Genomic DNA, 47,693 nt, shown 5'->3' on the forward strand with positions numbered 1-47,693 from the left:
GTAATGGGCGGCAAACTCGTCAATGATGATGCGCTTCGACCAGTCATCCGTTACGATGTGATGCATCACCACCACCAGCAGGTGTTCTTCCGGCGCGGCCTTGATGAGCGCCACCCGCAGCAGCGGACCTTGCGTAAGATCAAAAGGCGTTGCGTTTATCCCTTTCACTTCTTCATGCGCGCGCACCGCGCGTTGCGCAGGCGGCAGATCGCACAGGTCGATCACCGGTATATCCAGCTTCTGTTCTGCTCCAATGATCTGCTCGGCCATGCCCTGATCATTCGCCCGGAAAACCGTGCGCAGCGATTCGTGCCGCATCACCAATGCATCAAAACTCGAACGCAGCGCTTCAATATCCAATCTTCCCGTTAAACTCAATGCGCCGCTCAGGTGATACGCCGTGCTCGATGGCTCCAGCTGCCATAAGAACCAGTGCCGCTGCTGTGCATAGGAAACTAATGGCGGCGTCGAGGGACTTCTGCGCGGAATGGCTGATTCGGGCCGCTTCGCGGCACTTGAACCTGACAAACGCTGTGCAAGCCGATTGCGTTGTTCAGGCGTCAGCCGTGCACGCCGTTGCGCAAGGTCGTCACTATTCATAAACGGCTCTATCCAGGGATAGATAACCACGATGACAGAACTCTACACGGCCACCGATACAAACCAATTCAAGCAAAATCATGAATACTCTATCTCATCGATCAACTTTGTCTCTACCAGCGTCGCCAGACCTGCAATGGTGGGTGATCTGAAGAAATCCGCCGGATGAAGGTCAACGGCAAAACCTGCCCGGACCCTGGAAAGGAGCTGTATGCCCAGCAAGGAATCCCCGCCCAGCTCGAATAGATTATCGTTGACGCCGATTACATCCATTCCGAGCAGGTTCTGCCAGATCTCTGCGATGCCCTTCTCCAGTTCGCTGTCCGGCAATTTAAGAATTGTCTGCAGTGCAGGCCTTGGGTATCGCTCCTGCTTCATGGCTATGTCGAATTCCAGCGGCTGAGCAATCAGGTCATCCTGGGTCTGACTCAGCCTTTCGCTCAGATCAACCGTGGAAACAATAACTTGAGGTCTTATCACACCGTTCAGGATGCGCTCGAAAGCTTCAGCTCCCTCACGCGGCGCAATCCCGACTCCAGCTGGCAACGCCATATTTGCCGCCATGCCCACTTCCCGCCAGCCGTCCCAGTTGACCGAGATCATGGGAAAGGCGTGTTCACGGTAGGCAGCACGGGCCACAGCATCAAGATAGGCATTGGCTGCGCAATAATCGACCTTGCTGAGACCGCCCGCGATGGCCGCAAGTGACGAGCACAACAACATGAAATCCAGCGCCTCTTCCTTGAATACGGCTTGCAATGCACGCATTCCCTGCACCTTTGGAGAAAATATTTTTGCCACCATCGCCTCTGTTTTGGCTGATATCAGTCCACTGCCGACTTCGCCCGCAGCATGAATCACACCGTGAATCGCACCGAAGCGTTGATGTGCCTGTGCGACAGCCGCTTTCAACTCGGCCTGGATTGCGACATCCGCTTGTAATATCAGTACCTCGGCACCCAGCGTTTCGAGATGCATGATTTTCTCAATCTTGTGGCGCGTTGAATCCACATTACCGGTATCTGACAGCAACCGCGGCCAGTTTTCCCGTGATGGAAACCGGGAACGCCCCAGCAACACGAGTTTCGCCTGACGCGTTTTGGCCAGGTGCTCAGCCAGCGTGAGGCCGACGCCACCCAACCCCCCAGTGATAAAATAGACACCGTTTTGTCTGAGGCAGGAGCGCACGGGCGCGGGGTTGCGAATGAGATCGAAACATTGGATCCAGCGGTGCGGACCCCGGTAGGCGACAACGGATGAGACGGAATCGGTTTGTGATTCCGCCAGAATCTGCTTGACAAGCCTGGCTTCCGCGATCGGATCAGCAGGTTGTAATTCGACATCTATAATACGGCAGGCAAGATGGGAATATTCCTGGGGAATGACTTTGCACGGTCCCAGCACCATTGCTTTCTCCGGACGCAATTGTTCATTGCCGGTCACATCCTCCAGTTGATTGGTTACAATCGTGATTTCCACTTTTTTGCCCGCAGGAATAAGCGCCCGGACGCCCTCCAGCGCTTGTGCGAGATAAAACAAGCTGAAAAAATTCCTCGCATGGCTCTCGGCAAGCGACTGCCCTTCTCTATCCGCAGTGATGCTCCAAAGATGGAAGACATGTCCGATCGCCTTTCCGTCACTGTGGATAGCACTCAATAGGAGATCGTAATCATGCCGTTCACCGGGGCGCATCGTGTAATGATCCTTATCCCGTCGACGAAATGCCGAACCCGCCGAAACCACGATGGGTTGAATTCCATTGCTCAATAACTGCGTAATCAGTACGGTGCCAAGGTGATGCTCGTCCTTGAAAAGGATTGTGCCTTCGGCCGGATCTGAAGAAAAGCCGTCGAGCGTAAAGGCCACTTTATCGGCACGCCGCCATGAGGGCGCGTAAAACCAGTCGTCCAGCGATCTAACACCCGATTTATTGCCTTCGTCCCTCCGCGCGCCGGTTCTAATCTCGGCCATAGGGCGGGCATGATCGCTTGCTGCGCCCGGTTTAACCCAGTACGACTGGCGCTCGAAAGGATACGTGGGCAGCGGAACACGGTGGCGATGCTCTTCAGCATAAAAATTTTGCCAGTTGATGGCAACGCCGTTCAACCAGAGTTTGCCAAGGCTGAGATACAAATGCCTATGCGCCAGGTGGGCTTTGCCCGGATGAGGCAGGGATGAAAGAATGACCTGCTCCGGACTCGCGTCGGGATGCCGTTGCGCCAGCTTGGTCAAGGTTTCTCCTGGGCCGACCTCCAGCAGGATTCGAGCTGGATTGCTCAGTAATTCGTGCAGGCCATCGCCAAAGCGTACCGTCCCGCGCAAATGCCTTCCCCAATAGCTGGGGTCAGTCGCCTCCTGGGGAGTAATCCAATCACCGCTGAGATTGGATAGAAACGAAATTTTTGGCTGACGCGGCCCAATCTTTCCGACCATATCGATGAAAGCAGGCAACATCGGCTCTATCATGGCCGAGTGGAATGCATGGGAGACATGCAATCGCCGGCTTGCGATACCTTTGCTCTCCAGGCTCCCTTCCACGGTTTCGATCGCCGCCAGCGAACCGGATAAAACGCAAAGCTCCGGCCCATTGACCGCGGCCAAATCGCAGTCAACGTCCAAATAAGGCGTTATTTCCGCTTCCGGTGCCATCACCGCGAGCATTGCCCCTGATTCCATGCGTTGCAATAAACGTCCTCGCATCGAGACCAGATGCAATGCATCCTCCAGCGAAAACACATCAGCCAGGCATGCGGCAACGTATTCGCCAATACTATGGCCTATCATGGCCGCGGGCATGACGCCCCATGACATCCATAGCCTCGCCAGAGCATATTCAATGACAAAAAGAGCTGGCTGCGTAGCTTCTGTTTGCGCAAGGCGCGCCGCCGAGGCGGCCTGTTCTGCCTCGTCCCCGCCTGGATAGAGAAGTGCCAGCAAATCGAAATCAAGATGCGGTTTCAACAAATCGAGACAATGATCGAATTCCCGCCGGAAAACCGATTCGTTCTCATAAAGATCGCGAGCCATATCGACGTGCTGGGCACCCTGCCCCGGAAAAAGAAATACCACTGGAGGGTTTTCGAGCGCCACCTGCCGAACGAGAAAGCGCTCCGCATCACGGCTTGCCAAAAGATTGACCGCATCCTCATTGTCGCGGCAAAGGGCGATGGCTCGCTGGGAAAAGCATTTTCTACCGGTCTGGAGCGTATAGGCGACATCCGCCAGGGGAACTTCAGGATGGGTTTCCAGTTGATCGCATAAACGGGCGGCCATTGCCTCAAGAGCGTTGCCGTTGCGCGCGGAAAGCGCGAGTATCTGCCAATTACGGGAGGGCCCGGAAGGTTTTGCTGGCGGGGCTTCTTCAAGAACCACATGAACATTGGTGCCACCGATGCCGAACGAACTGACTCCCGCGCGGCGTGGCGTCGAACCATCGGGCCACGTTTTACCGACGGCATTTACATAGAAGGGACTGGTGGAAAAATCAATCTGTGGATTTGGCCGCTCAAAATTCAGGCTCGGTGGAAGAGTGCGATGTTCCAGCGCCATCACGGTTTTGATCAGACCGGCAACACCCGCCGCGGCATCAAGATGCCCTACATTGGTCTTGACCGAACCAATGCCGCAAAATCCGCGCCGTTGCGTGCTCTCCCGAAACGCCTGCGTCAATGCCGCGATCTCGATGGGATCCCCCATCGTCGTGCCGGTGCCATGCGCTTCCACGTAGCTGATCGTGTCGGCGGATACGCCCGCAATCGCCTGGGCGGCGAGAATCACCTCCGCCTGCCCTTCCACGCTGGGTGCGGTGTAGCCCACTTTGGCCGCGCCATCATTATTAATCGCCGAGCCCTTGATCACCGCATGAATCGTATCGCCATCCGCCACGGCATCGACCAGGCGTTTCAGCACCACGATTCCCACCCCGCTGCCAATCACGGTGCCCGCGGCCTGCGCATCGAAGGCACGGCAATGACCGTCCGGTGAAAGAATAGCCCCAGCCTGGTAATGGTAACCGCCCTCATGCAGAAGATTGACCCACACGCCCCCCGCCATGGCCATGTCCGCTTCGTGATTGAGCAACCCCCGGCAGGCAACGTGAACCGCTGCCAGCGAGGTGGAACAGGCGGTTTGAACCGTGATTCCCGGTCCGCGCAGATTGAGTTTGTAGGAGACTGTCGTGGTCATCGAATCCTTGTTGTTGCCATTCATCAGCCCTTGCAAGGAGGATATGTCCTGCATGTCCGAGAAGTGGCCGCTGGAAAGCAGATTGAGCAGCAGATACGTGTTTACGCCGCAGCCCGCATAGACGCCAACCGGATCTTGGCAGGTTGAAGCGTCATAGCCCGCATTCTCCAGCGCCTGCCAGGCGGTTTCCAGGAAGAGACGATGTTGCGGATCCATTTCCGCTGCCTCGCGCGGCGTGTAACCAAAGAAGGAAGCGTCAAAAAGATCCACGCCATCCAGGCTCGCACCCGCTTTTACATAAAGCGGATCATCCAGTTGCCTGGCCGGAATACCGCGTGCCAGCAGATCGTCATCGCTAAATAAAGCGATCGACTCTACCCCATCCCGCAGGTTGCGCCAGAAGGTGTTGACATCGTCCGCACCGGGAAAGCGGCCCGCCATGCCGATAATCGCAATTTCGATGCCTGTGTCCTCTGATAACTCGTCTTCATGGTGCATCAATGAATCCTCCCTGCTTTCTGCTTGCGTTGAATAAAAGCGCCTCGCTGACGCTGTGCCCGTTCCTGATGGTGTTGCAAGGACACGTGTTCTGTCCGTTCCTGCCCGAGAAATCTTGCCAGGCCGGCAACGGTGGTATATTTAAAGAGATCGATAATGGCAATGCGGGTGCTTAACCGTTCTTCCAGCTTGCATTGCACTTTGATCAACAGCAGGGAGTGGCCGCCGAGATCGAAAAAATTGTTATGCAGCCCTACACGAGGAACCTCCAGAATTTCGGCCCAGACATCCGAGATCAGTGTTTCCATTCTGCTGACAGGCGGATCGTAATCCTGTTCGTTTAATTGCTCGGGCGGGGGCAATCCCATCCGGTCGACCTTGCCGTTGGGACTGAGTGGCAGCGCATCCAGAAAAACAAACAAACTTGGAAGCATGTAATCGGGAAGAACGGTGCCAAGCGCAGTCTTGAGCAGCGCAGAATTAAGCAGTACTCCGGCATGTGCCGCCACATAAGCGATCAAGCGCGTGCCGCTGCGGCTCTCCTGCGCAACCACCGCCGCGTCACGCACACCCGTCTGCGCCAGCAACTGCGCTTCGATTTCACCCAACTCGATGCGAAAGCCGCGTACCTTGATTTGATTGTCCAGGCGGCCTACATATTCCAGCTGTCCATCCATCCGCCAGCGCACCAGATCGCCCGTGCGGTAAAGGCGCCCTCCAGCTTGACTGAATGGGTCGGCAACAAATCGCTCGCCTGTCAATGCAGGACGATTGAGATAACCCCGCGCCAGACCTGCCCCCCCTATATAGAGCTCGCCTGTAATGCCGGGAGGAACGAGATTGAGTTCCTCATCGAGCACATATGCGTTTCGATCGCCCACCGGCCGGCCGATGGGTGCATAGTCCCCATCGATGCCCGCTGCGGCACTGCCTATCCAGGCGGTGGGGGTAATAATCGTTTCTGTCGGGCCATAAGCATTCACCAGCCGAACGCTCTTGAATGCCGCCTGGGTCGCGGCAAGGTCTGCGGCAAACCATGCTTCTCCTCCCGCGATGCACGTGCGGACCGAAGCGCCATTCCCCCGCTCGATTGGCAAAAGCAGCCGCAAGTAAGCGGGCGGCAGGTGCAGCGTGGTTATCCGGTGCGCCGCAATCAAGTCGGTGAAACTATCGCTTGCCAACCCCCGTGCGGATGACAGCACAATCGCCCCGCCTCCGCATAAGGGGGTCATCCATTGTTCCGCGGCCGCGTCGAAATTTAGCGAAAAAAACATCAATTCCCGATCCCCGGGTTGAACATCGTAAATCTCGCTGATGGCTATCAAGTGCATCGCCAGGGGACCGTGGGGAACCACTACGCCCTTGGGCCTGCCGGTCGAACCGGAGGTATAGATCACATAGGCGGGATTTTCGCCATGTAATGCCACGTCCGGGTTGGTCTCTATTCCAGCGCTCAAATCAAGGGTGTCAATTTCCAGCACGTCAAGCGTTGATGCGCGCGGGATGCCGGCCTCGATAGCGCTTTGGGTCAGCAGCAACTGAATATCGCTATCTTCCATCATGTAATTCAGGCGATCCCGCGGGTATTCCGGATCGAAAGGGACATATCCGCCACCCGCCTTAAGGATGGCGAGAAGACCCACTATCATCTCGATGGAACGTTCTATGGCGATTCCCACCCTGACTTCCGGCTTTACCCCGAGGCCGATGAGCCGATGTGCCAGCCGGTTAGATCTGCGATTCAGTTCCGCATAGCTTAATTCGATACTATCGAAAATTACCGCGACAGCATCGGGGCATTTTTCCGCCTGCTGCTCGATCAACTGATGTACAAGTTGCGTCGCCGCAAAGCGCTGGTCATGGATACCCCAGTCTCGGAGCTGTCCTTTGTCGCTTTCGCTGAGCAGCTCGATGTCGGCAATAGATCGCTCCGGCTGCCCGGCCAGCATCCGCAGTATATGAACGTAGTGCCGGGCAAGCCGCTCGACGGTTCGGGAATCAAAGAGCTCGGAAGCATGAATGAAGCTGGCCTGCACACCGCCGTCCGGCGACTCGATGGTTTCCAGGATCAACTCGAACTGGGCCGCCTGCTCGGCGAGATCGTAGCCGCTCAGCGTGAGCCCGGGAAGCTGCTGCAGCGCGCGATAATCCCTGAGCAGATGGTTGATCGTCACTTGAAAGAGCGGGCTATGACTCAGGCTTCGCTCCGGCTGCAATGCTTCGACCAATTGCTCGAACGGCAGGTCCTGGCAGGCTTGGGCATCAATGGCAGCCTCCCGTACCTGGTTCAGAACGTCGGCAAGGGCCATACGGCCATGTATTTCGCTGCGCAATACCTGAGTGTTCACGAAGAAACCAATCAGGCCCGCGGTTTCAATCCGGTTGCGATTGGCTATCGGCACGCCGACACGAATATCTTGCTGTCCCGTGTGACGGTACAACAAAGCATTAAAACCCGCCAATAAAGCCATAAAAAGTGTTGCGCCCCGATCCTGTGCCATCTGGCGCAATGCACTCACCAGCTCCGCAGGCAGGTCGAAGGTGTGCCGTGCCGCCTGGTAATGGGCTATCGGTTTCCGGGGATGATCGGCGGGCAGCGCGAGTATGGGATGGACATTTCCCAGATAATCGCGCCAGTAGGCAAGCTGTCTGTCTTTCTCCCCTGCATCCAGCCAGCCTCTCTGCCAGATGGCATAATCGGAATACTGGATGGGCAGCGCCTCGAAGTGCACGCTTTTTCCTTGCACATGGGCAAGATAACGCGTCGCAAACTCATCGACCAAAATCTGCATCGAAGCGCCATCAGCAATGATGTGATGCATGACTATCACCAGGATATTCTCCTGATCGGCAATTCGAATCAGCGCAACCCGAAGCAGGGGACCCTGGGTAAGATCGAAAGGAGCCGCGACGATCCGTTGCGCCCCTTCGGCAGCTTGCGTTTCACGCTCCGAAGCAGCCACCTGGCGTAAATCGAGATGCGCGATGTCAATCTTCAATACCGGGTGAATCACTTGCGCAGCCGACCCGTCTTTCCCCGGCCGGAAAGTCGTCCGCAATGACTCATGGCGTTCGATGAGGCCATCGAAGCTCTCGTGCAATGCCTGGATATCCAGCATCCCGGATAATCTCAATGCATGTTTAATATGATAGGCGGTACTCGATGGATCGAGTTGCCAGAGGAACCATTGACGTTGCTGGCCAAAAGATAACGGCAGCGAATGTACCCTGTATTCGGCCGGCAGGATTCGAATATCGGCGTTGCGCCGGGGGGTGCCTGCGGCTAAACGGCGCTTGATCTCCATCGCGCACTCATGCAGCCGCGAATTCTCGAACAGGCTCCGTACTGGAAAATCAATCTCCCAGTGATCGGCAATACGCACGGCGGCTTGCACTGCGGCGAGTGAATTGCCGCCAATCGCAAAGAAATGGTCCTCGCGCCCAAGCGTCGTCCGCTTTAGCACGGTTTCCCAGATAGCCGCCAGCGCAATCTCGGTTTGATCCGCCAACGCTTGTGCCGGTCGTACGCCACCACCCAGCAGGCAGTGGCCGTATTCATAGATTACATAAGCATCCAGCGTACGCTCACGCCACCCTTGGCGGCACGCCGCGCGCTGCAGCTTCCCGCTGGAAGTCTTGGGTAATCCCCCCGGGTTCAATAACACGACTACCGAAAGCGGTTCGTGACAGGTTGCGCTGACGGCTTCGCTGAGTGCCTGTACCAGCGTTTCGGCGGGAACAAGTTTCTGCATGCCGCGGGATATCTCGACTGCAACACCGATACCTTCGCCTTCTCCAGTATCAACCGGAAACGCCGCGACTCGCCCCTTCCGTACGGCTTCAACTTCCTCTTCCACAATCTGCTCGAGATCCTGCGGATAAATATTCTGTCCGCGTACAATAATGAGATCCTTGCACCGTCCGGCAATATACAACTGACCGGTATGAACGAACCCGAGATCCCCGGTGCGCAACCAGCGCATTCCTTCATGATTGATAAAAGTTTCCGCGGTTTCTCCGGGCCGTTGCCAGTAGCCGCAGGCGAGGCTGGGCCCGTTTGTCAAGATTTCGCCGATGTTGCCATCCGTCAACGGGTCCAGTGTTTCCGGTTCGACGATCCTTATCGCGTGATGCGATACCGGCGCGCCGCAGGCCACCAGGGGCGTCCCACGCTCCACTACTTCGGCATTGCCTTGCGCCAGCATCTCGGCTGAGAAATGGTGGGCTTCCATGCCGTCCCCGCGCGTGCCGCCAGTGACAAAAAGTGTCGCTTCAGCCAGACCGTAACAGGGATAAATAGCACCTGCCGCGAACCCCACTGGCGCAAACCGCTCGATAAACGCGCTCGTTGTGTCATACCGCACCGGCTCCGCGCCCGAGAAAGCGATGCGCCAGCTCGACAAATCAAGTTCCCGCATCTGCGCGTCCCTGACTCGTTCGACACATAGCCGAAAAGCAAAATCCGGGGCGCCGCTGACCGTGGCACGAAGACGCGAGATCGCTTCCAGCCAACGCACGGGCCGTTCGATAAAAAACCTGGGGGTCATCAGTATGGCAGGTATGCCACGATGAACAGGCTGCAATAACCCTCCAATCAAACCCATGTCGTGGTAGAGAGGTAGCCAGCTCAGCCATATGTCCTCCGTATTCATCGACATGCCCTCCTCAAGCGCTCTCGCATTCGCCATCAGATTGCCGTGGCTGACCATTACTCCTTTTGGCGTGGAAGTCGATCCCGAGGTATATTGCAGGAAGGCAATGGCGTCATCCCTGGGGACATGGGGATGCCATGCGAATGCCGCATCGGGTTCCACCGCATCCACCGCAATTATTGAGGCTTGATTAAATTGCTCCGCGCTACCGATCAGAGGCAGAATTTCACGGGTGGTGAGCACGCAACATGCCTTCGCATCGGCCGCGATCGTGAGCAATCGTGCCAGATGCCGCTCACGTGCCGATTCGGGCGGAAATACGGGTACGGCGATCAAACCGGCATATAGGCAGGCGAAGAAACCAATAACATAATGTTCGTCGTTATCAAGCAACAGCAGCGCCCGTTCTCCCACTGCAAAACGCCCCTGAAGAACAGCGGCCAGCGCACGGACACGCCGATCCAGCGTCCTATAGCTGATTTTTGTATCAACGGCCGCGCCACTCTCCGCATCCTCCGGACGCACCACAATCAGGGCGGTATCATCTGGACGCATCGATGCAAGCGACAGAAGATGCGTAACCATGTTTACCGGATAACTGCGGGGCGAGATCAACCTTGCATTCATTGCAAATCCCTGTAAATCGTCACAACCTGATGAACAATCGAAATTTACTTGGAAATCAATACCCATCCACTGCATTCGGTGAAATGCAGCGTGATATCTCTTACATCACAACCTGATGTGGTTGAAGTGTCTTGGGCGCAGAAAACGCTGAATTACGATTTTTTTTTGCCAGCGCCGCGGCGTAACAATCTGGTGCCTCAATAGACCAAGCTTTTATACCCGCCCACTCCGGACGGTCATGTTCGATCCGGTAACCTTCCTCGTCACCTGGCAGAATGGAAATAGCCTGCAAGTGCTCGGAGATTCCTTCACCCAAAGCTTTCAACACCGATTCCTTTACCACCCAGTGTTGAATAAAATCTTCGTTCGCGATTAATCCGGATTTGCGCTCCAATGGAGAAAAGACATATGCACCCAGACTTTTTGCATCAATCCCGCAACCGCGATATTCGATATCCACACCAACCTGTCCATTTGTCGATAGCGCAATCAGTGCAAAGCAACCGGCATGCGAAACATTGAACTCGATTCCGGCCTTGTCCTGTAGATAAGGCTTGCCATGGCGATTTACCATAAAGCGCAATGTATCCGGTGGCAGCCGAAGCCGCGAAGCCAGCATGCGCCGTAAGGCGGCTCGTGTTGCAATCGAACGCACCTGGTCTTCATGCCTGCGAAACCTTAGTGCGTAGGCGACTTCGCCCTCGCTCAGCAGAAACAGATCCGAATCCAATACCGGCGTCTGCAGATTCATTTTAAGTAACCAGACTTCAACGCCGGAAGGGACGGCCTCAGGCAGAGGCAAGCGCTGCATGGGATACATCGGATAAGTGGGCGGCATCTCCCGCCAGACGTTGCGCTAGAGTGGAAAGAAATATCTCTTCATGCTGCCGGAGAAAGAAATGGCCGCCCTCGAACCAATCCAGCGAGACTTTCGCGGTACTTTCAAGTCGCCATGCCTCGAGTTTGGACACGTGAATCTCATCAGCGCACCCGCCAAAAACATGGATAGGAAGAGGCAGCGGCGGTAATTTCTGGTAGCGGAAGCTCGCGCAAATACGATAGTCCGCACCCAGCAAACCCAGCGTCATGGAAAGCAGCTCAGGATTCCCGAACACTTCCTCCGGTGTCCCGTCCTGCTTGCGAAGCTCGGCAATGAGGGATGCATCGCTATCCTTGTCGGCATAACGCTTCCAATCCTGCTGTGAGGGGGCGGCACACGCGGATACCAATAAGGCGACCGGCAAGGGCCGCATTCTCGCACGAAGGCAATGAGCAACCCGGCAAGCCAGCAAGGCTCCCATGCTATGCCCGAAGAGCGCATATCGTTGCGAGGGATTTATTGCAAGCTCATCACACAAACGGCCAGCCAGCGCATCAAAAGTCTTCTCGGGCGCTTCATGCAGACGCTCTCCGCGACCAGGCAACTCAATTGGCTGCATCCGTAGCCACGCGGGCAGCTTACGCCGCCAGCGTAGATACATGGCTGCGCTGGCGCCTGCACACGGCAAACAATATAGTGTCAGCGGTGCCGCCATTACTGGTTCGTACCCGATGCCTGCTCGTCCATGAACCGCCGCAGACTCAAAGGCCGCATATCGGTCCAGACTCTTTCGATATATTCCAGACAGGTTTTTTTGTCACCCGCTATTTCCGTGTCACGCCAGCCGCCGGGTATAGCCTTCCACTCCGGCCAGATTGAATACTGTTCTTCGTGATTAACCAGGACACGGAACATCCCGTCTTCACGATCAAAACAACTTGTCATCACGGATTCCTGAATTTGATGAATGGAAATAGATTCCTGGTCCAGTAGATCAGAATGCTTCTTATTCACCTAGACGAACCAGGACGGGGAAAGTACAAAGAAAAAAAACTTGCTTGTTCTTTAATATTAATGATAATACTAATCGTTATCATTGTTAACTACAAAATCATTATGAGCATGATCTTATAGAAATGAAATTTGCGTTTTAGGGATTGAAAATCCTTGATGGCCGCACTCCCGCTACCCGAATAGCGGAAACAAGGAGGCTAAAAGGCTCGCTGATCCTTATGGATAACCCATGCGGTCGATACGAAGACTGCCTCGACCGAAATAACACTCAGCCGCATTACGCCCGGCTTCAAAAGAGCCATGGACGTTTTTATCAACTTGATGACGGAGGTGATATTTTCAGAGACGACTCGATTATTTAATAATTCTGAGAAATTTTTATAGCTTAAATATGGAGGTAATTGAATGAACTCAAAACTCAATAACAACTTTTTCAAGAAAGCGGCTGCCACTACATCCTTATTAGCATTATCGCTGCTGGTAAATCCAGCCCATGCGGTTAACTGGACGGAAATCGGCGATGCAGGCCAACTGCTCAGTACCGCGCAAGAGCCGCTAGGCGATGGCGCGTTGAGAAATATTTACGGGAGCGTCTCAACCAATGCGGACGTCGACTTGTATAAGATCTTCATTTCTGATCCCATCACCTTCTCTGCGTCTGTCACATCCACCAGCGGCAACTTTGACTCTGTGCTCGCGCTGTTTAATGGCGGCGGGTATGGAGTATATGGAAATGACGATGCCCGGCTTGGAGATAGGAATGCAGGATTGCCCGCTGGCAGCCTCCTCGGCCCGCAGGCCCCGGGTTGGTATTATTTGGCTGTATTTGGCCTTGACACTACACCCACCAGCGGTAATGGCACCACCCCGGACCATTATATTGCTCCCGATACCAGCTCTCCCTTTACATCAGTCATAGGCGCTTCCGGTCCCGGGGGCGCTTCACCGCTGACGGGATGGGCGCCTGTAGCGCCTGGTGATGTGGTTACTCTCAATGAGGAGTACCGTCTCAGACTTTCGGGAGTTTCGGTCTCTCCGGTACCTGAGCCAGAAACCTACGCCATGTTATTGGCCGGCTTAGGCTTGGTCGGTGCAATGGCCCGTCGTAGAAAGGTTTTTACCGAATAGTAAAACTCAAAGGGGCTTCGGCCCCCTGACTCCGCTATATCCGATACCCATTAGGCGGCTCTTTGAGCCTAATGGGTTATTTAGGTCAACCGCCAGAATCAGGCTCGAAGCGTGGAACCAGACCGATCAGCAGCGACAAATGGGAGCTTCTGCATAAGCCACCCGGGTAGCGGGATTCTTTTCAGCAATTCATTCTCAACAGCGTCCAGTGGCATCTCGTACGGCGTGTGATCCATTCGACTACCGTTCGCCAGACTATATCCGCCGCGAACCCCCATAGAGCGCACCTGATGAGCGGATCAATCCGTATCAAATTTCCGCCATTTGGTTTAGTTAGTCTGAACCGACAATTAACTACCGCAGGGTGAGTGTAATTGACACCGTGAATAACGAAGGAGAAATGCAATCACAAGGACGGGAGGGCAGCCCGGCAATGGTCCATTGCGTCATGGATGAGGATGTTCACCAGGGAAGTCGAGATATCCAGCTTGGAAGCAATTGCGCAGTGCGTATGGCCGTCTAGGCGGTGAAGTTCGAAAACCCGTCTTGTCCGTTCAGGCAGTTCGTCCAAAGCGTGTGCAATCATCGTCAGATGTTGGCGGTTGATCGCAGTTGCCTCTGGCGTTCCGACCAGAGCCGGAACATGCAACCCTTCTTCCTCATTCTCAAAAATCCCTACCTCAAACGCTGCGCGCCGATGGCGGTCGATAGCGAGATTACGCACCATTTGAAGCAGATACGCGAGTGGCTGCTTGATGTTCAATGCGCCCGCCGTCTCGGTCACCTTGAGGTAAGCATCCTGCACGATATCCTCTGCCCGCTCGGGATTACGCACGATATTCAACGCCACCCGCCGTAACTGTGCCTGATGAGCGACAAAAACCGTACTTAAATCAACTGACTGCTGATCTAGAAGCACTTGACACCTCCCCTATGCTAATTCACTTATAAACAATAACGAGAATTGTTCTTATTATCATATAAGAAATGAAGTTTTACAATAGGAACGCGTCATGACGACGCATTGCGACAAGTGCTTTATGCAAGATATTGATTATATTTCACATATTTATTTGGTTCGTTCTCCCATCATCTTGTTCGAACCAGGTAAGGTCATGGCGGCATCCGCAGGTTGGCGCGTCCGCTTAACTGCAAATTTGCGGCTGTGCCGTTTCCTCAACCAGATGTAGACACCTGTCACGGAAAGCATGGCTACCACCAAACCCATGACAGAAATGAGAATTCGCCCCGGCAGACCGAGAATGCGGCCGGAATGCAATGGGAATTGCATCTGCACGAAGATATCAGCGGCAGTACCTTTCCAGGGCTGGATGTCACCCAGATAGCGCCCGTCTTCGCCGTCGAAGTACAGCTTTGCCGGACCCACACCCGCGGCACCATGATCATCACCCGAATAGTGAAAATCGACACCGTAGACGCCGTAATTCTGTTCATAATATACGCTTCCCGCCGGTTCCGGCCACCCCCTGCGCTCGGCTTCCCTGCGGGCATCTGCAATTACCGACGCATAGCTGACGACGGGCATGATCGGTTGGTGCTTGTTTGCCGGAGTTCTCGAATCGAAGGGGCTGGGGGTGACATCCGAGACCATCGACATGACCGGGAAAAACACTTCCCGGTAAAGATTTAACGAGAATGCCGTGAAGGCCAGGATAAACAATAGCGCCCACGTCCACAGGCTGCCAGCACGATGCAAATCGAAGTTGATTTTATACCCCTTGGCGCCCCAGCGAATACGCCATGCGGGTTGCCAGCGTTGCCACCAGGTACGCTGCGCATACCCCGTCACTAATGGTCTATGGAATAAATCCCTTTCGCCGTCCAATGTCTCCGGCATAGATCCCTCATTGGCCCGGCGTTGGCTCCGGCGCGCCGGTAACGTCAGGAAAAAGCCACTGAAGCAATCCAGCATCCAGATTATGGCAATGACCCCCAGCAACCAGGCACCCCAATCATCAATCCCCCACATCTCGGGCATGTGTAAAGTAAAATGCAGTTTATAGAGAAAAGACACGAAATTTTCGCGGGCCAGTGAAACCGCTCCCCACTCGCGCTTGCCCAACTCTGCACCCGTGACCGGATCGACGAATACCTGATTGAATCCCAGCTCATAAAATTTGCCCGTCGCTGGATCAACACGGGGCTCCACTCCAAAAGCCAGGGATTTACCCTCTTCCGGCAATAACGGGATAAAAGTTACCCACGCCCTTGGATCGGCGGCTTCGATCCGGCGCGCCAGTTCCAGCGAAGGAATGGCTTCACCACGACTCCGTACCTCGGTGAGGTGCGGATTAAGTAAATCGTCAAGCTCGTGATCCCAAGAAATGATTGCCCCGGTGATCCCGGTAATGAACAGGAAACCGGCAATAACGAGACCGCACCAGCGATGCAGAAGGATAAAGACGGAGCGCATCGAATGCTTAATACTCAAATAATTGATTACAACGTATCACCGCTTCTCCAATCCGGGAATATCTCGCTAAAACTCCAGCTTCAGCGAGCCGATCACGGTAAGCGGCGCACCTGTGTAGATAATCTCGCGAAAGTTTTGCGCACCGATGAAATAGCGTTCATTAAGTAGATTGCGAATATTCACAGACGCCACAAGATTGGTTTTCTTGTTAAAAAACATACCTCTCTCGCGATAATACACCGCGGCATCCATGCGCATGTAACCAGGCAGGGTAAACGGGTCCTGGCAGAACGAACCCACCGGGTCCTGGCACAGAAAAATCCCGTTGCGCTCCCCAAAAGCCACAAACCCCGTACTCACCCCGAATCCCTTGAATATTCCTTCATTAAACGTGTAGGTCGTCCAGAGACTCGCCTGGTGCTTGGCCACATTAGGTAAGCGGCTATTTTCCAGAAACGTGGCGTCCTTGGTAATGCGCGCATCGATATAGGCATAGCTTGCGATGATTTCCAGTCCGGGGAGAATCTGACCGGCCAGATCGACTTCAACACCGCGGCTGCGTTGCTCGCCGGTGGCGACCGAAAAACCTGAACCCGGCCCCTGGCTGATATCGGAAGTCAGCACGTTTTTCTTCGTGGTCTCGAATACGGCCACCGTCAGCCGCAACTGTCCGTCATGTGTCTGGAGTTTCACGCCGCCTTCATAGGACTCGCCGCGTTCAGGGCGAAACAAGGTTCCCTGCGCACTCCTGGCGCCGCCGGCTTGCGGGGCGAAAGACTGCGTGTAATTGGCGAATAATGCCACCGGTTTCCATGGCTGGTAAGTCATGCCGACGGAAGGGCTGAACGCGCGATCGGTTTGCCGGTCCGTGCTTCCATTGGTGAGGAAGGCGTTGGGGCGATTGGTTATGTTTTGTTCGAAGATGTCGAATCGCCCCCCGGCGTGCATATGGAGATTATTAAGCAAGGCAATCTGATCGCCAAAATACAAGCCGAGCGCATTATTGGTTTGCCTGGAATCATTGAAGGTCGTCAGCGGACCGTCAAGGAACAGCCTGTTCGCCGGATTGAAGATATCGATGAAACTTCCCAGCTGGCCGAAATCCCCTGATGACTTAGTCTTCTGAAACTCCCTTCCAAGTTCGAGTCCAACCAATGCCTTGTGCTTGATCAATCCCGTCGAGAAAACGCCATGCAGCTCATTCTGTAAATAATGGCTCTGCACATTCTGCGGGATTTCATAGCGCGCCAAATTGAGAATTCCGGTGGTCTCATCAAGGAAATTCGACTCCAGGCTGGTATATCTTTCGGAGGCCGACGCTGCTCGGAAGGCGGTTCGCCACCTGAACGAATCGTTGAATTGATGGAGAAAAGTCAGCGTCGCTTTTCCCTGATTGATCACCCCTCGCCGGCCGGGATCGCCGAGAAAGCGGCTGACGGGAATCGGCGCCGGGCCGTTTCCGAACGCAACAATACCGCGATCGATCGGTGATTTGTCGTAGAGATATTCCCCTTCCAATCGAAAGGAAGTCTGTCCATCCAATACCCACCCTATCGTGGGAGCGATGAAGACCCGTTCGCTCCTGACGCCGTTGCGATAGCTATGCGCATTCTCATAGACCGCGTTCAACCGGTAGGTGAGGCTCTTGCTCTCATTCAATGGTCCGCCGATATCTATGGTCGGACGATACAACCCGAAATTGCCGATGACCATTTGGGCCGAATAATAGGGGTTTGCGAGCGGCGCTTTCGTTATTTGATTGATGATTCCTCCCGGATCGGAGCGGCCATAGAGATACGAGGGCGGTCCTTTTACCACCTCGATGCTCTCGATGTTCGCGGTATCCCGGCCCGCGCGCGCGCCATACGTGCTATCTTCCCGGAAACCATTCTTGAAGACATTGAGATCCGAGCGGAAACCGCGAATCATGAAGTCGCCTCCCCTCCCGCCCTGGGTACTGGTCATGGATGTGCCGCTGATGTTACGAATGGCTTCATCGATGCGAAAAGCTTTCTGATCTTCGATCACGTTGTTGGTGACGACGCCAATCGACCTGGGAATATCCTGAATAGGCGCTGGTATCCGAGTCGCGCTGGATGCCTCTTCCGCGGTATAATTCAATTGACGCACCTCCTTGATCACCAGCTCGCGCAAACTCACCGGGTTCTCCCCGTCGCCCAAAGAGGAGGAGGCTGCAGGCGAACGGCGGTGCAACGTCAAACTGGTACCGTCCTGCCGATACTCCAGACCCGTACCCCGGAGAAGCGCATCGAGCGCCTGACGCGGCGGCATTCTTCCCTTTACGCCCTGCGCGCTCTTGCCCGCGACAAGAGCGGGTGTGAAGAAAATCTGTAACGAAGTCTGGCGCCCCAGCTGCTTCAGCGCATCAGCAAGCGGCTGGGCCGCGATATCGATAGCCAGAGACTCCTCTTGTTGAGCATGAACGAAGGGTGTGGCCACCATGAAAATAGCGGCGAATACTAAAAATGCAATGTAGCCAAATCCGCCTCCTTGGCATGGGAGAATCATCTCCCATGCCGGCAATCGATTGATCCCTTTCACAATTCTCTCTCCCATGGCGAGCTGGACAAAACCTTGCGTGCCCCGATGGGGACATTTATACCGCAGAGGCTTGCGACGGCTGGCTAGGGCGGACTGACAGTAGACGAAACAGCGGGGGGAAAACCTGAATGCAACCGGCAAGAGAATCCCGAATCAATACTTAGGAATGTGTCTTGCCGGTACAGAGACACCTGAGTGGGCACTTGAGCGGAGGCTTGTCCGGCGATTCCCCGTATACCGGTAGCTTAGGGCCGGTAAATTTCCACGCTCCCGTCGGGCTCCCGGCGAATTTTGACAGGAAGAATGCGCGGCAACGCGACGAGCAATGCCTCCGTGTCGTTAATGCTGAATGTGCTGGAAAGGCGTAGCTGTCCCAGATCGGCGGAAGTGCCAGCGATACGGACTGGATGCAGTCGATAACGGGTCACTTCACGTACCACTTCGGCCAGCGGTTGATTGTCAAACACGAGCTTGCCCTCGCGCCAGGCAGTCACGGCTGCGACATTTACGCCATGGGGTTCATCCGCATGGCCTTTGGCATCGATTCTCATCCCCATGCCGGCGGTCAACCGTGCGGGCGGCATACTGGAACCAGCCATACTCGACACCACGACCGTGCCCGAAACCACCGTAATAAAAACTTCATCGCTATCGCGCCGCACATTGAATTGCGTGCCCGTGACCCGAATCTGGCCGCTACCCGCATCGACCAGAAATGGCTTGGCCGTATCGTGCACAATATTGAATGACACCTCACCCGCATCAAGGATGGCAATGCGCCTGTCCCGATAGTAGTCGATGCGCATATGCGTGCGGATATTGACGTCCACCGAGGAACCGTCGGGTAAAGCTACCTTCTGACGCTTGCCCTGAGGGGTATCGACACTTGCATTGAACGTGGGTTGCGCCTGCTGCCACTGATATCCGGCAAATCCGGCGATACAAGCAAAAAGGAATGCAAACGTGGCGCCAACGGATCGCCATCCGTTCGACTTTGCAACATCCCCCTGAGGCGGGAAACGGGTATTCCCGTCATCGGCGAGCGCCCGAAGCCGATTCGCCGGGATATGCCGCGCCATCGTCCATACCTGCTGGAGTGCCTGATACTCCCGTTCATGCGCGCTATCGGATGCTTTCCATGCCTCGAAGACTTGAAGTTCCATATCGCTCATCTCCCCGGACTGGTGCCGAGCAAACCAGAATGCGGCCGCCTCATGCGGATCTGCGCAGCGGGAAATACTGGCGGGAGTGCCTTCAGGCAGTTGCTGGCTATGGGTCATCGTACTGAAGACGAAACGGAGGAATCGAAACCTGAATCAGTGAGTATTCAGTGCGGCCAAACGTACGCGTAAATGCCGCATGGTGCGAATCATATATTTTTCAACCATGTTTTTGGAAATATTCAGCCGTAGCGCGATTTCCGATTGAGTAAGCCCGTCAAGGCGCTGCCAGACAAAAACCTGCCGGCATTTGAGGGGAAGCTCATTGAGAGCACCCTCAAGTGCGTGGACCATTTCCGTAGCACACAGCATGGCAACCGGATCATGATCCCCGGTCGCAGTGTCGTCTATAGTATCAAGCGGAACGGTCTCATGCGCTACACTGCGCCGATAGGCATCAGTTACGACATTACGCGCAGTCTGATGCAGGTAGGCCCGGGGTTGAAGTATCGTGGCACCCTCGACTTCGAGCATTTGCAGCACCGCGTCATGCGCCACATCTTCGGCATCATGCCGGTTTCTCAGTTTTCGAGTCCAGGTTCCAACAAGTTCATTATAGTATGCGAGAAATGCATTTAACGGCGGGCGGGAGGAGAAAGAAGGCATGGGTTCGACGATGAACTCTCATTTTTATTTTTACTCCGTTGTATTATCGCAAATGATTCTCATTTTTACAAGAATTTGACTCGCAAGTGTTGACGACGAATAAACTGTCCGGGTCTGTTACAACTGATCTCTTTATGCAATATCTTGCTCATGGATAATAACGAGAACTGTTCTTATTATCATGTAAGAAATAATGCTGTACAATAGCAACGAATCACGGTGGCCATCGCCGTAGACTTGTTCTCAGGATACTGATTACCTTGCATATAAGAAATTAGATGAAATTTGTTGCAAGACGATAGCAGATTCGTCTATATACTTTTGTCACGGCAAATTAGCCGATATTGGCTTCCCTGGACTCCACTGTTACCAATTGGCCTCTCAATCTGGCGAAAACGCATGCCAAAGATCCTCGGGCTAGCCATTCTCTCAATCTTCCTGCTAAGTATCGGCGGTTGCAAAACAGCGCCGGAGCGGCGTGCCGATGATGCTGGAGCTAAAATACCTTCCCACTGGAGCGGAACCGGTGAATCTGGTCAACCGGCGCCGGAACACTGGGTGGAAACGTTTGGTGACCCTGACTTGAGCGCACTGGTGCATAGCGCGCTGGCCGACAACTATGACCTGAAAGCGGCAGCCACCCGGGTAAATGCGGCCATAGCCCAGGCGCGAATCGATGGCTCCTTACTTTGGCCCCAGATATTTTTTAATCCGGATTACCAGCGAGCACAAATTCGCGAGCAGGGATTTGGGTCGGCAAAATACAGTGTATTCGACGCCATGTTCAGCCTGAATTGGGAGCTGGATGTATGGGGACGCATTCGGGACGTCAGGCAGGCAGCCATTCGGGACGCCGATGCGATAGCAGCCGACCTGCATGGCGCACGGTTATCCCTGGCAGCACGAATTGCGCAAAGCTATTTCGACCTGGCCGAGGCCAGGCTTCAGTCCGAGGTAGCCGAACAGTCGGTCAAAGATCGCCGCACAATCGTCCAGCTGGTACGTGGACGCTTTGCACGTGGCATAACGAATGCCCTGGACTTGCGCCTGGCGCTCACCGACCTCGCCACCGCCGAGTCGGAACTTACTGAGGCTCGCAATCAGATTCAGATGGTCATCCGCCGGTTGGAAGTGCTGCTTGGACGTTATCCCGCAGGACGCCTGACTGAAGCTTCCATTCTCCCGGAACCTCCGCCCGGCCTTCCTTCCGGGTTGCCTTCAGAATTGCTCGAGCGGCGGCCCGATCTCATTGCTGCCTTCAATCGCTTGCTGGCTGCCGACTCCCGCGTGGAAAGCTCGAGAAAACTATTGCTGCCGAGAATTGTCCTAACTGCTGCAGGGGGCACGCGCAGTACAGCGCTAACCGATCTGGTTGATCCCCGCTCACTTGCCTGGAATGTGGTGATCGGAATGCTGCAGCCACTATTCACCGGCGGACGTATTCGCGGAGAGATCCATCTGAACGAAGCCCGCGCCGAGGAAGCTGTTAATCTATACAAGAGTACGGCACTCAATGCTTTTCGCGAGGTGGAACAGGTGCTGGCCACGGATGAGTGGCTGCGTGAACAAGAAAAAGCGCTACGGCATGCTGTCGAACAAACGGAAGCGAGCCGGAAATTGGCTATCTATTCTTACCAGCTTGGCATTATTGAAATTCTCACTCTGCTGGATAGCTACCGCAGCACATTGAATGCGCAAAGCGCGCATCTCTCTGTCAAACGCCAGTTACTCACCAATCGAATCAACCTTTATCTGGCATTGGGAGGTGGCGTTTGAAAATGAGGGAACCCGTGAGTAAGGTTCCGGGTTCATCGACTCCTTTGACTGGTAGCCCGATACCGCGGCATACCCGGAAAGCACGACGGCCTGGAAATTTGGAAACGCGTTCCAGGAAAAACTTGTCCGGAGGTTCACTGCAAGCATGCTGAAAAATTCAAAAGGCAAAGGCATGCTGAAAATTATTGCTCCCATTCTTGTTGTACTCGCCGGCATCAGTATTTCCTGGGCTATTGTCGTCAATCGGCCACCATTAAAATCGCAAATATCGGAAAACGAAGTGCCGCTGGTGCAGGTAATCCAGGTCGAGCCGCAGACCGTCAAACTGAACATCCGCTCCCAGGGTGTCGTCGTGCCCCGCACGGAGATCGATTTAGTGCCTGAAGTAGCGGGCCAGATAATCCGGCTCCATCCGAGTCTGGTCGCGGGAGGTTTCTTCGAAGCGGGCGATATACTGGTCACCATAGATCCGCGTGACTACGACTACGCAATCGCCGAAGCACGTGCCCGCATTGCCGAAGCTGAGCGGCAGGTCATGATGGAAGAAGCCCAATCGGAGCAGGCGCGCAATGAGTGGCATTCCCTTGGTGAAGGACAGCCATCGGCGCTGACTCTGCGCGAACCGCAACTGGCGGAGGCGCGCGCCAAATTGAAAGCAGCGCAAGCCGACCTGACCAAGGCCCATTTACAACGTAGCCGATGCGAGTGGCGCGCACCATTTGCCGGAAGGGTGAGGGATAAGCACATCGGTCTCGGGCAATATGTTCAACTGGGCGAAAAACTCGCCCGGCTATATGCGATTGACGTCGTGCAGGTACGCCTGCCTTTGGCCACCGATCAGTTTGCCTATCTCGATTTGCTGCTGGATCACCGCAATAGCAAACAGGAAGCAGGCCCTAAAGTAATTTTAAGCACGGAATTCGCAGGTGCCCTCCAGCGTTGGGAAGGCCGCATCGTCCGAGCTGAAGGAGCCCTGGATGAAGAAACCGGCCTTCTCCACGCCGTGGCTGAGGTAAAGGACCCCTATGCCGTTAAATCGGACCAGCCACCGCTTATGCCAGGATTGTTCGTGAAAGCCGAAATTGAGGGGCGAGAACAAACCGATGTGTTCATACTGCCCACCGGCACAGTAAATGCCTCTCACGAAGCATTGCTGGTTGACGGAAAGGACCGCTTGCACATTCGCCGCATGAGCATATTGCGCAATGAGCCTGATCGGATCCTTGTCAAGGGAGGTCTGAATGCGGGAGATCGAGTAGTGATCTCCGGCATCCAGATTCCGGTGGAGGGTATAAAAGTCAAGACCGAGATGGTAGCCCCCGAGCAGAAATCTGAAAAACCCGTATTGGACACCTCCATGCCGGACGCAACACCGTGAAATCTTGTTTTTTTCCTTCTGCCCGATGCTGCACGCCCTCAGTTAGGGAAAGATTCAAGTGAGACCGATGCTCGCTGCTTCACTCCCCTCCGGCTTGATCGCATGGTTTGCTGCCAATCCCATTGCCGCCAATTTGCTGATGCTGCTGATTCTCTTCGGTGGCGCTGGCAGTCTACTTCTGATGGACAAGGAGGTGTTTCCGCGGTTTATGCCTCATCAAATCGAAGTTCGGGCGGTCTATCCCGGCGCTGGACCGCTGGAACTCGAAGAATCGGTTTGTATACGCATCGAAGAAGCAATCTACAGTTTATCGGGGGTAAAACAGCTTAAGACGGCGATCATCGAAGGGGAGTGCCTCGTCAAGGTAATGGTCTTGCCGAACTATGATAGAAATCAGGTAATGAATGCGGTGCAGGGACGGGTACAAGCCATACAGCGCCTGCCGAAAGGACTGGAAAAAATTGAGGTGCTGCCCGGCAACCGCATCGGCGACGATGGCGTTATCTGGGTTGCGTTACACGGCCCCACGGATGCGCTTACGCTCAAGCGCCTAAGCGATCGCATTCAAGGCGATCTGTCACAGATACCCGGCGTGACTCGCGCGCACAACTATTACGATCTGCCTTACGAAATCGCTATCGAGGTGTCTTCCGAGCGGCTACGTCAGTTCCGCGTATCACTGAATGAGGTAACCGAAACCATTCGACGTGCTTCGGTGGACTTGCCCGGCGGCGTGATAAAAAATCCGATGGGCGAACTATTACTTCGGGTCAAAGGTAAAGCCCAGGATGAGATCTCGGTCGGAAATCTGGTGGTGCGAACCAATTCGGATGGCAGTCGCGTGCTGCTTCGCGATGTCGCGGTAGTCAAGGATGGTCTGGAGGAGCGCCTGTCGGAATGGCATCACAACGGAGAAACGGCGCAAGGTTGGGAGATCCATGCTGAGAAGGATTCCGTTGCGGTAGCGCGCCGGGTTAAAGCCTATGTGGCGGAAATGAAAACTCAGCTGCCGCAAGGGGTGGGACTGATTACCTGGTGGGATGACTCGCAAGCCTACGAGGAGCGAATCGGAACATTGCTTGAGGATGGCCTAACCGGCTTTGTCCTGGTTTGCCTGATACTCACCTTATTCCTCCAGCTTAAAGTGGCGATCTGGGCGGGAATAGGGATACTTACTTCAATTTTTGGCGCTTTCTGGCTGATGCCGGCGCTGGACGTATCGCTTAATATGTTATCCCTGTTCGGCTTTCTTCTAGCCATGGGAATTCTGGTGGATGATGCTATCATCATAGGTGAATCCATATACGCCAAGCAAGAGACGGCGGATGCCAGCGGTTCACCAGGGTCAGGTGGCGGACAGCCGCTCATGGCAGGAGCCATGAGAAATCTGGCATATCTGGAAGCCGCCATATCCGGGGCTCGCGAGGTTTCACTGCCGGTTATCGTGGCAGTCATGATCGTCCTTGTGGCCTTTCTGCCCGGTTTATTTTTGCCGGGCTGGGCGGGTCAGATGATGAAACCAATTTGTGTGGTGATGATCCTCACTTTGGTGTTTTCACTCATTGAAGCTCTGCTGATTTTACCTTCCCATCTCGCAGTCCCCTCCAAATCGAATGTATCGTACGCCCCTCTGGTGCGGGTGCGGAGAGCCCTGAATCAAGGTTTGCAGCGTTTTATCTATCGAGTTTATGAACCATTGCTGAAAAAAGCCCTCGCCTGGCGATACCTCACTGTCGCGACATTCGCCGTCCTGATCATGTTGGCCGCCGCACTCGTGGCGGGAGGTTATGTACGGCTTTCTTTACAAGCTGACGTAACAAAGGACAGCTTCTGGGTCGTACTGAAATTGCCCAAAGATCTTCCCTATAGTGAAACCCGCCGGATCGCGGAAAAGGTGGAACGTGCATTAATGGAAGTTCAAAGCGAACTGGACAAAGAAGCCAGAATTCATGACCCTGATATGCAGGAAAGCGTAATTGTCGGCGTTGAAACGATCATCACGGAGCATGAGGCTGGTTTCTGGACCGAATTATCGCCCGCGGGACGAAAGCATATTGTTGTGGAGGATTTCATCCGCGAATGGCGCAAACGCATTGGCGACATAGGCCGCGCCAAGATTGAGTTCCTTTATAAGGAAGGCGATCTTCCCTACGATATTGAATTTGATTTGGGGCATCCTGATCCGGCGACTCTCGCTGTGGCGGCTGCTCAATTCAAACAGAAACTGGCAGGATATCCCGGCGTGTACGATGTTGTGGATTCCGCCGAACCAGGTAAGCCAGAAGTTCGCCTACGCCTGAAACCGGAGGCTGAGCACCTTGGGCTTCGGTTGGAAGAGGTCGCGGAACAAATGCGACATGCGTATCACGGCGATGAGGTGCATCGGCTCCAAAGGGGGCGCAACGAGGTCAAAGTGGTAGTACGTCTGCCTCGCAGCGAGAGAGAATCTCTGCATGATATGCAAAGTCTTCCCATACGGCTGCCAAATGGAGCGCAAGCTCCTTTGGGCACATTGGCGGAGATCGACGTGGTCGCCGGTCAGTCCTTGCTGATCCGCCAGGATCGACAGCGCATCTTGAAAATTCAAGCCCAGATCGATCCGGAAGTGACAGACGTCAACGCCGTCCACACCGGCTTGGCGGCGGAAGAAATATTGCAATTAAAACAACAGTTCCCTGGATTGGATATCAACATCGGTGAAGAGCGCCAGGAGCAGGAGGAAACCGCCCAGACGCTGTTATTCCTGACAGCGATTGCTTTGACCATCATTTACGCCTTGATTGCAATTCCGTTCCAATCTTATGTGAAGCCACTCATCTTTCTGCTCGGGGCTCCCGTCGCCTGGAGCGGCGCGGTGTGGGCGCACTGGCTGCTTGGCTTCACGGTGTCCATGGAATCGCTGGTCGGCATGATAGCCGCAAGCGGCGTGGTGGTGAATGACAGTCTGGTCCTGCTGGACTATGTTCACAAGAAAGGGGATTCCGATGAACCCACGGCGAAACTCATTCTCGAAGCTTGTACAGCGCGTTTTCGTCCGATTCTGCTGGCCTTCCTGACCAACTTCGTCGGTTTTCTCCCCATCCTGCTGGAAACCAGCGAACAGGCCCAGTTTCTGGTCCCGATGACGCTCTCTTTGACGGTTGGCCTGATGATCGGCATGACCGCCAGCCTGATACTGACTCCGGTCTGTTATGCCATTGTAGAGAAATCCTGATTACCAGGCTGCCTGGTCAGCCGGCGAAATCCACGTTTCATACCCGCGTGACGGACTGTTCGCCGGCAAATTCGCTTGACCGGTATGTTAGGGCCTGTTAACACTTATTTTGCACCCGCGACGGGGACGGATTTCATCCAGGACGAGGCGTGAGTCGCGCAACGGAGCAGGCCTCCGTAAGCGGCGAGTAACGAAGGGCTGGATAAAATCCGTCCCCGTCCCTTCGGGTTGCGCCCAAAAAACGCGGATACCGCGTTACGAAGCTTGGCCATAGGCATACTATGGCCTGCACTTCGCGCCTTGCCTCCGCGTTTTTTGTGTAGCAACGCGGGTGCGAAATAAGTGTTAACAGGCCCTAACGTTATCTTTATAAAGCGCTGTGCAACGATTATACTATTTGATTCTTCCACACAGCCCTTATCGTCATTCGATGTTTCGTGCCTGAGCAACCAGGGAAGCAAGAATCCAAGGTCGCAGGAAATTAACACGTCTCCGCGAAAAAAAACAGGCATGCAATCCATCGTAAAACAATCGCGGCGCATCGTTGTTAAAGTCGGCAGCAGCCTGGTCACCAATCAAGGACAGGGGCTCGACCATGCCGCGCTCGCGCGCTGGGCGGAGCAGATCGCCAAGCTCAAAGAAATGGGCAAGGAGGTTGTGCTGGTTTCTTCCGGGGCGATTGCGGAAGGGATGCAGCGTCTGAACTGGAAGAAACGCCCTCGCGCGCTGCACGAGTTGCAGGCCGCCGCCGCTGTCGGACAAATGGGCCTGGTACAGGCATATGAATCCTGTTTTCGTGCCCATGAAATGCATGCCGCGCAAGTGCTGCTTACCCATGAAGACTTGTCGGACCGCAAGCGCTACCTGAATGCCCGCTCGACTCTGATTACGTTACTGAGCTTGAACGTCATTCCCGTCATCAACGAAAACGATACGGTGGCGACCGACGAAATTCGCTTCGGCGACAATGACACACTCGCCGCGCTGGTTACCAACCTGATCGAGGCCGACGTGCTGGTGATTCTTACCGATCAGGGCGGATTATTCACTGCCGACCCGCGCAAGGATGCAAGGGCCACGCTGGTAGAGGAGGCCCGCGCCGGAGACCCGGCAATCGAGGCGATGGCCGGCGGCGCTGGCAGCGCCATAGGCCGCGGGGGCATGCTGACCAAGGTAATCGCTGCAAAACGTGCGGCACGCAGCGGCGCCCACACCGTCATTGCGTCGGGGCACGAAAGCGGCGTCCTGCTTCTTCTTGCCGAGGGAAAAACCATTGGCACGCAACTGCTGGCGGAAACCATGACATTGGCGGCGCGCAAGCAATGGCTCGCCGATCACCTGCAAATGCGTGGCAACGTCGTGCTGGACGAAGGAGCGGTAAAAGCACTCACGGCTAGCGGCAAAAGTCTTTTATCGATAGGTGTGACAGATGTCCATGGGAATTTCGAGCGTGGCGAGGTGGTCGGCTGTCTTGATCCGGCGGGCAGGGAAATTGCCCGAGGGCTTGTTAACTATAACGCGGCTGAAACACGGAGAATCCTGCGCCGGACCAGCAGCGAAATTGAAACCATTTTGGGATACGTGGGCGAACCGGAACTTATTCATAGGGATAATCTGGTTCTGCTATAGTATGAATCAAACCCATTTGAAGGATGACTTATGAAACCGCTCACTACACTTGACGCCAACTTCTCGACCAGCCCGCAAATCAACACGGAAGATTTGCCTGACATCAAAGCGGCCGGTTTCAAAAGCGTCATTTGCAACCGCCCCGATAGCGAGGATGGCGGCGCTCATCCGGACCACCATCTTCTTGAAGAGACGGCAAAAAAACTGGGGCTGGAATTTGCCTACCTGCCTGTCGTTCCCGGACAAATAAACGATACGAATGTTGCCGATTTCAAGACGATAATCGCCAAATTGCCTGCTCCAACCGTTGGCTACTGCCGGCTGGGAATTCGTTCGAAGATCCTCTACGAGCGATCAAGATGAGGGTGTTGATCGATTCGGTCTAGCCTGAACACCATGATATTCCGCCAGCTGTTCGAGCCTCTGTCCAGTACGTGCACATACTTGCTCGGCTGCGAGGAAACCGGACAAGCCGTACTGATTGATCCGGTAATTGTGTCCATGGATCGTGATCTCGCTGCACTCAGCCACCTCGGCCTGCGTTTGGCCTATAGCGTTGAAACGCATATCCACGCGGACCATATCACCGCCGCACTTGAACTGAAAAAGCAGGTAGGCAGTAAAATCGCCGTGCCGGCTTTCGACCGGCTACCCTGCACAGATTTTGGCATCGAAGAAGGCAAATCGTTGCAGGTAGGAAGTATTACATTGCAACCGTTACATACGCCTGGACATACCGACGGGCACTTTGCCTATTGATGCGGTGACAGGGTCTTTACCGGCGATGCGCTCCTGATCGAAGGGTGCGGGCGTACCGATTTTCAGAATGGTGACGCGGACACGCTATATAGAAGCGTGCAGGAAAAACTGTTTTCGTTACCGGATGACTGTCTGGTATATCCGGCCCATGACTATAATGACCGGCGGGTTTCTTCCATCGCGCAGGAGAAAAAACGCAACCCCCGGCTGGGAATTCACCGTACTTTGGAAGAATTCAGGGAAATCATGGCAAACCTCAATTTGCCATACCCGACGTTTATGGATTATGCCGTGCCGGGAAACCGGCAGTGCGGCGTCTGCCCTGACGACCTGCCGGAAAATCTGCAAAAATACTGCCGGCATATGACGGATAGCCCCCAGGGATAGCGCACTTTGTGCCTTTGATAGCTGGGCCGCGTGATAGGTTACTCAGTAACGTACGGCACGTGGGTGGATCCCGGCTTTCAATGCGCCGATGGCCTCCTCCGCATCTTTAACCATATGGATCCCGAGGGGGCAGAAGTAATACCGGTAAAGTGTCCGCTGAGCGTAATTCTGGGCAACATTTTCCAGGTCGGCCCATTTGGACAGCCTCGCCCGGGACCAGGTATCGTCACTGCGCCCGTAGGCATAAGTCCTTTTTTCTGCAGTCTGGCAGCGTATTCCCTCGTAACTCACGTTCATCGCCCCTGAAGGTGACTTGACTACAAGACTATAGCGCACGACGCCATCTTCCCCTACCGCAATGGATGAGGCATCGACGAAATGGGAATTGGTGCTGGCTGGTCCGGCATCAAATTGCAGCATATTTTCCGGCTTGGGGTAATCCGGCAACTGGGTCTGCAGCTCAACCCAAGGTCTTTCATGATCAAATTCGTACTCGAATTTATTTTGCTGGGCGTAAGCCGCAATCGGCAGGGCGCATAGCAGAACCAGGAATTTTTTCATTGTGCAGTCAGTCCGCGGTCAAATCGTCGATTAAGGCGTCGCGCACCGCCCCTGTTACCGGCTGAGCGGGAACCTCATACGCGGAATGGTCGATGCCCATGCTCAAGGGGGCACCCTGATGCAATGCCTTTATCATGCCCGTGCCCAGCTCAAAACGCAAAAAATGCACTGAGGAGGTTTTTTCCGCGTTTTCCCGCTCGAGATCTTCATCGGCGATGGCGTAAACCAAGTCAAGATCATGTACCCTTACCCATACCCTATCTTCGATGCCAGTCAATTCCGCCAGTCTGGCAGCGCGCTCGAGCGGATCCGGATATTCGATCATCATGGTGGCTTTCCAGTTGCCGCCATCGGGAACGAGGGGTCCATATGCGTCCAATTCGTCGAGTATGCCCTCTTCCTCAAAAATCTTCTCTACCCGCAGCATTTCCTGAATCTGATACCGTATGGTCAATTCATCCTCGAAAATGAGCGTTACATTTTCGCCCAGATGAACTTTGCGGTTTTTTTTGTGTGCCATCACCCTGGCGCGGAATTCCTTCCGCGCTTTGGCATAGGCTTCCAGTGTCATCAGGCTATCGCGAGTAATCTGAGGCATGATTGATAGATAGTTCCAAGTTGGAATAATGAGACCGGCTATAGGTAAGCACGGCGTCCACAGCTGAGCCGCTCACCTGTCAGAGTCCATAAGCGATCCGGAGCAGTGTCAGTGGATGCTGTTTCTGCGCCTTGTTCTCGCCCATACCCTGCTGAATATGACGCCCGGCGATGGCACAGTCGGAACTTATGTAGTCGGGGCCGGGCGCAGCCATTTGCTTGAACACCGGCTTGCCGATCTTCATGGAATCGGCGAAATGCTCGCTCTTGACTCCCCATGTGCCGTCATGACCGGAACAACGTTCCACCACGCTCACCTTGGTTCCGGGAATCATTTGCAGCATGTCCTTGGTTTTCTGTCCGACATTCTGCACCCGCAAATGGCAGGGAATATGGTAGGAAACATTCCCCAGGGGCTGCTTGAAATCTGTTTTCAACAGACCGTCCCGGCTCCGCAGCATCAGATACTCGAACGGATCGAACATGGCCGCCGCTACCGCTTGTACGTCGCCATCCTGGGGAAACATGAGCGGCAATTCCTGCTTATACATCAGAGCGCACGAAGGCACGGCTGTGAGGATCGCATAACCTTCTTTCGCCAGTTTCACCAGATAAGGAATGTTTACTTTCTTCAGCTCATTCACCGCATCCAGATCACCCAGTTCCAGCTTTGGCATGCCGCAACATGCCTCTTTTTCCACCAGGCATGCCGGAATTTCGTTGTGCTTGAGTATTTTCAATAAATCATGGCCAATCCCAGGTTCATTATAATTCACGTAGCAAGTGGCATAAATCGCTACCTTTCCCGATGTTCTGGCACCGTTGCGGACTTCATGGGAGGAATCGATTTTGGCGCTCTTACGAAATTTATGGCTATCGTAATCGGGCAGCACCCGTTCGGCATGAATACCCAGCATGCTATCCATCAGCTTGCGTGCGGCAGGCGTCCTGTTAACGGCATTTACGGTCTGTGCTACCACCGGGATGCTTGCCAGCTTGCCCATGAGATCGGTACTGGAAAGCAACTTGTCGCGGAAACCGGTTTCGCCCTTCTTGTACTTGACCGCTTTGGCTCGCAGCATCAGGTGTGGAAAATCAATATTCCATGGATGCGGAGGCACATAGGGGCACTTCGTCATGAAACACATATCGCAAAGATAACAACGGTCCACCACCTCCCAGAGGCTCTGTTTTTCCACCCCGTCCAGTTCGCCGGTGGCCCCGTCATCGATAAGATCGAACAATCGTGGAAAAGCCGTGCACAGATTTACGCAACGGCGGCAGCCATGACAGATGTCAAAGACGCGCTCCATCTCCTGAAACAACTTCGGCTCGTCATAAAAATCCGGATTTACCCAGTCGAGCGGATGCCGCTTTGGAGGTTCCAGACTGCCTTCGCGAGTGGTCATGACAACACGTGGAAAATAGATGAGGGATTAAAGTCGGACAAAATTGCAGAATAAAACGGACCGACCGGATCGAATGCCATCCGGTCTATCCGTTTTATGATTTTTGTTTAATCGGCCAGATTATCCAGAGCCTTCTGGAAGCGGTTGGCGTGGGAGCGCTCAGCCTTGGCCAGCGTCTCGAACCAATCGCCGATTTCATCAAAACCTTCATCACGCGCGGACTTGGCCATACCCGGATACATATCGGTGTATTCGTGGGTTTCCCCGGCGATGGCTGTTTTCAGGTTATCGCGCGATGGACCGAAAGGCAGACCTGTGGCCGGATCCCCACAGGCTTCCAAATATTCCAGATGGCCATGAGCGTGACCGGTTTCACCTTCAGCGGTCGAACGGAATACCGCTGCCACATCGTTCTGGCCTTCCACATCCGCTTTGGCCGCAAAATAGAGATACCGGCGATTGGCCTGAGATTCTCCGGCAAAAGCCGCTTTCAGATTCTCTTCAGTTTTTGATCCTTTAAGTTCCATAATGCTCTCCTCTTATATATAACATAGTGATAAACAAATTGATCAGGGTCCCAGCCTGCTTGAGGTGATATATGGCGTAAACCGGCTACCCCTGCCCCCATACCAGGCTATCCAAACTGTAGGAGACTAGCGGAGGGTTCTTTGCTTGTCAACCGGACTTACCGGGCGTTTATGGAATGGACGCCGCACACGTGGGCAGCGTTTAAAGCCGGTAAAGCAGGTGGTTTTACCCTGAATCGCAGGATCAAGCCCTTGCTCAGGTAACCAGATTCTGCGGCTTGCCAGCCACCCAGGCCTCGATATTTTCGATCAGCTGACTTGCCAGAGATTGCATGGCCTCGTCCGATGCCCAGGCTACATGCGGCGTCAGAATGAAGTTGGGGCGGCGCAGGTCGAGCAACGGATTGCCATTCTTTGGCGGTTCGGCAGTCAGCACGTCAAAACCCGCCCCGGCAATAAGATTTTCATCCAGTGCCTGAACCAGCGCTGCCTCATCCACCAGTCCGCCACGCGCGGTATTGATCAGCAGTGCGCTGCACTTCATCTTGCGCAGTTCATTGATGCCGATCAGATCTCGCGTCGTTGGGGTCAGCGGACAGTGCAGCGAAAGTATGTCCGACTCGGCCAGCACTTGGTCGAACGGCGTAAGCACCATCTCTTTTTTCTTGGGTGAGGGATGGTAAGCAAACAGCACATTCATGCCGAAGCCACGTGCAATGGCGGCGGTGCCCTGCCCGATGGCGCCCTCGCCGATAATACCCATGGTGGAACCGGACAACTCAGTGATAGGATGCGTGAATAAGCAGAACTGTTCCGATTGCTGCCATGTGCCCTGCTCTATCTCCTGCCGGTACGCCAATAAATTCCGGCGTAACGCGAGCACCAGCGCAAACACGTGCTCCGGCACAGTATGATTCGCGTAGTTGCGGATATTCGCCACCGCGATGCCGCGCCTGCGGCACGCCGCAATATCGATGCAGTCATACCCGGTTGCCGTCACCGCGATCATCTTCAGCCTGGGCAACTCCGCAAGAGTCTCGTCGCTCAACGGTATTTTGTTGATGATTGCCACCGTCGCATTCCGCAGGCGCGGTACGATTTGATCAAAAGTTGTGTGCGCGTATTCTTCGTAAATATGCTCGAAACCCGGTCGGCGCACCTGTGCCTTGATCGAGTCGCGCTCCAGAAAAACGACGTGGTGGCTCATATTCGTCCTCTCCCGTTGAGATTTGCGGGCTCCAAAACCACGGCGGCGATGCCGCCAGGAATAAAGGCTTGCGATAGGGAATGAATCATGTTACTCCCGATTCATGCGTGCGGAAAACAGACTGGCTGAAACAATCAGCGCACCGCCCATCCAGCTCTTGGGTGTCATGGCTTCATCAGTCAGAAAATACGCCGCGACCGCCGCGACCACTAATTCAAACAGCATAATGACGATGGCCCGATTCGCGGGAACATGCGTAACACCATATTGCACAATCACGCTCAGCACAAACACGATGATCCCCAATCCCAACAGTAGCAGATAGGAGTTCATGGAAATACTGCTCAGAACGAGATCGGGCAAAAACAGGCTGTAAATGTATCCCGTCAACGCAACCCCCATCCATACCGCCACTGACTTCGATTGAACATTGTGATACTGATCCTTGCGGCTCAGCACATTCAAGAGCGCGAACATGAAACCGGCCGACAACCCCATCCAGTCGCCGTAGGTTGAAGGCAGCAAGGAACCGCTTTCTGGTTCCCACAACATCGTTACCGCACCGGCCAGCGAAATAACGATAACCAGATATCCATGCCGACTTAATCTCTCTTTCAGCAAAAGGCGCGAAAATACGACAGTCCAAAGCGGGGCAAGATAAAATAACAACAACACCCGCATGACTTCACCATGGATCACTCCGAGCACATAGGCGAGATTGGTCCACCCCGCAAATAACGCGATCCCCAGCAACAGATAGGGTTCGCCGCCGGCGATATGCGACATTCGCAAATCTTTCCGGAACGCCACCAATCCCAGCACCAAGGCAATAAAATACGTAATCGCCGTTGCGATTGAACCACTTATCTCAGCTTGTTCCAGTACCCGGTAGGGATACCAGAGCAGCCCCCAGATAATCGCGCCACCGAGTAGCGCTGTTACCGGTAAAAGGTTTTGTTTGTTCTGATTATTTTGCTTGGTCAGCAAGCCGCCGCCCCTTTATAATTCCGCTTCGATCAAGTTTTCATCCTGAAAATGACCGTCCCTGGTCGCAGGCTGCCTCCTTATAAAATTGAATCCCAATCTCAACCGCCTGCAACCTTATCCCTTCCAGAAGCTCCACAAGCTGTTTGAAGGTATTACACCCAACCGGGATTTCGCACCTATCAACCTGCATATCGGCGAGCCCAAACACCCAACGCCCGATTTCATTTGCCAAGCCCTGACGCACAACCTGGGTGGCCTGGCGCATTATCCCACAACCCTTGGAGCCAGATCGCTGCGTGCGAGCATTGCCGCCTGGCTGATACGGCGTTATCGCTTGCCCGAGATAAGCCCCGAAACAGAGATCATTCCCGTTAACGGCAGCCGCGAGGCGCTATTTTCTGCTGCCCAGGCGGTGATCGATTCATCGCTTTCAAACGCGGCGGTTGTATGCCCGAATCCGTTTTACCAGATATATGAAGGCGCCACTTTGCTGGCCGGCGCCACTCCTTATTTTTTAAATACGCTGCCGGAGAATAATTTCGCGCTCGACTATACGCAGTTGCCGGATGACGTCTGGTCCCGTACGCAATTGGCATATATCTGCTCGCCTGGCAATCCCACCGGCAGAGTGATGTCGATAGATGAGTGGCGGCAATTATTCGAGCTTTCCGACCGGCATGGATTCATCATCGCCGCAGACGAATGCTATTCCGAAATCTATTTCGATGAAACCGCACCTCCGCTCGGCGCCCTGGAAGCCGCCCACCGTCTGGGTCGTAGCGGCTTCCCACGGCTGCTGGTATTCAGCAGCTTGTCGAAAAGATCCAATGTGCCGGGTATGCGTTCAGGTTTTGTGGCAGGAAATGCGGCGGTGCTGGAAAAATTTTTGCTCTATCGCACTTATCATGGCAGTGCAATGAATCCCGTGATACAGGCAGCGAGTGAGGCGGCCTGGAATGACGAATCCCATGTTATCGAGAACCGTCTCTTGTATCGGGAGAAATTCACGACAGTCGCCGGATTACTGGCTGATACCATGCGAGTATCCATCCCGGACGCAGCATTTTACCTATGGGTGAAAACGCCGATTAGCGATGTCGAGTTCACCCGGAAGCTTTATCACGATTATAATGTAACGGTTTTACCAGGCAGTTATCTGGCACGGTCTGCGCATGGAATCAACCCGGGTGAAAATTTCGTGCGTATCGCCCTGGTCGCGCCGCTGGCGGAATGCGTCGAAGCGGCCACCCGCATAAAAATGCTGATGTCTTGCCTATCATGTGCGCCAAAAAATTGAATCATCAAAAACATCTCAGACACCCCAGAAAAAATAAAGGAAAACCATGGACCAAATCCAAAGCACCATAGAAGAAGCGTTCGAACGCCGTGCCGAGATTACACCCCGCAATGTCGAGGCGAAACTCAAGGAATCCGTTGCCCAGGTGCTGGAAATGCTCGACAGTGGCAAGCTGCGGGTCGCGGAAAAGATCAACGGCGAATGGACCACGCATCAATGGATCAAGAAAGCGGTGCTGCTTTCCTTTCGCATAGAGGACAATAGCTTCATCAAGGGCGGTTTCTCCAACTATTTCGATAAAGTGCCCTCCAAATTCGCCGACTACAGCTCCAAGGATTTCCGTAATGGCGGGTTCCGCGTGGTGCCGCCCGCCGCCGTGCGCAAGGGGGCGTTTATCGCCAGCAACGTCGTGCTGATGCCATCCTATGTCAACATCGGCGCCTATGTGGATGAGGGTACCATGGTCGATACCTGGGCCACGGTGGGCTCCTGCGCCCAGATCGGCAAGAATGTGCACCTGTCCGGCGGAGTGGGCATAGGCGGGGTCCTCGAGCCCGTGCAGGCCAATCCGACCATCATCGAGGATAACTGCTTCATTGGCGCTCGCTCGGAAGTCGTCGAGGGCGTCATCGTGGGAGAAAACTCGGTCATCTCGATGGGCGTATATATTGGCCAGAGTACCAAGATTTATAACCGGGAAACCGGTGAAACAAGCTACGGCCGCATTCCGCCGGGATCGGTGGTGGTGTCAGGCAATCTGCCCTCCGCAGATGGAAAATACAGCCTTTACTGCGCAGTCATTGTCAAACAGGTGGATGCCAAGACCCGTGCAAAAACTGGCATCAATGAGCTGTTGCGCGGAATTTAACCGTTACTCGATTCTCAGGAAAATATCCCATGCAAAATGACACGCTGTCTCTTGCACAGGCACTGATCGCCTGCCGCTCGCTAACGCCCTTCGATGAAGGATGCCAGGAAATTCTGATTAATCGCCTCGAAAAAATCGGCTTCAACATCGAGAGAATACGCTGCGGCGAAGTGGATAATTTATGGGCTCGCCGCGGTAAGAGCAAACCGTTGCTATGCTTTGCCGGTCACACCGATGTGGTGCCAACCGGTCCGGTCGACAAATGGGACAGCGATCCCTTCAAACCGGAAATCCGCTATGGCAGGCTGTACGGTCGAGGTGCAGCCGATATGAAGGGATCACTGGCGGCGTTTGTGACCGCGATTGAAGCATTTGTAGCCGGGCACCCCAATCATGGCGGCTCGATTGCGCTGCTCATCACGTCGGACGAAGAGGGTGTCGCCATAGACGGTACCGTCAAGGTGGTTGAAGCGCTCAAAGCGCGCAAGGAGCTGATCGATTATTGCATCGTCGGCGAACCCACTTGTGTCAACGACTTGGGCGATACCATCAAGAATGGCAGACGCGGTTCCTTATCCGGTACATTGACCGTGAAGGGCATTCAAGGCCATATCGCTTATCCTCATCTGGCGAAGAATCCCATCCACCTCGCCGCCCCCGCCATTGCCGAACTGACGCAAACCCAATGGGATGAAGGCAACGAATACTTTCCGCCCACCACCTGGCAGGTTTCCAATATCAATGGCGGTACTGGCGCCACCAACGTCATCCCCGGTGAAGTCACCATGCTGTTCAATTTTCGTTTTTCCACCGCCAGCACGGTTGAATCGTTAAAAGCCCGTGTGCATGAGATCCTCAACCGGCAGGACTTCGATTACGACCTGCGATGGGAGTTTTCCGGCAAGCCCTATCTCACGCCCAGGGGCAGCCTGGTGGATGCGATCAGCAACGCGATCCGAACCGTTACGGGAATCGAGCCCGAGCTTTCCACTTCCGGAGGCACCTCCGATGGGCGGTTCATCGCCGATATCTGCCCGCAAGTGGTGGAAATGGGGCCGCGTAACGCCACCATTCACAAACTCAATGAATATGTGGAAGTCAAGGATCTGGAACAGCTGCCTGAAATCTACCGGCTGACGCTGGAGCATTTGTTGCTGAAATAATAGAAATCTCTGAATAAATCCCCTATGGAGCGCTCAGTTGTGGCTCGGTTGACAAACCAGGCGGCATACTCCTGAATTTCTTCAGAGGCTCCTATATGCCGACGAGAAAATACTATTTATTTGTCATTCCAGATTTGACCTGGAATCCGGCCTGCGCCAACAAACCGACAATGGCATGCCTACAGAATGTCGCCTGATCCGGCCGTCACCGTTAACATAGTACTATTTGATCGCCGAATCGATAAGCAGACACCTGAATGGTGGTAATCTGAAAGTGATAGTGTCTTCATGTATATCGAAGCCAAGGCCCAGCTCCATACTCTCCGCGACTTATTACGATTCGCGGTAAGCCGCTTTAACGAAGCCGGTCTCTTTTTTGGTCATGGCTCAGCCTCGGCCTACGACGAGGCGGCCTATCTCGTTCTCCACACCCTCCATCTCCCTCTTGACCGGCTGGAACCTTTTCTGGATGCGCGCCTCACCACGGCGGAACTGGAACAGGTACTGCACATAATCGAGCGCCGCGCGGTAGAAAAGATTCCGGCCGCTTACCTCACCAACGAAGCCTGGCTGGGAGATTTCAGTTTTTATGTGGATGAGCGCGTGATCGTACCGCGCTCCTTCATTGCCGAACTACTGCGAGAGCAACTGGCGCCATGGATAGAAAATCCCGATAAAATCCATGCCGCACTGGATCTCTGTACCGGATCGGGATGCCTTGCGGTGTTGCTCGCGCATGCTTTCGGAAATGCCGCCATAGACGCTACGGATATTTCACATGACGCGCTGCAAGTCGCGCAGAAGAACGTAACGGATTACAACCTGGAACACAGGGTCAATCTCATGCAATCCGACTTATTCGCGGGATTGCGGGGGCGCCGCTACGATCTGATTATCAGCAATCCGCCTTATGTCAGTGCTGAATCGATGACATCGCTCCCCGAGGAGTATCGTCACGAACCGCGTAATGCTCTGACGAGTGGCGAAGACGGACTGGAGGCGACGCGGGCAATACTGCGCCAAGCCGCTGACCATTTAACTGAGCAGGGCTTGCTGGTTGTCGAAATTGGCCATAACCGTGATGCCCTGGAACAGGAATTCTGCCAGACTCCCTTCACCTGGCTGGAAACCAGTGCCGGCGATGAGTTTGTGTTCCTGCTGAAACGCGATCAGCTTCCCCACTGATTACTCTGGATTAGCGCTATAAAGCGACGTTACAAGCGGGAGCGGGTCTCCGGCGGCATGCGAGACACCCTATTGTTGGCTTGGACTGGATTCCGGGTCTAAGCCCGGAATGACGAATCTTATGGTGTTTTCTCGCGGATTACGCGACCAGCGCCAGTAGACGCCTTATCTCGGTTTCGTCCAACTCCATCCATTTTCCCCGCTTCAGACGCGGCGGCAGGTTAATGGGGCCAAAGCGCACCCGCATCAGGCGGCTCACCGTCATTCCCACCGTTTCAAACATGCGGCGCACTTCCCGGTTCCTGCCCTCCTTCAATATCACGCGGTACCAATGATTGGATCCCTCGCCGCCTTGGTCCGACAAATGGTCGAATTTCGCCAGGCCATCTTCCAGTTCCACGCCTGTCGTCAGCAGCGCCGCAACTTCCGGAGTCAGGCGCCCCATGATCCGTACCGCATATTCCCGTTCGACTTCAAATCGGGGATGCATTAGCCGGTTAGCCAATTCTCCGTCGGTCGTAAAGATCAGCAACCCGCTGGTGTTATAGTCAAGCCTGCCGATGGATATCCATTTGGACGATCGCAATTGCGGCAACTTGGCGAATACCGATGGCCGGCCTTCGGGATCATCATGGCTGACTATCTCACCCTCCGGTTTATGGTAGAGCACAACCCTGGGCAGGCGGTCATTGGACTTGAAGTGTATGGTGCGCTTGCCCACCCGTATGGTGTCATCGGGCCCGGCCCGATCACCGATCACCGCCACTTTTCCATTAATGGTCGCTCCGCCGGCGGCAATCAGCTCCTCCATCTCACGCCTTGACCCCAATCCTGCCTGTGCCAGCACTTTTTGGAGCTTGTGCGTAACCGGCGCGGATACCGATGCGGGCATGGAGCTGGCGTCAGCGCCAGTGGAGGATGCAGAACCCTTTTTCTTCATCGGCCTGATCGGCCTGGTTTTCATCTATAGCGCACCTTAAGAACCCTTCAAGTTTCTTCCAGTCTTATAAAAAATAGACATTCGAGCATATTCAAGCCCCACCGTTAAATCTCTCTGCGCTCCATCACCGCCTGCGCCAATGTGCCGCTATCCACGTGCTCCAGCTCGCCACCCACTGGCAGTCCGCGCGCGATCCGGGTAACCTTCACCCCCTTGTCGTGCAAAAGCTCACCGATATAATGGGCAGTCGCCTCGCCTTCCACGGTGAAATTGGTGGCAAGCATGACTTCCTGCACCAAGCCATCCTGGGCCCGCTTCAGCAGCCGGTCAAGATGAATTTCCCTGGGACCGATACCATCCAAAGGTGAAAGTCTACCCATCAGCACAAAATACATGCCCTTGTAACAGTGCGCCTGCTCCATCATCAGCAGATCGGCCGGCATTTCCACTACGCATAACGATGCGGCATCGCGCCGTTCGGAACGGCACAACTCGCATACAATTTCCTCAGTGAAGTTGTTGCATTTCTCGCAATGCCTGATGTGTTCCAGCGCATAGGCAAGCGAATTGGCGAGCCTCTGTGCGCCGGCATGATCCCGCTGCAACAGGTGATAAGCCATGCGTTGCGCCGATCTGGGACCCACGCCGGGCAGGCAGCGTAACGATTCGATCAGATCCTCGAGACTGGTTGGCGTTTTCATGATAAGTAAAACGAGACAAGGAGCATTGCAACACGGAAATGACAGCTATTTCTTCATGAAGCGGCACAATCTTATTTTCCGTAAATTAAAACGGCAATTTCATCCCTGGTGGCAGCGCCATTCCGGAAGTCAAACCAGCCATTTTCTCCTGCGTGGTGGATTCCACCCGCCGCACTGCGTCGTTCACCGCGGCGGCAATCAGATCTTCGAGCATGTCCTTATCGTCACCGATCAGGCTGTCGTCGATAGCCACACGCTTGACGTCATAACGACAAGTCATCACCACCTTGACCATGCCGGCGCCGGATTGGCCTTCGACTTCGATCGAGGCCAGCTTCTCCTGCATATTTTTCATGTTCTCCTGCATTTGCTGAGCCTGCTTCATAAAATTGCCCAAGCCGCCTTTCATCATTTTTTTACCTCCGCTATCGAATGGGTTTGATCGAAGAGACGATCAGCTTTGCATCGAAATTCTCCACCAGTTCTCGCACAAACGGGTCTGTTTCGATAGCTGCGATCGCTTGTGATTGCTTCTGCTGCTTTTCAAGATTTTCCAGCTCAGCGGGATTCATACCCGTGACGATCCCGACCGAGAATTTTAATCGGACCGGCCTACCGAGGTATTCGCTCAGCGCGACGCTCATTTTCTCCTGGTGCCTTTTTTCAAGCAGGTGCTTATGCTCTGCGGGTACGCAAAACTCTATTTCGTTCGCATGAACACTCTTCACTTCACAACGCTGAGCCAGCATTTTCGGCATTCCGTTCAACTTTAACTGATTTACTACCGCTGCCCAATCGCCCTCGAATAAACTTATCGGGGAAGCAGGTTTCACCGTATTGGCTTCCTCTTTGGCACCGGTTGCCTCTCCTATTTCTATTGTTTCTAATCCTTCTGTTGTGTCCGATATTTTCGCAACCGTTGGGATTGAAGGCGAAGACCGCTTGATCTCCTTGTCATGCTTTGGTCCTGTAGTCTTAGGCATGCCCTCCGGCATGAAAGCCAGCAGCCGCATCAACGTCATGGTAAAACCCGCGTACTCGTCCGGCGCCTGGGCGAGATCTGAGCGGCCATGTATGACGATCTGATAGAACAGCTGGATATCTTCCGGTGTAAATGTGTTCGCCAATGCAAAAATCCGCTCACGCTCGAGGGTGTCTTCTCCGATAGCCGAAGGTACGATTTGTGCCAGGGCAAAGCGATGCAGTAGCGTCGCCAAATCCTGCAAAGCCGCGTCGAACGACAAGCTACGGGTTTCCATCGCGTCCGCTACCGCCAGCATCCGGGCGCCATCTTTTCGTGACAAGGCATCCACCAAGTCATACAAATAGCCCTGATCGATAGTGCCCAGCATATCCCGCACCCCGGCTTCGTCGATTGCCCCCTCGCCGAAGGCAATTGCCTGATCCAGAATACTCAAGGCATCGCGCATGCTGCCCTGCGCCGACCGTGCCAGCAACTGCAACGACGTGGCGTCGCAGCTTATCTTTTCCTGTTCAAGCACATGCTTGAGATGCGCGGCAATCAGCGGTAATGGGATTTGTTTCAGGTTGAATTGCAGGCAGCGAGACAGAACGGTAACAGGAATCTTCTGCGGATCGGTCGTGGCGAGAACAAATTTGACATGTTCGGGCGGCTCTTCCAGGGTTTTCAACATGGCATTGAAAGCCGATTTGGAGAGCATGTGTACTTCGTCAATGATGTAAATCTTGTAACGGGCACTGGTGGGGGCATAAAGCGCGTTTTCCAGCAATTCCCGCATCTTGTCCACTTGCGTATTGGAGGCGGCGTCCATCTCGATCAAATCAACGAACCGCCCGCTGTCAATTTCAATGCAGGCTGAACATACGCCGCAAGGTGTGGATGTAATCCCCGTCTGGCAGTTGAGCGCCTTGGCCAGAATGCGGGCGATCGTGGTTTTGCCGATGCCGCGTGTGCCGGTAAACAGGTAGGCATGGTGCAGCCTTTTTTGTTCAAGCGCATTGGTAAGCGCCCTGACCACATGATCCTGTCCGGTCAGCTCGGAAAAGCTCCTGGGGCGCCATTTGCGGGCAAGGACTTGAGTCGGCACGATAGCGGGAAATTGATAACCGAGAGCGATAGAAAAGTTTATTGCAGACTGGCCGGGAGCTCGAATTCGTTCCCCGGATGGCCTAAGGGTAGAGCGGAGCCGACATCGCAAATGCCGGCTCCGCTCTGACTACCTGTCCAAATAAAACGGGTGGCGAGCCTGACCCCCGGCACTTGCAGAAAATAGCTGTGGCTGCTTCCTTCCGGACCTGACCAGGTTCACTACTATGCAATGCGGGGAGGCCCGCCATAAAAAGTTAATATAGTTTCAGCCAGTAATAACCAGAAATCTACAATTGGACATAATATCTATAATATTCAATCAATTATACTTGATAAGATTCAAGGTCACGGAAATGAATTACGCTATCCGTCAATTGTGTCATTGTGCACGGAGTCGGCGCCTGCGTCTACTGCCATAGTCGTAAGGAACACCTTAGGCTACGATTGCGTCCCGATTTTTCTGGCAAGCGCCAGCAATTCCTCTCCGTTTTCAAGACCATCGAGGAAACGTTGGGGAATACCCTCAAGCCCTACCTGTGCCCCAACCAGGGCGCCAGTCAGCATCGCACGGGACATGTTCTGACCCCCGCCGTTTACGGCATGCAGTACTGCGGATTCGAAGTCATCCGCAAAGCGTGCCGCAAGATAATATGCGGCGGGAAGCTGATGATAAATTGCACATGGCATACCATAGACAATGGATACTTTCCAGGCGGGTTCAATCCGGATATCCGGATCAATCGCGGCTAGAGCGACATAATGCGGTGTTAGCAGCGCATCAGGAGAGGAAAAGCGGCCTGCTCGCGGCGGATCGGGATCGCCGGGGCGGGGTGGAGCAAGATTGCTTTTTGTCACAGAATGAAATGGCAATTCTCCACTCTGAACAAGCTGCATGAGTGTATCAGAAACCACCGGCGTCAGTTTTTCTCCGGCAATCAATCGGGATAAAATCACATTGTAGGCTGTCGTCATGGCGACGATGGCTTCATCGCCTTGCGTAAGGAGGCAATTGGCGGAAACCGTCTCGGCAACTTTTCGCGGCTGGTTCGCGTAATGCGCCGCCAGCACGATGGCACGCTCGGCCGCTTCGGTGGTATCCGCATGTCCCCCTGCCTCACCCCATGTCTTTCCCTGCTCCACGCGTCTGCGATATGCTTCCCGTATCGATTGGCTGGTATATCCGCCCGGGCCGTATTCCGGCGTGCCGTTCAGCAGGGGAAACAGCTCTTCATCGAGCCTGCGGGTAAAATCCTCTTCGCGGTATTCCCCATGTTCCGCCACGGACCGAAGGAGCATGACGAAAATCAAACCCGTCTGGGAGAGCTGCCCGGCATTCATTCCGCCGTGGTAGCGATCCGGTCTTGGGGTGGTATAACCGTCGATCCACGGACCGTAATCCTTGCGCAACTCGGCAAGGTCATAATACCAGTGGCATCCCAAACCGAGGGCATCACCGATCAACGCACCCATGATGGCGCCAGAAACTCGATCCATTTTTAATCTCCTATCAAGAATATCGCTCAATACTATTTGTTTACCGAGTCAATAGTTAAAAGACGGGTTAGCAGGATAGGGCAGCCGCTCCATCAAATCGCACAGGCAATCCTGGCGGATCACCCGTTCGTCGCGGGTGGAACGGTATCGACGATTCAAATGCCGTAAATGAATGGTTTATATTGCTCGAATGGTTTGTTCCTGAAGTAGTGCTGTCCACCATTGTCACCAACCATTTTAGCCCTGTCAGGCATAGGCAACCCAACCCCGAAATGTAAATCCAGTGTAAAACAAGCTGACTTTGGAGAAGCCGGCTTCACGCAAAAGTTCTTCATCTTGTTCGGGATTAAGAATATGCAGGCGATCATCAACAGCCGCGCGGCCAGCTTCCGCCTTTTCTGGGTCAATACCGGAGGAAACCGCGAACGCAGCGTATCTAGAAAGCCAAACCTTGCGCTCCCATTCACCCTGTGAAAAACTCATGTGAACCAACACCAAAGGTGCGCCGAGCTTAAGCCGACGATGAATTTCGCGGAGAGTGCGCAGCCGTTCAGCACGATCGATAAAATGCATCGTCAACAAGCACGATGCACCGTCGAACGGCCCTTCCGGCGAAACCTCAATATAGCCCTGATGCAATTGCACGCGTGCTTTAAGTGGCCCGATGGCTCGCTCCGCCAACCCCAGCATTTCGGGAGATGGATCAACGCCATCTAAAGTCCAATGTGGGTGAGTCTCGACGTACGCTTTTAGCTCCAATCCACCGCCAGCGCCTACGACCAGCACTCGACCTTTTTCTGGGACATGTTCTTCTAGCAGAAGCGAGGTCAAACGCTGCATATCGTGGAAACCCGGAACCATGCGTGGTGGCCCTTCAGCGTAACGAGCGACGGCCTGAGGATCAGAAAATGCAGAAGCCGCGGATGGTTTAGCACGCATGAGAGCTCTGCTGATGATTATGGGAAGCACCACGCGCCACGAGACGAGCATGCAGATCTTTGCTCAACATGTCGAGCGTTACGCTGCCTAAGCGCGATAGCAGGAGTTCTTCTACTTCGCTAAAAACCTGCCCAAGGGCGGTATTTACGGTTTGCTCGACAAGGCAACCCGGTGCTTCGGTGCGATTACCGATCGCGAGGATCGATGGGCTGCCCAAGGCGGTATAGATATCGCTCAATGTTATCCTTGATAGGTCACACACGAGCGTCCAACCGCCGCTATGCCCCTTTACCGATTGCACATATCCTTGATTCCGAAGACCGGCCATGATTTGCCGAACCACCACCGGATTGGTGTGTTGCATCTTGGCGAGAACTTCAGATGTGACAGGCCCCTTGTGCTCTGCCATATGCAATAAAATGTGAAGAACTCGGGATAATTTGCCATCTCTCCTCATGTAACTTACAATATTACATGAAAGTATAAGTGTCAAGGATATTGGCGTAATTCCACGAGGTTAAGGCATGAAACTGTACAATTTTCCCTTCGGCCCTTATCCACAAAGAGTGGCCATCTACCTTTCCGAGAAGGGGTTGGCCAACATCGAAGTAATCCATTTGGAGCCGCCGAATGGCAAAACGGGGCGGTCGGATTTCCTAAAACACATCACGCCTGCTGGATCATTGCCAGCAATTGTCGACGACGATGGCACGGTAGTGGGCCAGTCGCTGGCGATCCTCGAATATGTTGAGGACACGCACCCGGAACCTGACATGCGCGGTAAAACAGCGGCGGCGCGAGCGCGTACTCGGGAATTCATCAACGTGTTTGACGAAGCGCTCACCTTCTTCGGCCTGTGGGCGAGGCACGGCAGCCATCTAAGCCATGGTATAAATCGCGTAAGCCGAGATATGGCTGAAATCTGCTCGGCACGATACTTCCAAAAGCTGAGACTCGCCGAAAAGATGATCGACCCCGCGATGGGTTTCATCGCTGGAGACACGGTGACGATCGCCGATTGCGTGGCGATGGCAACCCTTCATTACATCATTGCTTTCTACGATGTGCCAATTCCTTCCGACTGCCCTAAACTCGTTGATTGGTATGCGCGCTTTTCTGCGCGGCTAAGCGCGCCGCCGAATAACTTTCCCCAAGAACAGCATAGAATCGCACGTAATTTGATGGAGCAAACAGGCATCACTATCTAAATATCAGAAAACAAGTATGCTCCTATGATCGCTGCCCAACCGCCCGCAAATGCTATTCTGATCGACTTGAACGTATCGGGGCGGAATGCCTGGATGCACCGAAACAGCACCCGAAATCGAGACATGGAGGCTCGCAACAGCTAGGAAAACAGAACCGAAGCGGCGGAGCTATCGAGAGGATAAATTAACCAGATTGTACTCATGCCAAACGCATGCAGCGCTGAATATGCCTTTGATTCGCATGGTAATCAAAACAAACGATGGCAGGATACTTCTTGTTCTGATGAAAACCTAATAAAAGATTCTCAGTCGGGCAAGATCAAGAGGATTGTGAAAGAAAGTTCTCTCCCTCACATATCCACCTTCCTCGGAAAGCCGCATGATACGGCTATTCCCAGCAAGAGCAAGATGGTTGCGGGGGCAGGATTTGAACCTACGACCTTCGGGTTATGAGCCCGACGAGCTGCCAGACTGCTCCACCCCGCGTCAGAAGGAGGATTATTATAGCAAGCTGGATTTATCAAGGTCAAATCTTATTCTGGCACGGCCGCGTAACAATCATCCGCTCGAGAAAAATCCGCGCACATATCGGCCCGGCCACCCTCATGGTTGGAGCCAACATAACATTAAGCTGTTGCCCTGCTACAATATAGCTGTTGTCATACCTTACAGGCAGAACCATCTCTGCGCAATTCTCCCCGGGAGACCAAAGCGCTCCTCCCGCAGCCCGCCATGGCAAAATCTGATTGTCTTGCGCCATCTAGGGCATCCCTCTTCCGAACGAAGTCAATATTCTTTCCTAATGAAATCATTTTCTGTTTTCTTATGAGAGTTAGCGCACAGAGTATCTTCTGGAATAACGGCAGCATTACCACCTTGCATCATCGTTCAAAAGCCGTTCACTGACAGGTGTAATGATTAGCAAACCCGACATTCTTAACGCCAGCATCCTGATTGTTGATGATCAGGATGTCAATGTCCGGCTGCTTGAACAGATGTTGGGCGATGCCGGTTATACCCGCATCACTTCGACCATGGACCCTTACCAGG

The 47,693-nt window shown here is 54.2% G+C and carries 35 protein-coding genes, 1 tRNA gene, 1 other RNA gene and 1 pseudogene; 12 read left to right on the forward strand and 26 right to left on the reverse strand.

Annotated features, from left to right (window positions below; translation table 11 throughout):
- The 6 genes from SQ11_RS14790 to SQ11_RS14815 form a co-directional block, all read right to left on the reverse strand.
- The coding region (locus tag SQ11_RS14790; protein WP_041514966.1) for a condensation domain-containing protein at positions 1-600 on the reverse strand (600 nt) is incomplete at its 3' end.
- 78 nt (positions 601-678) lie between these two features.
- Entirely contained in the window at positions 679-5,283 is a 4,605-nt protein-coding gene (locus SQ11_RS14795) for a type I polyketide synthase (protein WP_041514967.1), read from the reverse strand.
- A complete protein-coding gene (locus tag SQ11_RS14800; protein WP_041514968.1) occupies positions 5,283-10,562 on the reverse strand; it encodes a non-ribosomal peptide synthetase in 5,280 nt (1,759 codons plus the stop codon). Before SQ11_RS14800 ends, SQ11_RS14795 begins: the two co-directional genes overlap by 1 nt.
- Before the next feature lie 100 nt (positions 10,563-10,662).
- The gene (locus SQ11_RS14805; protein ID WP_198140894.1) at positions 10,663-11,313 is read right to left on the reverse strand and encodes a 4'-phosphopantetheinyl transferase superfamily protein; all 651 of its coding nucleotides are present in this window, start codon (positions 11,311-11,313) and stop codon (positions 10,663-10,665) included.
- A gap of 37 nt (positions 11,314-11,350) precedes the next feature.
- Positions 11,351-12,097 (reverse strand): thioesterase II family protein, encoded by a 747-nt coding sequence (locus SQ11_RS14810; protein WP_041514969.1) that lies wholly within the window; start codon positions 12,095-12,097, stop codon positions 11,351-11,353.
- Complete coding sequence (locus tag SQ11_RS14815) at positions 12,097-12,327, reverse strand: MbtH family protein (RefSeq protein ID WP_041514970.1); 231 nt, start codon at positions 12,325-12,327, stop codon at positions 12,097-12,099. The genes SQ11_RS14810 and SQ11_RS14815 overlap by 1 nt, the downstream gene beginning before the upstream one ends.
- Positions 12,328-12,801: 474 nt before the next feature.
- Between SQ11_RS14815 and SQ11_RS17940 the strand changes: the two genes are divergently transcribed.
- Positions 12,802-13,524, forward strand: a complete 723-nt coding sequence (locus SQ11_RS17940) for an FxDxF family PEP-CTERM protein (protein ID WP_041514971.1) — start codon at positions 12,802-12,804, stop codon at positions 13,522-13,524.
- A gap of 406 nt (positions 13,525-13,930) precedes the next feature.
- Here SQ11_RS17940 and SQ11_RS14825 read toward each other — a convergent pair whose 3' ends face one another.
- From SQ11_RS14825 to SQ11_RS14845, 5 genes are all read right to left on the reverse strand, one after another.
- On the reverse strand, positions 13,931-14,443 hold the full coding sequence (locus SQ11_RS14825) for an RNA polymerase factor sigma-70 (RefSeq protein WP_041514972.1): 513 nt from the start codon (positions 14,441-14,443) through the stop codon (positions 13,931-13,933).
- A 150-nt stretch (positions 14,444-14,593) separates the two neighbouring features.
- Positions 14,594-15,958, reverse strand: coding sequence for a PepSY domain-containing protein (locus tag SQ11_RS14830; RefSeq protein ID WP_041514999.1), 1,365 nt, complete (start codon positions 15,956-15,958; stop codon positions 14,594-14,596).
- A gap of 66 nt (positions 15,959-16,024) precedes the next feature.
- The gene (locus SQ11_RS14835) at positions 16,025-18,520 is read right to left on the reverse strand and encodes a TonB-dependent receptor (RefSeq protein ID WP_052494295.1); all 2,496 of its coding nucleotides are present in this window, start codon (positions 18,518-18,520) and stop codon (positions 16,025-16,027) included.
- A gap of 245 nt (positions 18,521-18,765) precedes the next feature.
- Positions 18,766-19,800, reverse strand: coding sequence for a FecR domain-containing protein (locus SQ11_RS14840; protein WP_052494296.1), 1,035 nt, complete (start codon positions 19,798-19,800; stop codon positions 18,766-18,768).
- Between the two features lie 36 nt (positions 19,801-19,836).
- A complete protein-coding gene (locus SQ11_RS14845; protein WP_041514973.1) occupies positions 19,837-20,346 on the reverse strand; it encodes a sigma-70 family RNA polymerase sigma factor in 510 nt (169 codons plus the stop codon).
- Between the two features lie 399 nt (positions 20,347-20,745).
- Here SQ11_RS14845 and SQ11_RS14850 point away from each other — a divergent pair, with 399 nt between their 5' ends.
- The 6 genes and pseudogenes from SQ11_RS14850 to SQ11_RS18285 all read left to right on the forward strand — a co-directional run bounded on the left by SQ11_RS14850 (position 20,746) and on the right by SQ11_RS18285 (position 29,489).
- Positions 20,746-22,122 carry an efflux transporter outer membrane subunit gene (locus SQ11_RS14850; protein ID WP_041514974.1) on the forward strand — a complete coding sequence of 459 codons (1,377 nt, stop codon included), beginning with the start codon at positions 20,746-20,748 and terminating at the stop codon, positions 22,120-22,122.
- A 145-nt stretch (positions 22,123-22,267) separates the two neighbouring features.
- The gene (locus SQ11_RS14855; RefSeq protein WP_041514975.1) at positions 22,268-23,500 is read left to right on the forward strand and encodes an efflux RND transporter periplasmic adaptor subunit; all 1,233 of its coding nucleotides are present in this window, start codon (positions 22,268-22,270) and stop codon (positions 23,498-23,500) included.
- Between the two features lie 67 nt (positions 23,501-23,567).
- A complete protein-coding gene (locus SQ11_RS14860; protein WP_041514976.1) occupies positions 23,568-26,714 on the forward strand; it encodes an efflux RND transporter permease subunit in 3,147 nt (1,048 codons plus the stop codon).
- A gap of 510 nt (positions 26,715-27,224) precedes the next feature.
- On the forward strand, positions 27,225-28,343 hold the full coding sequence (gene proB, locus SQ11_RS14870; protein WP_041514978.1) for a glutamate 5-kinase: 1,119 nt from the start codon (positions 27,225-27,227) through the stop codon (positions 28,341-28,343).
- Positions 28,344-28,373: 30 nt separating this feature from the next.
- A complete protein-coding gene (locus SQ11_RS14875; RefSeq protein WP_041514979.1) occupies positions 28,374-28,706 on the forward strand; it encodes a sulfur transferase domain-containing protein in 333 nt (110 codons plus the stop codon).
- 33 nt (positions 28,707-28,739) lie between these two features.
- A pseudogene (locus SQ11_RS18285) lies at positions 28,740-29,489 on the forward strand (MBL fold metallo-hydrolase).
- A 42-nt stretch (positions 29,490-29,531) separates the two neighbouring features.
- Here the strand turns inward: SQ11_RS18285 and SQ11_RS14885 are convergent.
- The 6 genes from SQ11_RS14885 to SQ11_RS14910 form a co-directional block, all read right to left on the reverse strand.
- Positions 29,532-30,050, reverse strand: a complete 519-nt coding sequence (locus tag SQ11_RS14885) for a CNP1-like family protein (protein ID WP_041514980.1) — start codon at positions 30,048-30,050, stop codon at positions 29,532-29,534.
- A gap of 7 nt (positions 30,051-30,057) precedes the next feature.
- Positions 30,058-30,648 carry a DUF3501 family protein gene (locus SQ11_RS14890; protein WP_041514981.1) on the reverse strand — a complete coding sequence of 197 codons (591 nt, stop codon included), beginning with the start codon at positions 30,646-30,648 and terminating at the stop codon, positions 30,058-30,060.
- A gap of 79 nt (positions 30,649-30,727) precedes the next feature.
- Positions 30,728-32,056, reverse strand: a complete 1,329-nt coding sequence (locus SQ11_RS14895) for a heterodisulfide reductase-related iron-sulfur binding cluster (RefSeq protein WP_041514982.1) — start codon at positions 32,054-32,056, stop codon at positions 30,728-30,730.
- 107 nt (positions 32,057-32,163) lie between these two features.
- Positions 32,164-32,583, reverse strand: coding sequence for a rubrerythrin family protein (locus SQ11_RS14900; protein WP_041514983.1), 420 nt, complete (start codon positions 32,581-32,583; stop codon positions 32,164-32,166).
- A gap of 256 nt (positions 32,584-32,839) precedes the next feature.
- A complete protein-coding gene (locus SQ11_RS14905) occupies positions 32,840-33,790 on the reverse strand; it encodes a D-2-hydroxyacid dehydrogenase (protein ID WP_041514984.1) in 951 nt (316 codons plus the stop codon).
- A gap of 90 nt (positions 33,791-33,880) precedes the next feature.
- Positions 33,881-34,777 (reverse strand): DMT family transporter, encoded by an 897-nt coding sequence (locus SQ11_RS14910; RefSeq protein ID WP_041514985.1) that lies wholly within the window; start codon positions 34,775-34,777, stop codon positions 33,881-33,883.
- A gap of 85 nt (positions 34,778-34,862) precedes the next feature.
- On the opposite strand from SQ11_RS14910, the gene dapC reads away from it, so the two are divergent.
- The 4 genes from dapC to prmB all read left to right on the forward strand — a co-directional run bounded on the left by dapC (position 34,863) and on the right by prmB (position 39,290).
- On the forward strand, positions 34,863-36,074 hold the full coding sequence (gene dapC, locus SQ11_RS14915; protein WP_041514986.1) for a succinyldiaminopimelate transaminase: 1,212 nt from the start codon (positions 34,863-34,865) through the stop codon (positions 36,072-36,074).
- 46 nt (positions 36,075-36,120) lie between these two features.
- Positions 36,121-36,942, forward strand: coding sequence for a 2,3,4,5-tetrahydropyridine-2,6-dicarboxylate N-succinyltransferase (dapD, locus tag SQ11_RS14920; protein ID WP_041514987.1), 822 nt, complete (start codon positions 36,121-36,123; stop codon positions 36,940-36,942).
- 29 nt (positions 36,943-36,971) lie between these two features.
- Positions 36,972-38,105 carry a succinyl-diaminopimelate desuccinylase gene (gene dapE, locus SQ11_RS14925; RefSeq protein ID WP_041514988.1) on the forward strand — a complete coding sequence of 378 codons (1,134 nt, stop codon included), beginning with the start codon at positions 36,972-36,974 and terminating at the stop codon, positions 38,103-38,105.
- A gap of 288 nt (positions 38,106-38,393) precedes the next feature.
- A complete protein-coding gene (gene prmB, locus SQ11_RS14930) occupies positions 38,394-39,290 on the forward strand; it encodes a 50S ribosomal protein L3 N(5)-glutamine methyltransferase (protein WP_041514989.1) in 897 nt (298 codons plus the stop codon).
- Between the two features lie 139 nt (positions 39,291-39,429).
- On the opposite strand, the gene rluB is transcribed toward prmB, so the two are convergent.
- From rluB to SQ11_RS14965, 8 genes are all read right to left on the reverse strand, one after another.
- Positions 39,430-40,254 carry a 23S rRNA pseudouridine(2605) synthase RluB gene (gene rluB, locus SQ11_RS14935; RefSeq protein WP_041514990.1) on the reverse strand — a complete coding sequence of 275 codons (825 nt, stop codon included), beginning with the start codon at positions 40,252-40,254 and terminating at the stop codon, positions 39,430-39,432.
- 80 nt (positions 40,255-40,334) lie between these two features.
- Positions 40,335-40,931: a recombination mediator RecR gene (gene recR, locus SQ11_RS14940; protein ID WP_041514991.1), complete on the reverse strand. Its 597-nt coding sequence runs from the start codon at positions 40,929-40,931 to the stop codon at positions 40,335-40,337.
- Positions 40,932-41,016: 85 nt separating this feature from the next.
- Entirely contained in the window at positions 41,017-41,340 is a 324-nt protein-coding gene (locus SQ11_RS14945; RefSeq protein ID WP_175443936.1) for a YbaB/EbfC family nucleoid-associated protein, read from the reverse strand.
- Positions 41,341-41,356: 16 nt separating this feature from the next.
- A complete protein-coding gene (gene dnaX, locus SQ11_RS14950; RefSeq protein WP_156972526.1) occupies positions 41,357-43,003 on the reverse strand; it encodes a DNA polymerase III subunit gamma/tau in 1,647 nt (548 codons plus the stop codon).
- Positions 43,004-43,149: 146 nt separating this feature from the next.
- Positions 43,150-43,248, reverse strand: an RNA gene (gene ffs, locus SQ11_RS16950) — signal recognition particle sRNA small type.
- Positions 43,249-43,440: 192 nt separating this feature from the next.
- Positions 43,441-44,496: an ADP-ribosylglycohydrolase family protein gene (locus tag SQ11_RS14955; RefSeq protein WP_041514994.1), complete on the reverse strand. Its 1,056-nt coding sequence runs from the start codon at positions 44,494-44,496 to the stop codon at positions 43,441-43,443.
- A gap of 246 nt (positions 44,497-44,742) precedes the next feature.
- Positions 44,743-45,435: a class I SAM-dependent methyltransferase gene (locus tag SQ11_RS14960; protein ID WP_041514995.1), complete on the reverse strand. Its 693-nt coding sequence runs from the start codon at positions 45,433-45,435 to the stop codon at positions 44,743-44,745.
- Positions 45,425-45,892: an Rrf2 family transcriptional regulator gene (locus SQ11_RS14965; protein ID WP_041514996.1), complete on the reverse strand. Its 468-nt coding sequence runs from the start codon at positions 45,890-45,892 to the stop codon at positions 45,425-45,427. The genes SQ11_RS14960 and SQ11_RS14965 overlap by 11 nt, the downstream gene beginning before the upstream one ends.
- Positions 45,893-45,959: 67 nt before the next feature.
- Between SQ11_RS14965 and SQ11_RS16600 the strand changes: the two genes are divergently transcribed.
- On the forward strand, positions 45,960-46,643 hold the full coding sequence (locus SQ11_RS16600) for a glutathione S-transferase family protein (protein WP_052494297.1): 684 nt from the start codon (positions 45,960-45,962) through the stop codon (positions 46,641-46,643).
- Between the two features lie 409 nt (positions 46,644-47,052).
- Here SQ11_RS16600 and SQ11_RS14975 read toward each other — a convergent pair.
- A tRNA-Met gene (locus SQ11_RS14975) sits at positions 47,053-47,129 on the reverse strand.
- Positions 47,130-47,693: the final 564 nt, after the last annotated feature.

Origin of the sequence: Nitrosospira sp. NpAV (genome assembly GCF_000832065.1) — a bacterium.
GTDB lineage: Bacteria > Pseudomonadota > Gammaproteobacteria > Burkholderiales > Nitrosomonadaceae > Nitrosospira.

Bases quoted from the DNA above. Each gene is read 5' to 3' on its own strand.
- SQ11_RS14905 (WP_041514984.1), bottom strand. From the start codon at position 33,790: ATGAGCCACCACGTCGTTTTTCTGGAGCGCGACTCGATCAAGGCACAG.
- SQ11_RS16600 (WP_052494297.1), top strand. From the start codon at position 45,960: ATGAAACTGTACAATTTTCCCTTCGGCCCTTATCCACAAAGAGTGGCC.
- prmB (WP_041514989.1), top strand. From the start codon at position 38,394: ATGTATATCGAAGCCAAGGCCCAGCTCCATACTCTCCGCGACTTATTA.
- SQ11_RS14960 (WP_041514995.1), bottom strand. From the start codon at position 45,435: ATGCGTGCTAAACCATCCGCGGCTTCTGCATTTTCTGATCCTCAGGCC.
- SQ11_RS14895 (WP_041514982.1), bottom strand. From the start codon at position 32,056: ATGACCACTCGCGAAGGCAGTCTGGAACCTCCAAAGCGGCATCCGCTC.
- SQ11_RS14855 (WP_041514975.1), top strand. From the start codon at position 22,268: ATGCTGAAAAATTCAAAAGGCAAAGGCATGCTGAAAATTATTGCTCCC.
- SQ11_RS14830 (WP_041514999.1), bottom strand. From the start codon at position 15,958: ATGCGCTCCGTCTTTATCCTTCTGCATCGCTGGTGCGGTCTCGTTATT.
- SQ11_RS14875 (WP_041514979.1), top strand. From the start codon at position 28,374: ATGAAACCGCTCACTACACTTGACGCCAACTTCTCGACCAGCCCGCAA.
- recR (WP_041514991.1), bottom strand. From the start codon at position 40,931: ATGAAAACGCCAACCAGTCTCGAGGATCTGATCGAATCGTTACGCTGC.
- SQ11_RS14840 (WP_052494296.1), bottom strand. From the start codon at position 19,800: ATGACCCATAGCCAGCAACTGCCTGAAGGCACTCCCGCCAGTATTTCC.
- SQ11_RS14815 (WP_041514970.1), bottom strand. From the start codon at position 12,327: ATGACAAGTTGTTTTGATCGTGAAGACGGGATGTTCCGTGTCCTGGTT.
- SQ11_RS14850 (WP_041514974.1), top strand. From the start codon at position 20,746: ATGCCAAAGATCCTCGGGCTAGCCATTCTCTCAATCTTCCTGCTAAGT.
- SQ11_RS14900 (WP_041514983.1), bottom strand. From the start codon at position 32,583: ATGGAACTTAAAGGATCAAAAACTGAAGAGAATCTGAAAGCGGCTTTT.
- SQ11_RS14860 (WP_041514976.1), top strand. From the start codon at position 23,568: ATGCTCGCTGCTTCACTCCCCTCCGGCTTGATCGCATGGTTTGCTGCC.
- SQ11_RS14955 (WP_041514994.1), bottom strand. From the start codon at position 44,496: ATGGATCGAGTTTCTGGCGCCATCATGGGTGCGTTGATCGGTGATGCC.
- SQ11_RS17940 (WP_041514971.1), top strand. From the start codon at position 12,802: ATGAACTCAAAACTCAATAACAACTTTTTCAAGAAAGCGGCTGCCACT.
- SQ11_RS14805 (WP_198140894.1), bottom strand. From the start codon at position 11,313: ATGAATCTGCAGACGCCGGTATTGGATTCGGATCTGTTTCTGCTGAGC.
- SQ11_RS14890 (WP_041514981.1), bottom strand. From the start codon at position 30,648: ATGCCTCAGATTACTCGCGATAGCCTGATGACACTGGAAGCCTATGCC.
- proB (WP_041514978.1), top strand. From the start codon at position 27,225: ATGCAATCCATCGTAAAACAATCGCGGCGCATCGTTGTTAAAGTCGGC.
- SQ11_RS14945 (WP_175443936.1), bottom strand. From the start codon at position 41,340: ATGAAAGGCGGCTTGGGCAATTTTATGAAGCAGGCTCAGCAAATGCAG.
- SQ11_RS14885 (WP_041514980.1), bottom strand. From the start codon at position 30,050: ATGAAAAAATTCCTGGTTCTGCTATGCGCCCTGCCGATTGCGGCTTAC.
- SQ11_RS14810 (WP_041514969.1), bottom strand. From the start codon at position 12,097: ATGGCGGCACCGCTGACACTATATTGTTTGCCGTGTGCAGGCGCCAGC.
- rluB (WP_041514990.1), bottom strand. From the start codon at position 40,254: ATGAAAACCAGGCCGATCAGGCCGATGAAGAAAAAGGGTTCTGCATCC.
- SQ11_RS14845 (WP_041514973.1), bottom strand. From the start codon at position 20,346: ATGCCTTCTTTCTCCTCCCGCCCGCCGTTAAATGCATTTCTCGCATAC.
- dapE (WP_041514988.1), top strand. From the start codon at position 36,972: ATGCAAAATGACACGCTGTCTCTTGCACAGGCACTGATCGCCTGCCGC.
- dapD (WP_041514987.1), top strand. From the start codon at position 36,121: ATGGACCAAATCCAAAGCACCATAGAAGAAGCGTTCGAACGCCGTGCC.
- SQ11_RS14965 (WP_041514996.1), bottom strand. From the start codon at position 45,892: ATGAGGAGAGATGGCAAATTATCCCGAGTTCTTCACATTTTATTGCAT.
- SQ11_RS14800 (WP_041514968.1), bottom strand. From the start codon at position 10,562: ATGAATGCAAGGTTGATCTCGCCCCGCAGTTATCCGGTAAACATGGTT.
- SQ11_RS14795 (WP_041514967.1), bottom strand. From the start codon at position 5,283: ATGCACCATGAAGACGAGTTATCAGAGGACACAGGCATCGAAATTGCG.